Annotated in this window: 35 protein-coding genes, 2 tRNA genes and 5 pseudogenes; 20 read left to right on the top strand and 22 right to left on the bottom strand. The window is 35.5% G+C overall.

What is annotated here, in order from left to right; translation table 11 throughout:
- Together HET73_RS00200 and HET73_RS00195 are read right to left on the bottom strand one after the other, a co-directional pair.
- Positions 1 to 657: pseudogene (locus HET73_RS00200) on the bottom strand (DUF2975 domain-containing protein); the annotation flags it as partial.
- A gap of 101 nt (positions 658 to 758) precedes the next feature.
- A complete protein-coding gene (locus tag HET73_RS00195; protein ID WP_174133444.1) occupies positions 759 to 2,210 on the bottom strand; it encodes a replicative DNA helicase in 1,452 nt (483 codons plus the stop codon).
- A 102-nt stretch (positions 2,211 to 2,312) separates the two neighbouring features.
- Here HET73_RS00195 and HET73_RS00190 point away from each other — a divergent pair.
- From HET73_RS00190 to HET73_RS00165, 6 genes and pseudogenes are all read left to right on the top strand, one after another.
- A tRNA-Leu gene (locus HET73_RS00190) sits at positions 2,313 to 2,395 on the top strand.
- Between the two features lie 21 nt (positions 2,396 to 2,416).
- Complete coding sequence (locus tag HET73_RS00185) at positions 2,417 to 3,025, top strand: RDD family protein (RefSeq protein WP_174133848.1); 609 nt, start codon at positions 2,417 to 2,419, stop codon at positions 3,023 to 3,025.
- Positions 3,026 to 3,468: 443 nt separating this feature from the next.
- Positions 3,469 to 4,341, top strand: a complete 873-nt coding sequence (gene atpG / locus HET73_RS00180) for an ATP synthase F1 subunit gamma (protein ID WP_174133846.1) — start codon at positions 3,469 to 3,471, stop codon at positions 4,339 to 4,341.
- An 18-nt stretch (positions 4,342 to 4,359) separates the two neighbouring features.
- Positions 4,360 to 5,662 (top strand): annotated as a pseudogene (locus tag HET73_RS00175) (TldD/PmbA family protein).
- Positions 5,663 to 5,848: 186 nt separating this feature from the next.
- Positions 5,849 to 6,103, top strand: a complete 255-nt coding sequence (locus tag HET73_RS00170) for a cold-shock protein (RefSeq protein WP_174133191.1) — start codon at positions 5,849 to 5,851, stop codon at positions 6,101 to 6,103.
- Between the two features lie 25 nt (positions 6,104 to 6,128).
- The gene (locus HET73_RS00165) at positions 6,129 to 7,343 is read left to right on the top strand and encodes a DEAD/DEAH box helicase (RefSeq protein ID WP_343033052.1); all 1,215 of its coding nucleotides are present in this window, start codon (positions 6,129 to 6,131) and stop codon (positions 7,341 to 7,343) included.
- 96 nt (positions 7,344 to 7,439) lie between these two features.
- Here HET73_RS00165 and HET73_RS00160 read toward each other — a convergent pair whose 3' ends face one another.
- The 5 genes from HET73_RS00160 to HET73_RS00140 all read right to left on the bottom strand — a co-directional run bounded on the left by HET73_RS00160 (position 7,440) and on the right by HET73_RS00140 (position 12,059).
- Positions 7,440 to 8,135: a 16S rRNA (uracil(1498)-N(3))-methyltransferase gene (locus HET73_RS00160; RefSeq protein WP_174133190.1), complete on the bottom strand. Its 696-nt coding sequence runs from the start codon at positions 8,133 to 8,135 to the stop codon at positions 7,440 to 7,442.
- Between the two features lie 48 nt (positions 8,136 to 8,183).
- A tRNA-Glu gene (locus tag HET73_RS00155) sits at positions 8,184 to 8,255 on the bottom strand.
- Between the two features lie 91 nt (positions 8,256 to 8,346).
- Positions 8,347 to 9,429 carry an efflux RND transporter periplasmic adaptor subunit gene (locus tag HET73_RS00150; RefSeq protein ID WP_174133845.1) on the bottom strand — a complete coding sequence of 361 codons (1,083 nt, stop codon included), beginning with the start codon at positions 9,427 to 9,429 and terminating at the stop codon, positions 8,347 to 8,349.
- A 226-nt stretch (positions 9,430 to 9,655) separates the two neighbouring features.
- On the bottom strand, positions 9,656 to 10,678 hold the full coding sequence (gene cydB, locus HET73_RS00145; protein WP_174133298.1) for a cytochrome d ubiquinol oxidase subunit II: 1,023 nt from the start codon (positions 10,676 to 10,678) through the stop codon (positions 9,656 to 9,658).
- Positions 10,671 to 12,059 (bottom strand): cytochrome ubiquinol oxidase subunit I, encoded by a 1,389-nt coding sequence (locus HET73_RS00140; protein WP_218939282.1) that lies wholly within the window; start codon positions 12,057 to 12,059, stop codon positions 10,671 to 10,673. Before HET73_RS00140 ends, cydB begins: the two co-directional genes overlap by 8 nt.
- A 694-nt stretch (positions 12,060 to 12,753) precedes the next feature.
- On the opposite strand from HET73_RS00140, the pseudogene HET73_RS00135 reads away from it, so the two are divergent.
- From HET73_RS00135 to terL, 3 genes and pseudogenes are all read left to right on the top strand, one after another.
- A pseudogene (locus HET73_RS00135) lies at positions 12,754 to 13,015 on the top strand (GIY-YIG nuclease family protein).
- Positions 13,016 to 13,069: 54 nt separating this feature from the next.
- Positions 13,070 to 13,210, top strand: a complete 141-nt coding sequence (locus tag HET73_RS00130) for a hypothetical protein (protein WP_174133843.1) — start codon at positions 13,070 to 13,072, stop codon at positions 13,208 to 13,210.
- A 208-nt stretch (positions 13,211 to 13,418) separates the two neighbouring features.
- Positions 13,419 to 14,876 carry a phage terminase large subunit gene (gene terL / locus HET73_RS00125; RefSeq protein WP_174133847.1) on the top strand — a complete coding sequence of 486 codons (1,458 nt, stop codon included), beginning with the start codon at positions 13,419 to 13,421 and terminating at the stop codon, positions 14,874 to 14,876.
- A 420-nt stretch (positions 14,877 to 15,296) separates the two neighbouring features.
- Here the strand turns inward: terL and HET73_RS07565 are convergent, their stop codons facing one another.
- Positions 15,297 to 15,857, bottom strand: a complete 561-nt coding sequence (locus HET73_RS07565) for a site-specific DNA-methyltransferase (protein ID WP_246209485.1) — start codon at positions 15,855 to 15,857, stop codon at positions 15,297 to 15,299.
- Positions 15,833 to 16,237: a DNA methyltransferase gene (locus HET73_RS07560; RefSeq protein ID WP_246209484.1), complete on the bottom strand. Its 405-nt coding sequence runs from the start codon at positions 16,235 to 16,237 to the stop codon at positions 15,833 to 15,835. The genes HET73_RS07565 and HET73_RS07560 overlap by 25 nt, the downstream gene beginning before the upstream one ends.
- 67 nt (positions 16,238 to 16,304) lie before the next feature.
- On the opposite strand from HET73_RS07560, the gene HET73_RS00115 reads away from it, so the two are divergent.
- Both HET73_RS00115 and secF read left to right on the top strand, forming a co-directional pair.
- The gene (locus tag HET73_RS00115; RefSeq protein ID WP_174132605.1) at positions 16,305 to 17,024 is read left to right on the top strand and encodes a helix-turn-helix domain-containing protein; all 720 of its coding nucleotides are present in this window, start codon (positions 16,305 to 16,307) and stop codon (positions 17,022 to 17,024) included.
- 296 nt (positions 17,025 to 17,320) lie between these two features.
- Entirely contained in the window at positions 17,321 to 18,202 is an 882-nt protein-coding gene (secF, locus tag HET73_RS00110) for a protein translocase subunit SecF (protein ID WP_174133842.1), read from the top strand.
- Here secF and HET73_RS00105 read toward each other — a convergent pair.
- Positions 18,179 to 18,691, bottom strand: coding sequence for a TIGR02281 family clan AA aspartic protease (locus HET73_RS00105; protein ID WP_174132607.1), 513 nt, complete (start codon positions 18,689 to 18,691; stop codon positions 18,179 to 18,181). The genes secF and HET73_RS00105 overlap by 24 nt on opposite strands.
- 128 nt (positions 18,692 to 18,819) lie before the next feature.
- Between HET73_RS00105 and yidC the strand changes: the two are divergent.
- The 5 genes and pseudogenes from yidC (at position 18,820) to HET73_RS00080 (ending at position 22,356) form a co-directional block, all read left to right on the top strand.
- Positions 18,820 to 20,538, top strand: a pseudogene (gene yidC, locus HET73_RS00100) (membrane protein insertase YidC).
- A complete protein-coding gene (locus HET73_RS00095; RefSeq protein ID WP_174132609.1) occupies positions 20,516 to 20,938 on the top strand; it encodes a 6,7-dimethyl-8-ribityllumazine synthase in 423 nt (140 codons plus the stop codon). The pseudogene yidC and the gene HET73_RS00095 overlap by 23 nt, the downstream one beginning before the upstream one ends.
- Entirely contained in the window at positions 20,938 to 21,420 is a 483-nt protein-coding gene (gene nusB, locus HET73_RS00090) for a transcription antitermination factor NusB (protein WP_174132610.1), read from the top strand. Before HET73_RS00095 ends, nusB begins: the two co-directional genes overlap by 1 nt.
- A 110-nt stretch (positions 21,421 to 21,530) precedes the next feature.
- Positions 21,531 to 21,794, top strand: a complete 264-nt coding sequence (infA, locus tag HET73_RS00085) for a translation initiation factor IF-1 (protein WP_174132611.1) — start codon at positions 21,531 to 21,533, stop codon at positions 21,792 to 21,794.
- Positions 21,772 to 22,356 carry a Maf family nucleotide pyrophosphatase gene (locus tag HET73_RS00080; protein ID WP_174132612.1) on the top strand — a complete coding sequence of 195 codons (585 nt, stop codon included), beginning with the start codon at positions 21,772 to 21,774 and terminating at the stop codon, positions 22,354 to 22,356. Before infA ends, HET73_RS00080 begins: the two co-directional genes overlap by 23 nt.
- On the opposite strand, the gene HET73_RS00075 is transcribed toward HET73_RS00080, so the two are convergent.
- The 5 genes from HET73_RS00075 to HET73_RS00055 all read right to left on the bottom strand — a co-directional run bounded on the left by HET73_RS00075 (position 22,348) and on the right by HET73_RS00055 (position 28,792).
- Positions 22,348 to 24,399 (bottom strand): hypothetical protein, encoded by a 2,052-nt coding sequence (locus HET73_RS00075; RefSeq protein WP_174132624.1) that lies wholly within the window; start codon positions 24,397 to 24,399, stop codon positions 22,348 to 22,350. The two genes, HET73_RS00080 and HET73_RS00075, sit on opposite strands and share 9 nt — an antisense overlap.
- A 116-nt stretch (positions 24,400 to 24,515) precedes the next feature.
- A complete protein-coding gene (locus tag HET73_RS00070; protein ID WP_174132613.1) occupies positions 24,516 to 25,850 on the bottom strand; it encodes an alanine:cation symporter family protein in 1,335 nt (444 codons plus the stop codon).
- 115 nt (positions 25,851 to 25,965) lie between these two features.
- Complete coding sequence (locus HET73_RS00065; RefSeq protein WP_174132614.1) at positions 25,966 to 26,469, bottom strand: protein-disulfide reductase DsbD domain-containing protein; 504 nt, start codon at positions 26,467 to 26,469, stop codon at positions 25,966 to 25,968.
- 279 nt (positions 26,470 to 26,748) lie between these two features.
- A complete protein-coding gene (gene groL, locus HET73_RS00060; protein WP_174132615.1) occupies positions 26,749 to 28,401 on the bottom strand; it encodes a chaperonin GroEL in 1,653 nt (550 codons plus the stop codon).
- A 100-nt stretch (positions 28,402 to 28,501) separates the two neighbouring features.
- Positions 28,502 to 28,792, bottom strand: coding sequence for a co-chaperone GroES (locus tag HET73_RS00055; RefSeq protein ID WP_174132616.1), 291 nt, complete (start codon positions 28,790 to 28,792; stop codon positions 28,502 to 28,504).
- A 128-nt stretch (positions 28,793 to 28,920) separates the two neighbouring features.
- On the opposite strand from HET73_RS00055, the gene ygfZ reads away from it, so the two are divergent.
- The gene (ygfZ, locus tag HET73_RS00050; RefSeq protein WP_174132617.1) at positions 28,921 to 29,721 is read left to right on the top strand and encodes a CAF17-like 4Fe-4S cluster assembly/insertion protein YgfZ; all 801 of its coding nucleotides are present in this window, start codon (positions 28,921 to 28,923) and stop codon (positions 29,719 to 29,721) included.
- Between the two features lie 857 nt (positions 29,722 to 30,578).
- Here ygfZ and HET73_RS00045 read toward each other — a convergent pair.
- A complete protein-coding gene (locus HET73_RS00045) occupies positions 30,579 to 31,649 on the bottom strand; it encodes an FtsW/RodA/SpoVE family cell cycle protein (RefSeq protein ID WP_174133841.1) in 1,071 nt (356 codons plus the stop codon).
- A 4-nt stretch (positions 31,650 to 31,653) separates the two neighbouring features.
- The gene (locus HET73_RS00040; RefSeq protein WP_174133840.1) at positions 31,654 to 32,409 is read right to left on the bottom strand and encodes a class I SAM-dependent methyltransferase; all 756 of its coding nucleotides are present in this window, start codon (positions 32,407 to 32,409) and stop codon (positions 31,654 to 31,656) included.
- A gap of 198 nt (positions 32,410 to 32,607) precedes the next feature.
- Here HET73_RS00040 and HET73_RS10030 point away from each other — a divergent pair.
- Together HET73_RS10030 and HET73_RS10025 are read left to right on the top strand one after the other, a co-directional pair.
- A pseudogene (locus tag HET73_RS10030) lies at positions 32,608 to 33,320 on the top strand (MFS transporter).
- A 77-nt stretch (positions 33,321 to 33,397) separates the two neighbouring features.
- Positions 33,398 to 33,757, top strand: a complete 360-nt coding sequence (locus HET73_RS10025) for a hypothetical protein (protein WP_458694640.1) — start codon at positions 33,398 to 33,400, stop codon at positions 33,755 to 33,757.
- 70 nt (positions 33,758 to 33,827) lie between these two features.
- Here the strand turns inward: HET73_RS10025 and holA are convergent, their stop codons facing one another.
- From holA to HET73_RS00010, 5 genes are all read right to left on the bottom strand, one after another.
- Positions 33,828 to 34,829 (bottom strand): DNA polymerase III subunit delta, encoded by a 1,002-nt coding sequence (holA, locus tag HET73_RS00030; protein WP_174132619.1) that lies wholly within the window; start codon positions 34,827 to 34,829, stop codon positions 33,828 to 33,830.
- Between the two features lie 5 nt (positions 34,830 to 34,834).
- On the bottom strand, positions 34,835 to 35,026 hold the full coding sequence (locus tag HET73_RS00025) for a hypothetical protein (protein WP_174132620.1): 192 nt from the start codon (positions 35,024 to 35,026) through the stop codon (positions 34,835 to 34,837).
- Positions 35,027 to 35,136: 110 nt separating this feature from the next.
- Positions 35,137 to 35,949 (bottom strand): metal ABC transporter permease, encoded by an 813-nt coding sequence (locus HET73_RS00020; RefSeq protein WP_174133839.1) that lies wholly within the window; start codon positions 35,947 to 35,949, stop codon positions 35,137 to 35,139.
- 1 nt (position 35,950) lies between these two features.
- Entirely contained in the window at positions 35,951 to 36,316 is a 366-nt protein-coding gene (locus tag HET73_RS00015; protein ID WP_174132622.1) for an Mth938-like domain-containing protein, read from the bottom strand.
- 3 nt (positions 36,317 to 36,319) lie between these two features.
- A complete protein-coding gene (locus tag HET73_RS00010) occupies positions 36,320 to 37,186 on the bottom strand; it encodes a 4-(cytidine 5'-diphospho)-2-C-methyl-D-erythritol kinase (RefSeq protein WP_174132626.1) in 867 nt (288 codons plus the stop codon).
- A 73-nt stretch (positions 37,187 to 37,259) separates the two neighbouring features.
- Between HET73_RS00010 and HET73_RS00005 the strand changes: the two genes are divergently transcribed.
- On the top strand, positions 37,260 to 40,607 hold the full coding sequence (locus HET73_RS00005) for a UvrD-helicase domain-containing protein (protein WP_174132623.1): 3,348 nt from the start codon (positions 37,260 to 37,262) through the stop codon (positions 40,605 to 40,607).
- Positions 40,608 to 40,755: the final 148 nt, after the last annotated feature.

Raw genomic sequence — 40,755 nt, 5'->3', positions numbered from 1 at the left:
GGCTCCTTTTATAGACTCAACTGATGTATCATATGATGTATCATAAACATCTTTTAAGCCATCTTTAACAATACCAGGAACACGCCCACTACTGTACGCTTCGTTTACAGATGCAAATGCTTTTTGAGATGCTGTTTGAGATGCTGTTTGGATATCCTTTATTTCTTGCGGAACAAAAGTTTTCTTGGGTTTAAATTCTTCTATTTCTTTTTTTTGATTATCAATCTCCTCATTTTTTTTATTAATTTCAATTTTTTGCTTAGAATTTTCCTCCTCTTTAGCTTTTACTTCCGCTTCTTTTTTAGTCAGTTGGTCATTTTGCCCAGAAATTGTTTGCTTTTGAGCCTGTACTTTATCTTCTTCTTTAGCTAGTTGAGCATCTTTTTTAGATATTTCTTCTACTTTCTCAGCCAGTTGAACATCTTTCTCAGAAATAGCGTTGTTTTTGCTAATTACTACAGCTGAAAGTGCAATAGCTACAGCAGAAAATATAGCACCACCAATAATAAATGGAAGGCCAACACTCAAGGCTGCAACTGGAGCTAAGAACTGAGCATAAGGAGCTACAGCAAACACTCCAGATGCTAATAAAGTTAGAGTAGCCAGAGCACCAGCTACAAGATAAGGTGCGTTAGTTTTATTAAATATATTTTTCATTGTATACCTCACTAAAATAAATAATTTAATATTAAAATTATAGCACAAATAAAGGTAATGTCAATTTTATTGATAAATTACAATAAGTTGGCAAAAGATTGTTACACACTATGCCTTTCCGTGTAATCTTTAAATGCACCTCTGCTGGAGTCAAAATATAGCTTTACACTGCCGATTGGTCCGTTCCTTTGTTTTGCAATAATGAGCTCTGCAATATTTCTAATTTTCTCCATCTTCTCTTGCCATTCTCGATGTTTATTACTCCCTTCACTTGGCTGCTTTCTCAGTTCATAATATTCTTCTCTATAGAGGAACATTACTATGTCTGCATCCTGCTCTATGCTTCCTGAATCACGTAAATCAGAAAGTTGTGGCTTTTTGTCGTCTCTCTGCTCAACAGAACGAGAAAGCTGCGATAGTGCAACAACAGGAATATTCAGCTCTTTTGCAATTGCTTTTAATCCTTGTGTCACTTCTGAGATTTCTTGCACTCTATTTTCATTGCTCCTTTTTGTCGTTCCTCTGATTAACTGCAGATAATCGATAAATACCACTTCTACATTATATAATTGATACAGCAAGCGTATTCTGGTGCGAAGGGCACTAATTGATAGCGCAGGGGTGTCATCTATGATGAAAGGCAATTCAGATAACTCCGTGCTAGCATTAATGAATTCATGCAATTCAAAGTCACTAATTCTCCCGGTTAATGCCTTGTAATAGCTAATTCCTGAATCTATAGTGATCAATCTTGCAGTTAGTTGTTCTGCTGACATTTCAAGCGAGAAAAACGCTACGTAGTGTTGTTTGTCTGCTCTTTTTTGTAAAACCTTACAAGCATTAAGGGCAATGTTCAGTGCCAGTGCTGTTTTACCCATAGAAGGTCTTGCAGCTAGAATTAATAGGTCAGATTTCTGCAGACCACCAAGAAGCTGATTTAGGTCTTGGAGTCCAGTTGTAATACCTAGCGCTTCTGGATTATTTTTCAGCGTGCTGATCTTTTCAACCACATCTTTAACTGAAATTGCAAGCTTTATATACGTCTTCTCGCCTTGCTTTTTTACTGCTAAGTTGAACAATTTTGTCATTGCTTGTTCAATTTGCACCTGCGCAGGGTTTTCGATGTCATAGTTATAACTATCATCAACTATTTCTTGCCCGAGCTCGATTAAACACCTTCTTAAGTAAGTATCGCGGATTATTCTAGTCAAACTATAGATATCAAGAGCGATACTTGCCTTAGCTGCGAGTTTTGCAAGATATTCAACTCCACCGCATTCGGTAAATGCTTGGTCATTCTCAAAAAACATCTTGAGGCTCAATTCATTGGCAACTATGCCGTGTTTTCTGGTTTTGGATATCTGCGTAAAAATACTTTGATGCAGTGGATCGTAGAAGTTATCTGCTGTGATCATATCTTCGATTGCATCACAAATTCTATTATCACGAATCATTGCGCCGATGAGCATTTGCTCCGCTTCCAAGTTATGTGGTAATTTGCATATTTCTTTATCTATGCTTCTTGAATCGATGAGATTAGCTAATTCATTCATTCTAAATTTTTAGAGTAACTATCGATTATTGTAGAATATTTAATTCTCGCTTGAAAGATAAAAAATTTGACTAATCCTGTGTTGCCTATAGCATTAAAGCAGGCCCCTGTGGTGGAATGGTAGACACGGCAGACTCAAAATCTGTTGCTTGCAAAAGCATGCTGGTTCAAGTCCGGCCAGGGGCACTCAAATGTTGGAAAGTGCATATGTTACACAGGTTTTTTAATCGCTTATTTTCTATTCTCTCTTCTATAAATGCTATTCAAAAGGTAAAGAAAGACGAAAATGGAATATGTTATGTAACGGGCCTCAGGCGCTATATATCAGTATTGCTTGATTTAATCATCATCGTTTTATTCTTGCAGCTCTGCGGCCAAGCCTTAAACCAACTCTTTATGAGCTCAGAGGACAGCGGAATATTAAGCCAGATTGCTGCAAAATATCAAATGCAAGTGCCACTGTCTGCAAAAGAAAAGGCGACGCAGAGTAGACTCATTACATTACTGATCCTAAATCAAATAGTCCAATTCATTATGCTCTTTTGCTATGTAGCATACATGTGGGTAAGGTTTGCTGCCACACCTGGAAAACTATTACTTGGGCTTAGAGTTGTGGATGCACAAACTTTCGAAAAGATGACCCTAAAACAAGCAACAAAGAGATTTTTTTCCTTTATATTGTCAGTTGCACCATTATTCTTGGGCTTTTTATGGTCAAATTTCAACAAACGCTGTCAAGCTTGGCACGACAAGATCGCAGGCACAGTGGTTGTTACCAATAAAAGCCTTAGAAAGCGGAACGAAGAAACTACTTGACAAATCCCGCCAGCCTTATTATTATGCTACTAAGGGTATTTCTGACTCAAAACTTGTTTTTGACCTGCAGGATCAACGACAAAAATTTAGTAAAAAACTTAAGGTGTTTATTGGCGGATTATATAAATTATTGGGGCTACATGTCTTTTAAATTTTTTCACATGCAGCCAAAATCGCGCTTAAACTAAGCGTCAGCACATTATTACAGCGCCAAGTTACAGTATTATAGGGTCAAAACTCGCATCACGGGGTTTCTTTTGCCTTTTTCTCCGCTTGGTAAATTTCTTAATGTTTATAGCTAAAGTCATTTCAAGAGGGATGACACCCTCCTGCCAGTGTTGGCTAAACGCTAACTCTGGCTCTTATATCTTCTTCGTACCAAAAAAACTTGTTTTTTGACGTGAACAATTATATATTTTTAATAAACCAGAGTTGTATATAAAATGAAGAGCTTAAAGGAATTATCCGTAAGAATTAAGAATATTAGGTCTGTACAAAAGACTACAAAGATAATGCAAATGGTTTCTGCAGCAAAGCTATTGCAGAGTCAAAAAAAGTTATCAAATTCAAAATTGTATATCTCTAAGCTGCATAGCATTGTTTCTTCGCTAATGCTATCCGCTGACCCGGAATTACTGACAAAAATTTTAAATATTGGTGATGACAATTCTTACCTAGTATTCATTATTGCATCTGATCGTGGCTTATGCGGCAATTTTAATTCTTCTATTGTCAAATCTAGTCAAGAGTATATAAACAAATTAACCACAAATGGCAAAAGAGTAGATATTATATTTCTCGGTAAAAAAGCTTTTGACATAGGTAAAAATAGATTTGACTCCAAAAGTATTTTAAAAATTGAAAATAGTAAGGAAATTACGCTAAAATACGTAGAAGCTTTGGTTGATGGTATTGATCTCAGTAAATACAACGAGATCAAAGTTTTCTATAACAAATTTTATAATACCTTTACACAAAAACCAACGTTGGAAACGATAAAACCATGGAGTAAAGACTCATCCTTAATTGATAATTCTCTGAGTATTTCAGCAACAGATCACAGCTATGAATATGAACCACAAAATACTGAGTTTATTTTACGATCTTTGATTCGAGATTACGTTGCAACTGCCCTTTACTCTGCTGTACTTGAGAGTGCAGCAAGTGAGAATAGTGCTAGAATGGTTGCTATGGAATCAGCAAATAGGAACACTAAAGAAATGCTAAATAAGCTAGCACTGCTTTATAACCGCTCTCGTCAAGCAGCAATTACAACTGATCTGATCGAAGTGATAGGTGGTGCAGAATCTTTATAAAAATCTAAGGAATAAAAAATGAACATACTAAATATTGCAGCAGATATCATCAAACTAATAAAAAAAAAAACAAGATGCAAATATATATGAATCTAATAAGATTTCAGTTTCTCAACGGCTATCAAAAATTGAACAAATATCACAATCTAAGAATTGCACAATAGAAATCAGAGCTATAGCAGGCAAAACCAAAGTTGCGTATATATTTCTACAAATGATTTAAATTGGTGATACGATAAGCCAGGTGATAGAAATGGCAAATAATGCACCAGAAGATCCTTACATTAATTTCGCTGTAGACGGAGATAATTATACCTCTTCTGCAGATTTAGGTATTTTAGACAATAATGTTGTAGCTATCGATAATCTAAAAGACATTACTGAAGCTACAGAAAATTCAGCTCTTGCACATAAACACATCATTAACTCTGAAGGAGCCTCTTCTTCACATACTTTAGTAAATACAGTATTATCTATGGTTTTATTGGCTCATTTAGCAAATCAATCTTTACAAATCAGGTTTCTGTTGTTGCTGGAAAAAAAAGCGAAATGAAGGTTGGCTATGACTATGATATGGTATGTAATTTCAGCGATTTAAAATCGCCAGAGCTCATAGGGAAAGAAGCAGCAAAAAGAGCAATAGACCAACTGAATTCACGCACAATTAAAACTGGCAAATTTCCAGTTATTTTTGAAAAAAGAGCAGCAAAAGAGCTAGTAAGAAGTTTTGCTTCTGCTATAAATGGTAGCAGCATTGTGAATAATAGCTCTTTCTTGAGAAATAGTTTAAATACTCAGGTTTTTAGCGATAGAATCAACATTATTGATGATCCATTGCTACCAAGGGGCATAGAATCAAGACCATTTGATGGAGAGGGGATAACTAGCAGGAAAAATACATTTGTAAAGAATGGAGTACTACAAGATTGGATTTTAGATTTGTACTCGGCTAAAAAATTAAACTTAGAAACAACTGGAAACGCAACTTGTGCAAGTAATGCTGCAATTATTCCTGAAGCTAGTAATCTATATTGAAAATGGCAGTATATCATTTGAAGAATTAATTGAGGAAGTGAAAGATGGAATATATATAACTGATTTGTTTGGTTTTGGTGTTAATTTAATCAATGGTGATTACAGTCAAGGTGCATCAGGGTTTTTTATAGAAAATGGAAAAATAACGTATCCGATACACGAGATTACTGTTGCTAGCAATTTAAAAGACATGTTTTGCAACTTAGTTGTTGCAAATGATTTAACTTTCTGTGGGCAATTTAATTCACCAACGGTAAAAGTTAGTGAAATGACAGTTGCAGGCTAGCTCAATAATTAGAAAATTTAGTTGCATCAAGTACAATAGTTGTGTATTATGACTATGTAATGTTAGAATAGACTATGAAGTATAGAAGTTTAGTATCAACAGCTAAGCTCCGGGTATCCCCAATTATAATTCTAAAGTTTTTCATCACATTAGTAATGTTAGTTAATAGTTTTAGGAGTTATTAAAATGGAATTTGGTAATATAAAGTGGTTTAATGCCGAAAAAGGTTATGGTTTTATTAAGCCAGAAGCTAACGGCAGTGATGTTTTTGTACATATCAGTACGCTAGAGCGTTCAGGAATAAGACCGGATTCACTCAGAGGAGAAAACAAAGAGAAGGGAATAAAAGGAGAGAGAGTAAGCTATGAGCTCAAAGAAGAGCGTGGTAGAAATGGAGAAGAGAAAAAATCTGCAATAAATTTAAAGTTGCTAGAAAGTTAATCGCATTTTGATGGTAAAAGTTTTTGTGAGTAGCTTTCATGAAATGGATCTTCCAGTTTTGCTCAAGCAAGTTCTAGATAAGCATAATCTTTTCATTCCAACTCCAATTCAAGCACAGGCAATTCCCTTAGCTCTACAAGGTAAAGATATTCTCGGGTCTGCTCAAACGGGAACTGGAAAAACTTTGGCGTTTGCTATTCCGTTGGTTGCTAAATTGTTAGATAAGTCTAATGCTAGTTCAGCTTTAGTCATTGTGCCGACTCGGGAGCTTGCACAGCAAGTAACGAATGAAATAAGAAAGCTCTTGCCTCAAAATTCCATGTTAAAAATTGCCTTATTAATTGGTGGTGAGTCTATTTTGAAGCAGCTAAACCAGCTTCAAAAAAAGCCGCAAATCGTAATAGGTACTCCCGGTCGTATTATAGATCATATTGAGCGTAAAACTTTAATGTCCCACAATGTTAACACTCTTGTGCTTGATGAAATGGATCGTATGTTCGATATGGGTTTTGGAATTCAAATTGAAGAGATTATAAAATGCCTTCCAAAAATACGGCAAACCCTCATGTTTTCTGCAACTCTTCCTGGTAATATAGTTAAACTTGCTGAGAAACACCTCAATCAGCCAGAACGTGTCTCTATTGAGTATGAAGTTATAATTTCTACAAAAATCAAGCAAGAAGTTGTTTATGTATCAGAGCCAGAAAAATATGGCAAGCTTATTACACAATTATGTCAACGTGAAGGATCAATTATTATTTTTGTTAAAACAAAGCAAGGAGCAGATCAGCTGGCTAACAAATTGCGCAAAGATAACTATAGCGCTTTAGCAATTCATGGTGATTTAAGGCAGCACAAGCGCGAAAGGGTCATCAATTCTTTTCGTCATGGCCGCAATCAAATCATGGTTGCAACGGATGTTGCCTCTCGTGGTCTTGATATTCCCCACATTCAACACGTTATCAATTATGATGTACCACAATCGCAAGCTGACTATATCCATCGCATAGGCAGGACTGCACGTGCTGGAGCTGAAGGATATGCATTATCTTTTATCACACCGCAAGATAAGAGAAGACTGCCTGCACTCTCAGACAAAATGGGAGAGCCAAATTTTGATTGTAATGTGCAATTTAGAAAACGTAGCAGTAAAAAAACCTTTAAGAGACTAAGTGCACTGAAAACTAAATACGGTAGGAAAAAGATCAATACTTTTAAAGCGAAAAGCAGAGCGCTATAAAAGGTACACTCTTCTATTTTTTAAAAATTCAAATATAAAAAGTAAGAAGAAGTGATCTGAAAAATGGGTGTACCTCTAAGCTCCTTCAGCAGTCTCTTAAAGCCTTGCACTAGCCAAAGTCAGCGCAGCAACCACAGCAGTGTCTACTCTCAAAATTCTCTCTCCTAGACTTAATTTCTGACAAAACTTATCAACAAGGCTGAGTTCATCGTGTGAGAAACCACCTTCGGGGCCAACAATAATAGCAATGTTTTTTTTGTTTTTCAGAACTTCATTAGGAGACTTTCCCTTTCCTGTTTCATCGCATAAAATAAAATTTCTATTCTGAGAATCAGGTAAATCACGGAAGTTAATAGGAGGCAAAATTTCTGGCACACTTGTTCTACCACATTGCTCTGCCGCTTCAATTGCCTGTAATTTTGCTCTACTTAGATTAATATTTTTTACTACTGTATGTTCCGTCAAAATGAATTGAATACAGGTTACTCCCATTTCAGTTGCCTGTCTTATTATGTTGCTCAAAGCAGCACTTTTTACTATAGCACAATATAGATACAAACTTTCCTCATATTGCTGCCGTTTAGTGCATTCCTTGAGCGTAGCTTTCACCAATTTACGTGATACATCAACTATTTCTCCTAACCACTCTCCATCCTTTCCATTAAAAAAAGAGATATTATCATCCTTCTTAAGCCGCATTACGTTGCAAATGTAGTGACTTTGTCGCGGGTCCAGCACCAAACTAACGCCTTGCAATAACGCCTCCTCGACGTATAGTCGAACTCTTTCCATCTAGTTTATTAATACCTGCAAACTGAAGAACTGCCTTACACTTTTGAGTGACTCTTACGGGATTTGAACCCGTGTTACCACCGTGAAAGGGTGGTGTCCTAACCACTAGACGAAAGAGTCAATACGATTAATTAAGTTATATTGATTATTCATATAAAGTCAATTCAATTGTTTTATATCGTAAACAATCTGATTAGAGCATACACAAAAACTAAACCTTATCACCAGGCTTAACAAACAAGTTGCCTAATGTTATTAATTTTATAGGTTTACTTTCGTTATGCGCTACTACCCAAACTCCATCGCTCTCGTGGTCAACAATTTCTATTGGTATAAATACTACATAATTACTGTTATCAACAATCTTTATCCCAAGAACACCATCGTCACTTAGGATTAGAGCTGAAGAAGGAATTTTATATGCAAATCTTTTGCCTGAAGAAAGGCTTACGCTGGCAGTTAATCCCTGCAAGAATATCATTTCATTATTAATTACTTTTACCTCTACCCTATAAGATCCGGTCTTAGGCTCAGCAACTTTACTTATGAAGTTCACTTTACCCTCTAATTTCCTTCCGTCCAGCAAATTAATTTGAGCTGTGCTACCTGGCTCTATTTTATTTATTTCACTTTCTGAAACATACAACACCACAAGAACCTGATCAAAATTAACTATATCAGTTATTTTTTGCCCAGCGTTAACAAAATCTCCTTCATTTGTGTTGATCTTATCTACATAACCATCAATAGGAGATTTAACCGCAGTATTTTCTAAGTCTAACACCAGCCTTTTTAGGTCGGCTTTTGCACTTTGCAGTGCAGTAAAAGCTGCTTCTACTTGCATTTGCGCTCTGTAACCTTTTTTACTCAGCTTAACAGAAGAATCATATTCAATTTCACGCTGCTTTAAAAGTACCTTGGCTCTTTCAACTTGCTCAGTTCGACCAAAATCTTCTATTTTTAACACTATATCATTCTTTTTTACCTTTTCACCATCAGGTAAATAAATAGCAATAACTTTACCACTTATTTCTGAAGTAAGGTTGGCTCTACGTAAGGGATTTACCGTACCAGAAAAATTCAAATATATAGTGCGACTCTGCGGCTTGCACTCCTGAATCTTTACTGAAAAACTACTAGCCGCATCATCACTATGAACTGCTTGATTTTTCCTCAGAAATACACTGTTGATAACAAATAGTAAAACAAGAATGATACTAAAAATAATGATAATTTTATTCCTTATCTTTAAGCAATTAAATCTATTGATTAATTTTGTTAAAAACAACCGCATAAATTTTTCAGTCAGGAATATAAGTATAACATACTTTATAAATAGCCCTGTAATAAACGTCCACTGTTATTCAATTGAGAATAGCAGAAACTTGCAAAAATTAACTATAAATTTAGCCTGGTAAGTCAATATCGATACTGTTAATAAACCACCAACCCATAAAACGGCAAACCACAGCCATTGCTTGATTCGAGGATGGCGTTTTAGCCATGAGATTACGGATTTATTAGTATGTGTGCTCATCACTTGATTTTCCACGAAAGACATAGTAGGAATAACCAGTGTAAGTTAAAATAAGTGGTAAAAGTGGTATCGTAACAATCAACATCAAAGATAAACTTTGGCCAGAAGCAGCTGCATCAAAAATAGTATAGTGAAAGGGTATAATCCACGGGTATATACTAATTCCCAAACCTAAATATCCCATAAAAAAAATAGCAATACTAAGAAAAAATGGACGATATTCCCGTTTAGCGTTCTGGAGATCAAGCCACAGCATGAAAAATAACCAAGATGTTAGTAGTGGAATAAAAAGTAAATAATAAAAATTCGGCACACTAAACCAAAAGTTTTTGATACCTTCATCTAAAAATGGTGTCACTATACTTACTAATGCCATGAAAATGCCTACAAAACCAAGTGCATAGGAAGCAACCTTGCGTGCCCATCCTTGTGTTATATTTTCTGTTTTCATTATGAGCCATGTAGAACCTAAAAGCGCATACCCAAATATCACAGCAATGCCTGTCATCACACTAAAAGCACTTGCCCAATCAAATTGACCACCAGAAAAGTTGCGGCCGCTTATTTTGACACCATGTATAAATGCACCTAGAATCATGCCTTGGCAAAATGCAGCACTAAGCGATCCATAATGAAAGACATAACCCCATAGTAGTCTAGGTTTACCTTCTGCTTTGAAATAAAACTCAAAGGATATTCCACGCATAATAAGGCCAAGTAACATGATAATTATAGGAATATAAAAAGCAGGCATTAATATTGAATACGCAAGAGGAAAGACAGCAAATAGGCCAGCACCACCCAGTACCAACCATGTTTCATTTCCATCCCAAAATGGCGCGATCGAATTTATCATATGATCACGGCATTTATCTGATGGTGCAAAAGGAAGCAAAATACCAACACCTAAATCAAACCCATCCATTAGAACGTAAAATAAAACGGCTGTGGCTATTAACAATCCCCAGATCAATGGTAAGTTAATTAATGAAGAAAAATCAAACATGGTCGCTGCCTTTTCCAGATTCAACCACTGAAGCTCCTATACCGTGTTTATAAAATTGCTCTTTTTCTTTAATGACAGGAATTCCTTTATATATTAGCTTCAAAATATAATAACTACCTGCTCCAAATATAAGGACATACGTAACAATGAATGCAATCAAAGACCATGCAACTTGAGGACCAGTAATCGCAGGTGAGAATGATTCGATTGTGCGCACAACCCCGTATACAGTGTAAGGCTGACGACCAATTTCAGTAGTAAACCAACCTGCAAGTAATGCTACGAATCCAGAAGGCATCATTAACATCCACCACCCGTGTAAAAAGCAACTTTGAAATAACCTGCTACGAAAGTATTGTACCACACTAACCAGTCCAATTATAATCATTAAAATCCCAATTCCAACCATTACACGGAAGGACCAAAATACCCATATTACAGGAGGTCTATCTTCCTTTTTCCATTCTTTTAATCCCTTTACCTCTCCTGAAAAATCATGTGTTAAGATCAAACTGGCGAGATTAGGAATTTTTATTTCGTAGTGATTAACTTCATTTTCCTGGTCTGGATAAGCAAACAAACGTAGGCCTGCACCCTTTTCAGTTTCCCATATACCTTCCATTGCAGCAATTTTAGCAGGTTGATGCTTTAATGTATTTAGTCCATGTACGTCCCCCATAAAAAGTTGAAATGGTGCAGATAAAGCCACCATAAAAGTTGCCATACTAAGCATAACTCTTGCCTGAGGAACATGTCGCTTTCTCCAAAGATAAAATGCCCCTACACCGCCCACCACAAACGCTGTTGTAAGATAGGCTGCTGTTACCATATGAACAAAACGGTAAGGAAAAGAAGGATTAAAAATCACTTTCAACCAATTGGTTGGGTATAAAAGCCCATTCTCGCCAATTGAGAATCCAGCAGGTGTTTGCATCCAACTATTGGCTGCAAGAATCCAGAAAGCTGAAATAAGCGTCCCTACTGCAACGATGCAAGTAGAAGCAAAGTGCATACGAGGACTTACCCTATTCCACCCAAATAACATAATGCCTAAAAAAGATGCTTCGAGAAAAAAAGCTGTTAAAATTTCAAAGCAAAATAGAGGGCCAAGAACATTAGCCACACGGTCAGAAAACACTGACCAATTAGTACCAATTTGGTAAGATAGAACCACTCCAGATACCACTCCCATACCGAAAGCAACAGCGAAAATCTTCACCCAGAATTTATAAATATCACGAAAGTGTGTATTACCAGTCTTAAGCCAACACCATTCCAAAAAGGCTAGAAAACTTGCAAGCCCGATCGTAAAAGCAGGGAATATAATATGAAAACTTATTGTAAAGGCAAATTGAATACGGGCTAGCAGCAGAGCAGACATTTTACCTAAATACCTATACATTACAAGTAATAGCCGAATTTGCCTATAAATCAACTCTTTTTCTAAAAAATATTTCCAGCAAAAACATTATAGTGTTACGAAAGACTTTATGTATACGAACATTGTCTACCAGTTAGGGCACATAGAAACAGAGCTAAAAATCCCTTGACAACCCCCGCCAACCCTTTTATAATAAGGCTGAAGCTAATTATTTATCTTCTCTGTACAGATTAAACGACAAAAAAACTTAGTATATCTGGCGTGTCATGTTTAATTTTTTGCACTATGTGAACCTCATGTCTTTTACATTGTTGTCTACATTACCAATTAGTGCTGCAAATCGCGCTTGTTTAGGCGCTTAAAGACATTAAAAAACGCCAACTGATAAAATGATAGTGAATAACTAGCTACCACAGGGTTTCTTTTGTCTTTTTTTCTGTTTAGTAAATTTCTTAACGTTTATAATTTAGACTAATTGTAGCTCAAAAGCAACTGAGTCGCGGTTATTAGACGTTTAGAATAAAAGAACGCCATGTTTGAAAGTTAAATGTAAATAACTAGCCACCCACGGGGGTTCTTTGCCTTTTTTCTTGATTTGGTAAATTTCTTAATGTTTGTAGTTAAATGAACTGGGCAAGAGGGTGTCATTCCAGTGCTGGAATCCAGGAAACTTATTTACTATATATGAAAAGTTATTATACTCGCAAGTGAGCGCAATGGAACCCTATATATAGGTATAACGTCAAATTTGATTAAACGAATTTGGGAGCACAAAAACAACTAGTTTCACATCAAAGTATAATGTTTGTAAATTGGTCTATTATGAAGAGTTTCAAGACATAAATTTAGCAATTAGTAGGGAAAAACTACTAAAAAGCTGGCAGAGGAAATGGAAAATGAACTTAATTGAACAAACAAATCAGGAATGGAAGGATTTATATGATGAAATTGTATAATAATGAAGACTGGATCCCAGTGTCAAGCACTGGGATGACACCCTAGGGGGCTACTTGAATGACACCATTATAGAGATCCCAGTGTCTGGGCTACTTGCCCTAGGAGGCACTGGGATGACAAGAAAGTGGGCACTGAATGACAGAAAAAAGAGGCATGACATCATTATAGAGTGCCAGTGTCCGCTACTTGGATGACACCCTTCTGTTTGGATTCCAGCGTCACGCACTGGGATGACACCATTATAGAGATCCCAGTGTCCGCTACTTGGATGACACCAAAGGGCTACTTGAATGACACCCTTCTTTTTTTCTGGATGCCAGTGTCACACACTGGCATGACACCCTTAACCAGCGTCCGCTACTGAGATACCCAATAACACTATAGGAGACTAATACGGAAAACATAAATTTTTTAAAATTCATTGAATTATGCTTTCAAACGGTGATACCGGGGTGTGAGTATAATGATTATCAGTACATAAAAGTCATAGCAGACCGACTTGAAGCGGCAAATGTTGGTAAAATGAGGCGGATAATATTCAATATGCCTCCACGCTCGATGAAGTCCATATGCGTCAGTGTTGCATGGCCTGCATGGATACTGGGACATCAGCCAACTGCAAGAATAATAGTTGTGAGCTATTCTCAGCGGCTTAGCGAAAAGCACTCGCTCGATACAAGGTGCGTAATGCAGTCTAGTTGGTATAGAGAACTGTTTCCAGAGGTAGAACTATCCACAGAACAAAACACTAAATACAAATTTCAAACAGTGCAGAGAGGATATAGAATCGCAACGTCAGTTGGAGGAACGCTGACCGGCGAAGGCGGTGATTTCATCATCGTAGATGATCCGCTTAGTTCTACTCAGGCTTTGAGCGAAACGCTCAGAAAGCGTGCTAAAGACTGGTTCGATCAGACTTTAGTAGCCAGGCTCAACAATAGAAAAAAAGGAGTAATTGTTCTGGTGATGCATAGGCTACACCAGGAAGATTTAACCGGACATCTTCTCTCCAAACCAAAAAACATATGGCATCATATTTGTTTACCAATGATAGCTGAAAATAAGGAGGTTATTTATTCAATCGAAAAGCCAATGCCCCCTTCTCTTGTTCCTGTCATCCGAGTAACTACAAATAAGTACAAAAGCTGGATTACAGCATCAAGTGCTAGAATGACACCACCCGTAATATTACACTCAAGGGAAGAAGACCAGCTATTATATCCCTTAGATGGAGGAAAAGAAGAAGTTGAGACGATAAAAGCTGAACTTGGAAGTTACGCCTTTGCTGCGCAATATCAGCAAAATCCTCTGCCGCTTTCAAGTGGCATAATTAAACGAGAGTGGCTGAAGCGCTATAGAAATGTTTCCTTCTCGCATGTAACACAAAGTTGGGATACTGCGGTTTCAATAAACGATTCTAGCAGTTTTAGTGTCTGCACCACCTGGGCAAAAGCAGATAATAAATTCTATTTACTCGATGTATATCGCGCAAAACTTGAATATCCAAAGCTTAAAGAACAAGTTTTGTCCTTAGCTGCAAGATGGTCGCCACACGCAATTTTAATTGAAGCAAAAACAAGTGGTCAGCAATTGGTGCAAGAGCTGAAGGCAAACAGCGATCTACCTATTATTGAAATAGTGCCACATGACGATAAACTCGCTCGATTTCACCAAATTGTTCCAATTATAGAATCTGGAAAAGTTTTTCTGCCGCACCAAGCAGTATGGCTGAATGATTTTGAGTATGAGATTTTAATGTTTCCAGAAACACATTACAACGACCAAGTCGACAGCACCATACAATACCTGCAGTGGATGAGAAGCAATACCTCCAGGACCATAGCTGTACGAACATTGTGATTTGGAAGCACCAACACTCAGTGTTTCCCTCTCCTGTCATTCCAGTGCGTGACCTATATTTTTCCTAGATTCCAGTGTCTGGGCTACTTGGGATGACAAGAAAAAGGGCTACTTGGATGACAAGAAAAAGGTGCTGGGGTGACACCCTAACAATCTTTGCCTTTTTTCTTCGCTTGGTAAATTTCTTAATGTTTGTAGCTAAGGCAATTCAAGAGCGTTACAAAAAACGCCAATATTGAAAATAGACAGTGCTAATGTGGAAAGTGTTGAGGTAAAGATAGATAAGCAACAAAAATGCTTATCTAAAAAGTTATTGCTAAAAACGGGAAAGCCGTGAACGAAGAGCATAACTAAATTACTAATGACTGCTGAGTGAGCTTAAGATCCAATATAGATTGCTTAGACTTTAATACTTGCTCTTCACCATGAACAATGCGTTATTTCTAACTCTCCCTTTGAGCATTCTTTTTCTAAGAACCTAAAAGCAGATGCAGCAAGATATTCTCTGTTTTCTTCAAATGCTAGCCAGTAACGGTCTTCTTGCTCACATACAAAACCTGTTGTGTTAGAACCAGCAAAAATATCTAAAACAACATCTCCCGGTTGTGTTAGAAACCGAATAAAAAATTGAGGTAATTTAGCAGGGAATCGAGCTGGATGCTGTTTTATACCTAGTTTCTTACATGCAGCAAGATACTGGCTATTAGATTCTGAATTGGGAATCTGCAAAAGATTTGATGGAATGGCTCCTCCATTATCTTTGCCAAAGCTACTACCAATATTGTGCCCTGATGGCCGTTCTTTTGGAGTATAATAAGCTTTTGGGTTCTCGATAAGTTTTTTCATGCGGTCACTGTATTCCGCTAGCACCTTTGTGACATCTGCTTTAGGCCACTCAGTTTTGCTGAACCACCATACTGTATTAACAGAATCTTTTACTCTGATTTTTCTCTTATTTACCCATTCAATCGGACTTGGCAATTTAGAGGATTATACCAATAGAAATCTTCTGCAAGAAAGAATCCTATATCGTCACAGAAATGCATAAGCACTCTAAAATTATATAAACTTCTAGATGGCACGCCTTTTTCATAAGCCCCACCCAGATCAAGTACAAAACTGCCTGTATCTTTGAGTTTGCTATATACTAATTTTGCAAATTGGCTAAGCCATGAAACATATTCCGCTTGGGATTCATTTCCGTATTCTTTTTTTCTTTGCAAAGCAAACGGTGGACTGGTTATTACAAGATCTAAGCTATCATTTGGTAATTGTGGCAATAGGTTAAGAGAGTCTCCACAATATGCAGCTCCCCTATCCGTAGTATATGTGGGTTTATTATTAAATTTAAATTTTTCCAATATGTGTACCATATGAAAGATACTTATAGTCTGTAGACTTATAATTGTCAACTATTACCCTGCAGAGATGACAAAAATAAAAAGACAATCTCTACGGTTACTTCTTTCTCAGAATATACGAAGGCTAAGAAATATAAAAGGACTTTCCCAAGAAACTCTTGCTGATTTATGCAAATTACACAGGACATATATAGGCTCCGTTGAACGTGGTGAGCGAAATATCTCTATAGATAATATTGAGCGCATAGCAGATGCGCTCGGTGTCGTACCTACTGCACTTCTAAGCCCTGAGAGAACTTATCAAGATAGAAAATTTCTGGAAGAACTATTTCCCCATATACGGAAGTATCAAGAGTTTGCTGTTAAGCATGGTATAGATGATATATTTCAGGATAACGGTGGAAAAATCCTACAAGTCTTACTACTAACTGGACTCACTATTCTTCCAGGACGCAAGGGAAATGATGCTGTTGATGAGTATGGTAACGAATATGAGCTTAAATCAGTAAATGCTCTTCTTACAAAAGACTTTTCTACTCATCATCATATGAATCCTACAATAATTGCAAAATACCGAAAAGTGGATTGGATATTTGCTATTTATGAAGGGATAGAGCTGAAAGAAATATACAAATTAACGCCGCAGGACCTTGAACCATATTATGTTGCATGGGAAAAGAAATGGCATGATATTGGTGGTAAAGACATTAACAATCCCAAGATCCCTTTAAAATACGTCAGAGATAAAGGTAAGCTTCTTTATCATTGTGATGAAGGATGTATGTGACCGCCACTAACTTCCTCCATCCCAGGTTGATTTTGAATTATCCAGAATTTCCGAAATGCTGAAAACCCTAACATTTAATTCTTTTTTGGTGAACTTGTTTATTTGCTGTTTGTTAAAATTTTCACTTTAAAATTTAGGCAGTGTAAACATTCAGCATAATCTGGGACTTAGACATTTCTATAGATGTTATCTCCCAAGTAACTGGTTTATCTGCTGATGAAATTGCATGACTCAACAACAGAATAAACTAGTGAATCTTTTGAAAAGTATATAAAATTCAAGTTTAGATACAGAACATGGCAGTTAGATTCATTCCAGACAACCTAGATATCAAATTTAGTAAGTATAGAAAGTTGACTGCACTCATTAGCATTATGCTTGTCATTTTTTCGATACTCACTGTTGTGCTGCGTGGGGTGAATTTAGGCATAGACTTTACGGGGGGAATTTTGATGGAAATAAAACCCTCAAATGAAGATCATGTTATTCTTGACACATTAAAAGAAAACGGTTTTACGGTGCAGAGTTCAAGAGCGGGTGATAATTTAGTCACACGTTTTAAAGAAGAAGGAGATGAAGATAAAATTAAAAAGATAAAAAGCATACTAGAAGAGAAGCTGGGTGGCTCAATCAGCTACCGTAAAATAGACTATGTTGGTCCACAAATAGGCTCAACACAGATATTTGAAGGAATATTATCCATGTTGATCGCTATTGTTGGAATATTTTTTTATGTTTGGTTTAGATTTAATTGGCAATGTGGATTCGGTGGAATAATAGCGCTGGTTCATGACGTGATTTTAACTGTTGGTTTTATTAGCTTGACTGGCATTGAGTTTAATATTTCATCAGTTGCAGCTCTGCTTACTGTAATTGGTTACTCAATTAACAACTCAGTAGTTATATACGATCGAATTCGGGAATATCAAAAAAGTGGTGAAAGTAGGCAGATGAGTGAAGTAGTAGATGCAAGCATTAACACTACACTGTTTCGCACTATCTTGACCTCAGGTACAACCTTGCTTGCTGCCCTTCCCTTAACATTGATTTGTACAGGCGCAGTCAGAGACTTCAGCTTGATCATCTTTTTTGGTATTTTAGTTGGCACTTGTTCTGCAATATTTATTTCTGCTCCTGTATTGATCTGTAGAGTCTTAATAAGCAGATCCGCGGTATAGTATCAACTTATTATCTCTTATAGTGAAGTGAAAATATCGCAAGAAACTCATCCCAAGTAATGAATGGGACATAGAGTGAGTGTTAACGCTGGCCTGCACGTCATTGATTAAAAAATTTCCTATTTTAACTTGAGGTATTTGAACCACTCCAGCTCTTATTTGCCCTTTTGCAGTTTCATATATTTTAAAATCCTGAATGTTCTGTAAATTAAGACCAGCATGTAATGCATCTTTTTGCGATAGAACAATATCAGTTGCACCAGTGTCAAGCAAAAACGTTATATTATGACCATTAACTTGAGCTTGGATATAAAAGTGTCCATCATATGATTTTGTGAACTCAATACTTCCACTGTTTTGAATCCTTCCTTTATATGGTAAAAAAGTACTGAGAAATCTATTTCTTAACTTGTCTCCTTGTGAGTCAATAAACATTGCAGTAATAACTATTATTAGTAGCCAAATAATTAGATTTCTTACCGCGTTCATATTGTTAAAATTTGAAGCTATTACAATAAATTTTAAAGTTAAAAGTCACTATTAAAAATTAGTAAATTTTATTGTTTTAGTGCGATATTTGATATACACTTTAAGAAAGTACATTTAGCTTAAATTTTATGTCAGAAGCAAGAAATCTAATTGTAGCAGCTATTCTTTCTGTGTTAATTATGGTATCTTGGCGCATTATCTACGATAATTTTCTTAATACAGACCAAGATCATCCATCAATTGAAAATATTGAGCACATAGAATCTTTTAACGATCTTGCTCCTATAATACACCAAAATCGTTCCGAAATTATTAATTCTACTCGAGAACAAAGGATTAATTTAACCAATAATATGGTTAAAGGGTCGATTTCTTTAAAAGGCGCTAGGTTTGATGACCTAATTTTAACTAATTACCACTTAGAGCCAAATCCTTCTTCTCCACAGGTGGTATTACTGTCGCCCGCAGAATCAAAAGATGTATATTTTGCGGAATTTGGATGGCTCGATCCAAGTGGCAAGATTAAAATCCCAGATTCTAAAACAGTCTGGCAAGCGGATGAGACTGAACTGACTAATCGAAAAGCAGTCAATTTGTTTTGGGATAATAAGAATGGCATTGTATTTAGAATGAAAGTTGGCCTTGACGATAACTACATGTTTAAAATTGAGCAAATTGTTGAAAACAACACAAAAGATAACATAGTTTTGGTTCCTTATGGTAAAATTAACCGTAAACGTGATAATATTAACGAATCTTATTGGATATCACATGAAGGAGTATTGGGTGCATTTGATAATAAACTAGAGGAATGGACATATAAGGACATCACCAAGAAACATTTAATAAAAGCAAGCACAAGTGAAAAAAATTGGTTTGGTTTTGCTGATAAATATTGGCTTACAGCCATCATACCTGAGAAATCCGATAAAATAAATGTCAGCATTAAACATACGAACGTTAATAATATTGATAAATTTCAAGCGGATTTTGTCAGACCTTACAATAGCATACTTCCTGGCGCAAGTGTCTCTAATGTCAGTTATTTTTTTGCTGGAGCAAAATAATTGAATTTATTGGATTCTTATAAAAGTACTCTAGGTATACCTTTATTTGATAAGGCTGTAGATTTTGGTGTTCTTTACTTTATAACCAAACCAGTGTTTTTACTGTTCGAATATTTTAACTTCCTTCTAAAAAATTTTGGCTTAGCAATATTGTTGCTGACTTTAGCAATCAAACTTTTAATGCTTCCTTTATCTAACAGGTCATATATTTCAATGTTCAAGATAAAAAGCCTGCAGCCTGAGGCAACCCGTATAAGGGAGTTATATAAAAACGATAGTTTAAAGCAGCATAAGGAGATAGTTGCGTTGTACAAAAAAAACAATGTAAACCCAATGTCAAGCATTCTTCCTATGATAGTACAAATACCGGTGTTTTTTGCCTTATATAAAGTGTTATTCGTCACCATAGAAATGAGACATGCTCCTTTTTACTTATGGATTAAGGATCTTTCAGCTTCTGACCCAACGAACATTTTTACATTGTTTGGGCTATTTAATTACAATTTTCCCATTTCTATAGGTATTTTGCCTATAATTTTAGGTATTACCATGATAGTCCAGCAAAAGGTCAGTGAGAAAGACCAGATCAATAAAGATGATGTTCAAGTAAACGTTATGAGATTTTTACCTTACATTTCTATCTTTATCTTTTCCTCGTTTCCTGCAGGCCTGGTAATATATTGGATATTTAGTAACGTCATAACTTTAATTCAACAATCATTAATAAAGTTGTTTTTAACGAGAAAAGTGGGGGTGAATGTCGAAAATACTAATAGTTAATTCAGTTTATTATACTGAAATAGCAAACCTTTTGTTTGAAGGTGCAATTGACAAATTAAAAGGCAATAGTTACGATGTAGTTGAGGTTCCTGGTGCATTTGAAATACCATCTGCAATTCTTTTTGCAACCAAAAGCGGGCATGTGAGCTATGATGGTTATTTAGCTCTTGGGTGCGTAATTCGTGGTGAAACTGATCATTATCAATACGTTTGTAAAGGAGTAATCGAAGGTTTAAATGAAGTTGTTATGCGTTACACAATACCCCTTGGTATGGGTATAATTACTGCTGATAGCAAAGATAAAGCCTTAGTAAGGGCTGATAAAAACAAAAAAAACGTAGGTGGTCATGCAGCCTTAGCTGTTTTGCATATGATAGATTTATACAAAAAGTTAAGCTGATGGAGGAAGAACCTGTAGAAAAAAAGTGGCGTATAAGGAGAAGTACGGCAAGATTTCTTGCTGTACAAGTTGCTTACTCAAATATTTTTATAGACTACGACAAAAGCACTTTTGAGCTAGAAAACTGTGAGCTTAGGGACTGTATAAACAAGTTAGTAGATATATTTGAATGTAAAGAATTTGATTATCAATTTCTAGAAGAGCTGTCATATAAGGTTATAAAAAACAGTAAAGAATATGATAAAATAATAGAACTGTATTTACACCCAAGTTGGTCTCTTGCGCGGTTGAATCTCATAAGCTTATCTATTTTGCGTGTTGCAATATGTGAATTAGCTAATTGTGATACACCAGCTCCAGTTGTTATTAATGAATATACTAACATTGCGTCTGATTTACTTGATAAACCGAGTGAGATTGGTTTCGTTAATGGATTATTGGACAAGGCAAAAGATGCAGTTAAACTAAATAAGGATTCTTAACAGTTCTTTTAACGGTATATGAGCATTGGGAGGAATGAAGTGCAAAAGGTCTTTTATATTCTTTAAGATCTATGGTAGACTGACAAGGATTATTAATTATAATATAACAAATGGTAAAAGACGAAAAATCGAAAACAATTTTTGAGGTAGAAGGAGCAGTAACTGCTTTATTACCTGCAGCAGAATTTAGAGTGAAGTTAGATAATGAGCATGAGATCATCTGTCATGTATCGGGAAGAGTAAGAAGAAGTAAAATACGCATTGTTATTGGAGACAGGGTGCTGGTTGAGATGAGCATTTACGATAGGAATGCGAAAAAAGGTCGGATAATTAGAAGGCTTAAAGGTACAAGTGAAAGAACGATATCTAAATAATCTTATTCTTGCTTCATCATCAGAAAGACGTGTAGATTTACTAAAACAAATAAATATTAAACCAGGCTTGATTTTGCCAGCAGATATAGATGAGACTCCTTTAAAGAAGGAGCTTCCAAAAGATTATTCGATTCGTATGGCAAAAAGTAAAGCTGAGAAAATACAAAATCCAAATTATTTTGTGCTTGGTGTTGATACGGTTGTTGCTTGCGGCAGGAGAATATTGCTCAAAACTGAAAACGTTGAGCAAGCAGAAAAATGCATTCGCTTGTTATCGGGAAGAAGGCATAGAGTATACACCAGTATGTGTCTATTAACCCCCAATCGGTCCAAACAGCATATTAGAACTGTAGTTACAATAGTGAAATTTAAACGTCTCAGTGAACAAGAAATTAAATATTATTTAGCATCAGAAGAATGGAAAAATAAGGCAGGGGGATGTAACATACAAGGCCTTGCTGGTATGTTCGTACTGTTCTCACGTGGTTCCTATTCTTCTGTTATAGGGTTACCATTACATGAAACCTATTGTTTGCTAGGCAATTATTTTAACCTATATTGAAATACCTTTATCTTTACCTTTTTCCTGTTGTGACTCAGTAACATGTTTAGTCCAAAGTAATTTTCTGTTCCTGTTTGCTAGTGCAATTCTATTGCGATCATGACTATTAGTGTGTTCTGCTAAAGTATCTTCTCTTTCTTCTTCTATTACTCCAGCTTTCAGTTGTGCTTCATCTTTCTCTAGTAATTTATATAGTTCGCTATTTTTATCTACGGTTGGATTAGTGTTAGCATTTTCTCGTTCTGCCACTTTTTTTACATCTGTTGAATTGTCTTTTAGCAGTCCATCTTTTAATAAACGCTCTCTTGTTTGCGCACTCATTCCTTTTTGATCAGCTGGTTTTAATCCACACTTTTTCTGGTTGAATTTTTCTTGTAATTCTGATTCATCTTTATTTTGCGGCGGCTTGTTTATGAAATTGACTTTCTTTAACCCACAATTGTCCTGATCAAACCTCACTTTAAGTTCTGATGTAACATCACTCTGTAACAACTTGCTAGAGAAATCAACCTTCTTTAACTGTTCAGAATCTACCTGAGATTGTGCACGGTTAGTATGCATTTGAGATGAGGTGCTTGGGTCTTTTTGTTCAGCATTCCTTCTTTTTTCCTTCCAACTTTCTAATGCTTCACTTATTTTTTGAAAATTCCTCTCTTCTTCCGTAGATTCTTGGCCACTTCTACGAGAACTTTTCTGCAATTGAGCGTCATTACTTTGTCCAACATCTATATTTCCCTCAGTGCTAACTGGAGATGTAGGTCTGTTACTATCATTTTCTCTTTTCTCTACAATATTACCTTGACCACTTTTTGGGGACAATTTTTTCTCTAGTGCATCCAGATTTTGATTACTTTCTTTACCTCCTGTCTTATCCTTTAGCCATTTGTATATTGGTTTCTCTTCTTTTATTTTTTCTAAAACGTTCTCTGTGAATCGCTTTTGCGTTATGTCAGTTACGTCAGAGCTTAATTCATTTAGACCATCATCTTGATGGTCTAAACCCCCTTGCTCATTGAAAACGTCTTTTTTGAGTGAACTAGTTCTAGGTGGCGGTGACGGTGGAGTTTTTTTGTTCTGAGGATTCTCCTCAAAAAGCGACTGGAGGTTATAAACTTGATCTTCAGAATTTTCTTCTCGTGCTGCTTGTCTACGCTCGCGTTTTTCTTTAGCTTCTTGAGAATTAATTTTATTGTCAAAATCTTTTTCAATTCCACTATCGTAAGACTGTCTTCTGCTGTTAGATTGTGGTCTAAAATGTGCTTGCACACCAACATTTTGACTATCACTTTCTATAAAAGTTTCAAATGATTGCCTATTGTTTTGTTTCACTTCATTTGCTTTTCCTTTTTCCCTGAATTGTATTTGGTGCAAGAATAAACCACCTATTTTTACATCTTTGTTTGTTTCTAACTGCTCATTAGTAACACCATTAAGTTCAACAGGGTCTACACCATCCTTATCAATCTTAATTTTGATAGTACACTTTCCCCCATTTTTATCATACCAATTCAGAGTCATCTCATATGAACCATCGGTTACAACATAATGTCTTATTTTTCTTCCTCCTTCCTCAGCAACAAAACCGTGCATTCCGCTCTTTCCATCACTATGCAATGTTGAAAATCCCGAGATTTCATTCTTCTCACAAAAATCACTATTTAAAAATTCGCTAATTTTAAACTCTTTTTTGTTATCTCCCAGCGTAATACTTGCGTGATTACCGCGTATTGAAACATCTTGAACACCACCCTCAATATAATTCTTATCTTTCAACATTAATTTAACTTCAAGTCCAAGCTTTTTCTTAGTTTCCTTTGTCTTGTTGCATTCCTGAAGAATAATTTCACAAGCTTTATTTTTGTTTTCATCTTCATCCCAGTTGGGGTATTCTATTAAAAACTTCACTGTGTTAAAACCAACCATGGCATTGTAAATTGATTCATCTTTTGCTTCATTAAATAAAAATGGAAGATTTTTATCTTCTTTTTTTATTTCCTCGAACAAAGACGAAAATTTTTGAATAAACTCAGGATAACTGCTCATATTCTTCCTCACTAATAACCCTCTGCCTTTTAGCTTTTAGCTAGTATAATTATTACGAGAATTAGTTAAATTTTTATAAATGGGGTTGCGTCACTCAGATAGTAACTGGCTGTATTTTAATTGGCACCTAATTTTAAATACCTGCTGCTCATAGCAAATACTTCTGGGTTTTTAGAAGTTAGCTTGAGTATAGCGAGTATGTTGATAAACAATAAAGCAGCGATCGAAATATCAGCAATATCCCAGAGCAATTGGACTTTACCTATCGCACCAAGCGGAATAATTATGGTAAAAATTACAATCCAGATTTTAGTGTATTTATCATTCATAGACACATAGCGTATTGTTTGTTTTGAGCAAAAGAACCAAGTAAAAATAGTAGTAAAAGCAAAACAAAACATTATAGCTATGATTAGATAGTCGATATAAGGCCAGTTCATAGCTTTTCTAAAAGCAAATATGCACATGTTAGTACTCTCTAAATCAGTTACCCAAGAATCTGTGACAAGCAGTACCATTGTTGTAATGAACACTATAAATGCAACTATAAAAGGCGATATTATTGTGATTAGACTCTGTTCAATGATAAATTTATTATTATTTTTCTTAGGAACAATTGAGGAGTGTACAATTCCTTCGAGGCCAAGCCCTATGTCTGTTGCAAAAATACCTCGCAAGGCTCCTACTTGAATAATAGTCAACATTTCCAACATCAAGCCTAAAGATAAGCCAGAGTTAAAGCTATTAGTTGTAAGAAAATTGCTTGTTATTAATTTCAGAGAAGGAATGATATTTTCACTAAACTTAAATAATATAATACCACAAAGCGTGAGGTAACTTACCGTCATTATCGGTATCATAGCCGATATAAAAATTTTAATTTTTTTTAAGCTGAGAGCTGCTACAACAAAAAATATTATTGCCATTATAATTCCACCAGCAATCACAGGCACATCTACCATGCTAAGTGGTATTGACAGAGAATTTACCTGAACAAGGTTACCAACAGTTATTGAAACCATCATCATAATAATTAGAAACACAATCGTGGCTTTTCTAGAGTTAAATGCATCGGCCATGTAGGCTGCAGGACCACCTATAAACCGTCCATTTTTTTCCTTTCTATTTTTTATGCTAAAGTAACAAGTAACATATTTTATCACAGAAGTAACCGCAATAATTATTGCCATCCATAGAATAGAGCCCGGGCCTCCAGTCTTTAGAGCAACAGCAGTTCCTGAAATATTCCCTACTCCTAAATTTCCTCCTAAGATTGTAAACAGGGCAGCTATAGAAGAAAATTTATTTTCCCCTCTTTTAGCTCCAATGAGCGAAAGTGCGTATGGCAACCTAAATATCTGTAGCCATTTTAGTTTAATTGAGAGATAAACACCAGCAATTAGTATCAGTAATATTGTCGGCAGTAATAAAATAAACTTTACTATATCCATCTACGTACTGAAGGTAAGCTTGAGTATACAAATAAAAGTCAAAAATACCTAAGCCTATTTTATGTGAAAGTTCATATGACTTTATGCTTGACCATAGACTAGATACGCATTGTACCTATTTTTCATACCACTCATTTATAAGTTGATTGACATCAGAATCTATAAAGTCCTTTAGTGGTTGCTTGGCTTTTATCTCAGCCTTTTTAGGGATGCACCTATCTTTACATATCGCATAATTTATATGTAAGTTAAGGTCAATATACCCTTGACTTGGAAACACGTTAATCTTGAAGGGAAATAATACCATATCCTTGTATACGTTACTGACAAATATCATTCTCCCTACTTTATCTTTATGTTCTTTTGGAGTAGGCCAATAAATATCTATATTTGATATGCTACCTTTGCAGTCAAAAGAAGTGGGAAGACCGAAATCTCCAGGGTCCTTATAATATATATGCCAACCTGGTTTTATTGTAACCTTTATTGCACCTTCAAGAGTAAGGTTTGCTTCATTCACCTTACCAATAAGCAAATCGAATCTTGCAACTTCTTCGCCAGCATATAATTGAGAACAAGAAAGAAGCAAGAACAATATTAAATATACATGTATTTTCATAAAGGCAATTCTACCCTTATATAATAAAGGAAATAATTTAGATTTTAGCTACTATAATAAACAATATTATATAAATTATTTATTAATATAATATTGTACTAATATAGAAATTTCGAGCTTACTAATTTCTATACTGCCTTTTGTTATCATAATATAAAGGAGTGAAAAGGATACAAAAAGTAGTGCCTTTCTGTACAAAGCACTGCACACAATAAAATATGAGATTTTTAAAAACTAGAGAGACATCCGTGGAGCAACTTGCTCCACGGTCTCATTTACTTAGAATCCATTCATTCCACCCATGCCACCTGCACCCATAGGAGATGAAGCGTTTTCATCCTTGTTTGGTATATCAACTATCATAGATTCAGTAGTAATTAGCACACTTGCAACAGATATCGCTGTTTCAAAAGCAATGCGGACCACTTTTGCTGGGTCAATAACACCGGCAGTGAATGCGTTAGCATAATTCATAGCCTCAACGTTATATATGAGCTCTTTATCATTCTGCTTAATCAAATGATCAATTATAACAGCAGCCTCAAGACCAGCGTTCTTGACTAACCTCTTGATAGGAGCACTGAGAACTTTCTTGATAATATTTATGCCTATTTGTTCTTCATCACTTGCACCTTTTAGCTTATCAAGAGCAGACGAAGCATAAAGAAGTGCAACTCCACCACCTGGAACTATACCTTCTTCAATTGCAGCTCTTGTTGCATGCAGTGCATCCTCAACTCTATCTCTACGCTCTTTGACTTCTACTTCAGTTACACCACCAACTTTGAGTACAGCAACGCCACCTGATAATTTTGCTAAACGCTCTCTCAGTTTTTCTTTATCGTAATCAGAAGTTGAAGTTTCAATTTGAGATTTGATCTGCTCAATTCTAGCTTTCACTCTGTCAGAATCGCTATTTTCACTGACAACTGTGGTGTTGTCTTTAGTAATTTTAACATTTTTAGCAGTACCAAGATCTTCGAGTGTGAGATCTTCCATCTTGATTCCAAGCTCATCTTTTATGACGTACTTAGCGCCCGTTAAAACTGCTATGTCTTCGAGCATCTCTTTTCTTCTGTCACCAAAACCTGGAGCCTTTACTGCAGCGACTTTTAGACCACCACGCAATTTGTTGATGACTAAAGTGCTTAACGCTTCACCTTCTATGTCTTCTGCGATGATAAGTAAAGGTTTACCAGACTTAACAACAGCTTCAAGAATAGGAAGTAAAGGTTGAATAATGTTAAGTTTTTTTTCGGTAATTAATAGATATGGATCATCGAGTTCCACAATCATTTTTTCATTGTTTGTGATAAAATACGGGGAAAGGTAACCACGATCAAACTGCATACCAGTAGTAAGCTCAACTTCTAATTCTTTTGAACCCTTACTTTCTTCAACAGTAATCACACCTTCTTTTCCAACCTTTTTAACGGCATCAGCAATGCTATTACCAATATCTCTATCACCATTTGCGGAAATTATTGCAACTTGTGCTACTTCATCTATCTTCTCCAAAGAAATCGTGCGAGACATCGATGTAATTTCTTTTAATAGTACATCTTTTGCCTTCTGCATCCCGTTTTTAATACTGACACGATCGTTTCCAGCAGCAATTGATTTTGTAGCCTCCACTATCATGTTGCTAGTTAGTATCGAGCACGTTGTTGTACCGTCACCAACTTTATCGTTACATTGAGAACAACTTTGAGCAAAGATGCTTGTTATTGCAGCATTCAATGGTTTTTCAGGCTTAATGCCCTTCATCACCTTATAACCATCTTTTGTAATTTCTGGTGCTCCATAGGGCTTATTAATCCCTACTGTTTTTCCTCTAGGCCCTGCAGTTACTGCTACTGTTGAGTCTACTATTGCTGCAACTTCACGAAAAGCTTCTTGCAACTGCTCGCCTGACACTACTACATTAGTCATTTTTACCACCTCTTGTTAATAAAAAATTCAGAAAATTATAATAAAATCACTTACAATGCACTATATTGTGCTTTGTTTAACTTAGTAAAAATAAAGGCTACTACTTAACAATAGCAAGTATATCGGACTCTTTCATTACGATAAACTTTTCATTGCCATGCTCTATCTCTGTACCAGCCCATTGACGATAAAACACTTTATCGCCAGCTTTTACAGTCAAAGCTACGCGTTCACCACCTGAACTGCGTGAACCTTCACCAGTTGCTATAACTTCACCTTTAGTAGGTTTTTTTTCAGCACTTGATGGAAGCACGATTCCACCTTGCTTTTCTTCACTGATAGGTTTGATTAGAACACTATCATCTAATACATTTAAGTTTACACTTGACATTTGTTTTTCCTCATCAACAAATTAACCTATAAGTTTATATATGCACTTGTAAGTTAGATTTCAAGGGCTGAAACTTTAAGAAGACGAACAATGTTATATAGTAAATTAGGTTTATTGACAGAAATTGTATGAGTTATATACCATTGCCAAGCCGCAGCGTAATAGTTTTATACGGGCCAGACACGAAAGATTTCCTGCAGGGTATTATAACAAATGATATCAATAAGTTGGATAGCCAAAAGGCTATTTACTCTCTATTACTCAGCCCTCAGGGAAAATACTTGTACGATTTTTTTCTTACCGAACATGGTAAATATATCCTACTGGAATGTGAAAACATGTACTTACAGCAAATAATTGAGAAACTAGATTTGCTTAAAACTTACCTGAAAGTGAAGATTAAAGACGTTAGTGCACTGTATAGAGTTGGAGTTTTGTTTAATACTAAGTCAACAGAATGTAATGAGTCACAAGTTATTTTTCAAGATCCAAGACATAAATTGTTAGGGATGAGAATAATACACAAAGACGAAATAAAGCAGCCAGTTGGGAATTTTACTCAATATGAGAAAGTTAGAATTCAAAACCTTGTTCCAGATGGAGCGAAAGATATGGTACAAAATTCGTCGTTTCCGCTACAATTTTTAATCGATAAAGTAAACGGTATAAGCTTGAACAAAGGGTGCTATATAGGCCAGGAAGTTGTAAATCGGATGAGCAGACAAGAAATATTTAGAAGAAAGCTTTATCTTGTTGAAGGGAACGATACACTGCCCAATATCGGCACTAAAATAATGAATGAAAATAATGAAGAAGTAGGAGAACTGCGCTCTAGTGTGGACAATATTGGACTTGTATTGCTTAATACTGGAAAAAGCCACGCAAATTTATATATTGATAGGGTTAGGTGCGTTAAGATCTTAAGATAGCGCATGGCACCGAAAATACCCCTTGACAACCCCCGCCAACCCTTTTATAATAAAGCTGAAGCTAATTATTTATCTTCTCTGTACAGATTAAACGACAAAAAAACTTATGTATCTGGCGTCTCATGTTTAATTTTTTGCATTATGTGCACCTCATGTCTTTTACATTGTTGTCTACATTACTAACTAGTGCTGTAAATTGCGCCTATTTGGGCGCTTAAAAAGATTAAAAAACGCCAACTGATAAAATGATAGTGAATAACTAGCTACCACAGGGTTTCTTTTGTCTTTTTTTCTGTTTAGTAAATTTCTTAACGTTTATAATTTAGACTAATTGTAGCTCAAAAGCAACTGAGTCGCGGTTATTAGACGTTTAGAATAAAAGAACGCCATGTTTGAAAGTTAAATGTAAATAACTAGCCACCCACGGGGGTTCTTTGCCTTTTTTCTTGATTTGGTAAATTTCTTAATGTTTGTAGCTAAGGCAATGTAAGAGCAACGAAAAAGGTGTCATTCCAGCACTCCTATGATGCCATTCCGGCGCTCCTATGATGTCATCCCTGTAAAGGTTTGGATAACACCATTATAAAGTGAAGTGAAATACAAGTTGGTAAAGTAAGAAATCTTTCTTCAGGTTCTCATTTTTTACTTTGGTTTCTTGAGTGAGCCTACTATAATAATAATATATTATGTTCAATTAAAAAGGGGTGGGTATGATTCCAAAAACACGTAAAGAAGCATTTGAAGTACTAGGTGTATGTAAGTCCCAGTCTATATCTTTTGCTTTTAACACAACTGCTTTCTTGGATATTTAGCATAAACAGGCTCTGCCGGCTCTTTCCGTAGATGAAATTCAAAGGTTAATGACGTTGGAAAGCCATGGTACACCTTCTAAGCGCAACACGCTCGCGAATACTCAATGTGATAGCTTGATTTCTGCTAAAAGACAACATTATGCCGAGTGCAATGCTTGAAGATAAAAGAGAAGAACCTCCATAGCTAAGTAATGGCAGAGTTATACCGGTGGTAGGAAAAATGCTCAACGTTACTCCTATGTTTATTATGAATTGTGTGATAAATTGAATTGATATGCCTAAAATCACTAGCAGATTAAATAATTCACTTTCTCTATATGCAACGTAGAGTGAACGGGCGGAAATGATGCCAAATAACATCAATGTAGCTAAGCACACAATCAAGCCAAATTCTTCTGCTAAAACAGAAAATACAAAATCTGTGTGGCAATCAGGAAGAAGGATTTTCACGGTACCTTCACCAGGTCCAACACCAGTTAATTGACCTTTTTTAAATGCTTCTAATGATTTTGTGACTTGAAAATTATCACGTTGTGCAAAAAAGAGAAAATTGTAGATTCTTTGCTTTATGTGTGGAAAACATAAATAAGCAGTCGTAATTCCAGTTGTAACTATTCCTACTATGCATAGGAAGTACAAAAGTGGTATATATGCAATAAACATTTGGCTAATAAAAGAATATGTCAAAAGCATAGACATGCTAAAATCAGGCTGCAAAAGTAACAATATAAAAACTAACAGGAATATTATGATTGATATGTGCACTTTAAATTTCATTCCGCTAGCCAGGACACTAGCTATAACAACAGAAAAAAATGGCTTCATGAACTCAGATGGTTGAATTGAAATTTTGACAATATGTAACCATCGTTTCGCCCCTTTTGCTTCTATGCCAAGTATTACCACGGCTGCCATTAAAATAATAAATAAAGTAAAACTTGCGAACGAGAGGTTAAGTATGGTTTTTGTATTGAAAAAAGAAAATGTTACTAAGGCAATCAATGACAGGACTATATAAACTATATGACGCCGTATAAAATAATCTTGTGGTAAGGAAAGACGCTGCGCAATTACAGGACTTGACGAATGAACAAGAACGAAGCTTATAATGAGCAAAAAACTACTGGAATGACAAGGTAGTAGTCCAGTGTTCGCTACCAGAGCTTGATATTAATTTTCTTCCAATGTATAATGCCACTATTCCATAGCTCATATTATGAAACTCAACATTCTGAAAGCCTGCCTCTGCAATTTCCATTTTAAACTCAGCCTGAGTTGGAAACTCTCTGTTGCTTTTCACTAAATATTCATATGAACTCCTGTCTTTAGCAACTATGCTACCAATTTTAGGAATTACTTTAAATGAATATAAGTCATAGAATTTTGTAAACATCTCAATTTGATAGTGCATAAGAGCAAACTCCAAACAGATAAATTGTCCATTTGTTTTTAATACCCTAAATGCTTCACTTAGAGCCTTTTTGCGGTCGGAAACGTTTCGATTACCAAAAACTACTGTGCAATAATCAAATTCGGAATCTTCAAATGGTAAACTTTCTGCATTTGCACACACCCAATTGAAATTGAGCTGATTTGAATTTATAGCTTTATCACGTCCTTCGCTTAGCATGTTTTGATTTATATCACATACTGCAACCTGAGCACTTGGTTCTTTTCTCACTATTCTTTTTGTAATTATCCATGCTCCGGTTCCTCCAGCGACATCTAAAACCTTAGAGTTTTTTGTAAAATGCACACTATTTACCATCTTATCCTTCCATAGTCTGTGTATTCCAAGACTCATTATATCATTCATGATGTCGTAGCGATTTGCTACAGAATCGAAAACCTCTTTGACTAATCGTGATTTATCCATGCTATCTATTCTATTAACCACTACACTATATATGGCAATTTTATGAAACTTTCATAGGTCTTTCAGTAGATCCCTTGTATAACTGTTTTAAATTTTAGCAGTTAAACTAATGTACTAATCAAAGAAAATTTATTATAATAAAATTTCTATAGCTCAGCGAATCATTAAGTGGCAATACAAAATATTATCTCTCTTATCATGATATTCTCTGTAGCAATTGTCGATATGGCAACTGACCTATACTCAGTCGCATTACCAAGTATTGCCGATCATTTTAAAGTAGAAGGCAGTGTAGTGCAGCTTACGATTAGCTTAAATTTAGTTGGACTTGCGATATCCGGATTAATTTATGGTCCATTATCCGACCATTATGGTAGGCGTCCGATAATGCTGATTGGTATGACATTTTTACTTTGGCGAGTATCATGTGTTACATAGCTGACAATATTGTGCTCTTAATACTGATTCGCTTTATACAAGGAATAGGAGATGTTGTTGCAGGTGTTGTCGGGTATGCAGCAATCAAGGATATGTACTCAGGTAGTGAGTACTCGTGGGTAATTTCAAAGTTAAATATGGTAGTAGCGCTGTCACCTGGGATAGCTCCAGTGGTAGACAGTTATATAATCTCAAGTGGATATAATTGGAAATTTTTGTTTTTTATTATATCATTCGCGGCAATTGTTATGCTCATTTTTATTTATTTTAAGTTACGAGAAACACTTACCATAAATAAGAATGAGGTCAGTATAACTGGTGTACTGACTAATATTCCTAAGCAATATATATCAATATTTAGAAATTATCGTTTCCTTGGGTTTTCAGCTCTCCATGGGTTAACTTTCATGTGGCATTGGGCATATATTGCTAACTACCCCTTCATATTTGAGTCCTTTTTTTCGGTTATCTAATATCAATCATAGTTATATTTCACATAGTTGGAAATTTGATTAATAGAAGATATGTACCAAAAATAGCGGTTAACAGAATGTTAATAATAGGTTTGATGTTGCGAATAATACCTGAGAGTTTACTGGTATACTTTTACTCTATAAATAAATTGAACGTATTTATCCTTCAAACTGTTTGGATTCCAAGAAATATAGGTATTGCACTAGTAATAAGCAATAACGTAACCTCTGCTTTAGAAACCATCAAAAGTATAGGGCTTGGTAGTGCAATTCTCTCATTTTGCAATATGATGTTCGGGGCCATCGGAGTATATGTAGTAGGAAAATTTTTTTCTTACGGTATTTTATCAAATTTACTATTAACAATAACATGTTCTACAATTGCGGTTCTTATATACTGTTTGCTCAAATATACTGAAAAAGACTCAAGGGGTTGATTTCTCGTTATAAGAGGAATTAAAAACAGAAAATAAAGATGTGTATGAAAACTATCAGATTTTTTAGTTGCTATCCAGTGTAGGCTACTTGCAGTATATGTTGAAAAATTGTTCTATGATCTAAATCAGTTTTTTTACAGGTAATTTCTAAGTTTATCAACTTTTCTAAGATCTTCTTGAGTTCTGAAAGTTGAAAATTTTTTAGGTGGGATTTAAAGCTTTGCAATTGTTTGAAGAATAACGGAGGACTCAGCTGATCAATTGCAGCTTGCTCGTTCATTCCACCTTGTATTGATAGCAAAACGTTTTCAAGACGTAGGAAATAATTTGATATAATGCGAATTAGCGCTATCGGTGAAAAATTCTCTTGTAATATCAATGCATCGGAAATTTTGATGAACCGTGCCATATCTTTATTTGCTATAGCAGAGCATAGATTATCAAGTGTGACATAGCTGCTGTTAGAAGCCGAAAGGCACAGCTCTATATCAGCAGGTTTAAGATCTTTTCTTTTCCCTAGATATAAAACTAATTTCTCAAGTTCCGAACATATAGGTAGCTTGCTATGATTAAAGTAAGATTGCAAATGGTAGACTACCTCATTTGTGTATTTTATATCATTTCGTTTCAAGTAATTTGATATAATGTCATAAAGATTACTACTACTATCCTTGTAGCAAGCAATTACACCAAAAATTTTTGAACTTTCCATATAACTTTTGGTTGCAGAATTATATGGAAGGTCGCTTGCTGTCATCATTACATAATGGCCACCTGCGCTATGATCCAATACGTTTTTTAACTCTTTAGATATACTCCCACCTACATTTATCAGCTTAACTAATTTTTTGTTAGTAAACATCGAAATGTTTGCTAACTCAGAAAGTAATAAGTCAGGTGACTTATTCACTGTTGCAAAGTCCATCACCTGAACTGAGTGCTCATCTAAATTGGCAATTATTTCTTGTACAAAAAAGTCAACCCTACCATTATCGCTCCCATGAATTAACACACCACTTAAGGTATCAGGTTTCTCTAGGAACTTTTTGATCTTAGATGGTATAACCTTCATGTCCTCTATATAATATCATTTTCATTTGATTGTATTTGAGCAGCTAAAGATTCTGAACTTTCTTGTACAGCATTATATGCATCACTTGCTGTATTTTGCGTGTCATCCGACCAATCCGTTTCCCTAAGGATATACTTATGATAAAACTTTTTCACAGGATTAGATATATATTTAGAAAAAAATCCTTCTTCGCTCATATTACTCACTCTATAAATTATAATTAGTACATAATAATAACATAGTAAAAACTACCTTATTCTAAAACAGTTGTACCATATAACTAATAAGTTACTAAATCATTAATACCCTAGAGCAGTAATCTATTTAATATCAACCTTATAAAATAAGCAATAATTAAATATGCAGCTGCAATAAGTATAATTACAGGCCCTGTTAATAAATCGAAACCCGCAGATAATATAAGACCTGACACTCCAGAGATCACAGAAAAAACTGTTGCAACAATAATCATCTGTATTGGAGTTTTTGAGATAAGCCTTGCAGATGCAGCCGGTATCAACAAAAATGCAGCGATGAGTAATATTCCTATTAATTGAGCAGACACTGCTATAAATATAGCAAGGGTAATTAAGAATTCTAGCCTAACCAAATTTACGTTTACTTTCTCAACTATTGCCAAATCTTGGTTGATTGAAATCACTAGCCAGTAGCGCCATCTAAATGCTAATATCAGAGTAACTACTACGGAAATTAGAAAAATTAACACTATGTCGCTCCGTTCCAGTGTTAATATGTCACCAAATAGCGAGCTAATAATGCTACTATTGCTCGATGGCAGAAAGGACATCAATATTAAACTTGACGATAAAACTACGTTAGTAACGATATTTAATACCGTATCAACAGAATATAATCTATTAAAATTAAGGGAAAGCAGTATTGCAAAAGCAATTGCTATAAGCATTATGCTGATTGAGGGACTAATCTTAAAGATTAAAGCCAGTGCAATGCCAAGTAACGAAGAATGGGATAAGCTATCACCCAGATATGATAACCTTTGCCATATCATAAATGATCCTAATGCACCTGTTATCAGGCTAATTATAACTATCGCAATCAGGCTGTTAATAAAAAAGCCCTGTGTAAATATTTCAAACATACTATATGGTCTTTAGATAAGTAACAACAAACCTGTCTTCGGACATCAGAACATTATGAGTTCTGCATGCAGAACCCGTTGTCATAAATTCGAAATTTAAACCTTTTTGTTCCATGAGATAGGATCGCACTGAAAGACTTGGTATATTGCGCGTTTTACCAGTACCTATTAACAAAATTTCTATCTCCTCTGTTAAAAAAGATTTAAAATGTTCCTTGCTATCTATATCACTTTCTTTTAGTTCAATCACCTTCTCAGGAAAAATTATAACTGAGCCACAATATTCTTGATTATTCACCAAAATTTTTCCTTTCCCGTAACTATCTATAAAGTTTTTATTCTTAGAGACTAAAGGAATTATATCCATAAATCAAACTATTAATTGGGTGTCACATACCCACCATTCTGGCTGCTTTTCTCTTATATTCACTGCAGCAGCTTTTGCGTTTTCCTCACTATCGAACATTCCAAAACACGCTACACCACTGCCCGACATGCGAGACAGTATAGAGCCTTTTTGTGACTCTAATGTTAATATCACATCTTTAATTTCAGGTACGAGACTCACCGCTATTTCCTGAAGATCGTTCCTCGTCTCTTTAAGAAACTTTAACAGATCTTTCTCAGCATCATCATTCCATTCAATTGGTTTGGAAAAATCCCCTTTATATTTGGAAAATACCTCTGGCGTACTCAAAAACTTTTTTTTCGGTTTCACCAGCACTACATTTGTAGGCAAAGAGAATTCTTTAACGGGGCATAACTCTTCACCAACGCCTCTAGCAAAAACTAGCTTATTATCTATACTTGCAGGAACATCAGCACCAACGCTGAAAGCTATTTCATTTAAGATTGATCTATCAATTTCCCATAATTTTCCTAGCGTACGTATCACAGCTCCAGCATCTGAGGAGCCACTGCCCAAACCTGCAGCAGTTGGTATATTTTTTACAACCTTTATAATGACTTTAGTACGTACAGGAGCATATCTAAGCAATAAATTAACCGCTTTCATTACGGTGTTATACTTGTTACTTATTTTGAGCTCAGAATTTACGAATTCAACTATAGAGTTGTCGTATCTAAAATCCTTTTCACCTACCTTTATTTCTAAGAAATTAGAAAGATTAGCAAAGACAAACAAGCCTTCAATTAAGTGATACCCTATTTCTTTTTTTTCTACAACATGCAAAAAGAGGTTAATCTTTGCAGGAGCCTTTACACAGAAACTTTTCATTTGTATATTCACTAACACCACTTCTATACATTATAACTGCAATGCCACTTTAGTCAAATTTTATATACTTCTGATGAGATCAAATGCTGTAAATCCTAATTTTTCTGTATGGGTAAATGCATCTGCTGGTACAGGAAAAACAAAAATCTTAATAGATAGAGTATTAAGACTTTTATTAGAAGACAAGAGAAACATTCTCTGCTTAACATTTACAAATGCTGCAGCAAATGAGATGGAGAATCGCATTCACAGCACTCTAAGTAGGTGGGCAACATGTTCAAATAGCGAGCTCTTAGAGCAATTAGACCTCTCCTTACTATCGTTCCAGCACCCTCCCCTATCATCCCAGCACCCTTCCCTGTCATCCCAAGTAGCCCAGACACTGGGACCAAAAAAAAATGAAGTTCTTGATTGTTACTTAACTCGAGCAAGAAAGCTTTTCTCTGAATTGGAAAATCTGGGCTTAACTATACAGACCATACATGCTTTTTGTTACAAATTAATTTCTAGCTTCCCTGTAGAAGCCGGCATTGCTCCAAATTGTACATTAAGCGAATGCAAAGAATTACATTCCATCGTATTTGAAAAAACGCTTTACAATGAGACCGTGCAAGATAGCATAAACTTTATCGCAGCTGAAATTGATGAAAACAAATTACGTGATTTGCTTTATACTTTGTGTGTAAAAAGGCTGTCATCAGCAAGCGATTTGGAGTACATCAAAGATAAACTGAGCGCCCCGGATGAAATTCATGGTTTACATAGTGAAACGATTGAGCACATAGAAAGATTAACCGAAATATTAAGCAAGGGCAGTAAAAGAGACCAAAGTTACAGTGCAATGCTCTCTGATTGGTATAACAGTACTAACAAAAAAGACATAGAAAGTCTAGTCAAGGTATTTCTAAAGTCAGAATCGCACGAAAAAAAAAACATATCATCCATAATAACAAAAAGCACTTTAGAAAAGTTTCCAGATGCAGAATGGATAATAGAAGATACTCAAAATATAGTGTTTACTCACATAAGAGATATTAACTCTTACCAAATATTCAAGAGAACCAGTAGTTTACTCGACGTGTTTAAAGTATACGTTGATTTATATAATAGTGAAAAATCAAAGAATGCATTGCTTGACTACAACGATATAATTGATCTAGCAACCAATCTTCTGGGCAACCTAGATTATAAAGATTGGGTATTGTTCAACTTAGATCAAAAAATAGACCACATCCTTGTTGATGAGGCACAAGACAATAGCATCAGTCAATGGAAAATTATAACAAATCTCTGTGATGAATTTTTTACCGGCGGTGACGAAAAGCGAACCTTATTCGTTGTTGGTGACGTAAAGCAATCCATTTACAGATTTCAAGGAGCAAATCCTCACCTATTCAACTACATGCAACAATACTTTCACACAAAAACCGGTTGGATATCATGTCAACTTGAAAAATCATTTCGCTCTACTCCGGAAATTTTAACATTTGTAGACAGATTATTTAACAACTTCCGTGAAGAGATATCTTTTGTTGATAGTGAAATAAAACACATTCCACATAGAGAAAACGATCAAGGATACATTGAAATTTGGCCGCTATTACCAAGGGCCAAAGAGGAAGAACAGCAGGCCTTACAAATTCATTTAACGCATAGGAAAGATTACGTAATAACAGACAGATTACTTGCTCAGGCAATAGCACACAAAATTCACAACTGGTTAAATGAAGGGCGAATTTTAGTTGCTAAAGACCGCCACATAGAACCAAGAGACATTATGATCCTAGTGCGACAGCGTAATGTGTTAGTTGATTACATAATAAGCGAACTTAAAAAAGCAAACGTGCCGGTTATAGGACGTGACTATTTTAGAATTATGGACTATATAGCTGTGCAGGACTTAATAGCTTTAGCCGAATTTTTGCTCCTTCCAACAAACGATTTGGCTCTTGCGAATGTTTTAAAATCACCACTATTTAATTTCACTGAGGACGATTTATTTAATGTTGCATACGATCGTAAAGAACAATCGTTATGGGAAAGAATTCAGGATTATTCTAGGGTTATCTATAGTGAATTAAACTACCTCATTAACTTATCTAACGCAGAATCATCTCTTACATTATTCACGCATGTATTGCGTACAGGCAGGAAAAAATTTGCTGCAAGGTTAGGTCTCGAATGCTTTGAAGTTCTAGACGAATTTATGAACCTTGTGTTGCAATTTGAAAACCCATCTCTTCAAGCATTTGTTCAGTGGATTAAGGAAAATAATCCAGAAATTAAAAACGATATGCAATCAGAATGCAATGCCGTGCGAATAATGACAATTCATAAATCAAAAGGTCTGCAAGCTCCTATAGTGTTTTTAGTTGATACAAACACGGTGCCAAGAAACAGTGAAAGCGTTGTTTTTGATGCAACGGAAGCACCATTTTGGTGTGGGAAAAACAACAACGCTTATTGTGATCAAGTAAAAAGAGAGAAAAAACTAGAGGATTATAATGAATATTTGCGTTTATTATACGTAGCACTCACACGTGCTGAAGATGAGTTATACACCTTAGGTAAAGAGCCAATGCAAAAGGGCTCTTGGTATGATATAATTACTAAGTATGGTGAACCATATGAGAAGAAACGAGCACAGTTATATCCAGTATTTAAAGAAAAAGTTGAAGTATTATGCGTGAATGCAAACTACCCTCACGTTTGTAAAAAACGTGATTATTTTGACGTTCCGGTAATTTCCCTTCCGCCAGCTTTAGTCCACTCTTCGGTGTCATTCCAGCACTCTCTCCTGTCATCCCAGCACCCTCCCCTGTCATCCCAGCACCCCCCTTTGTCATCCCAGTGCTTGACACTGGGATCCAGTACACAAGAAGGAAAGCCAGCTCACTCTCCTTCGTCATTCCAGCACGTGACGCTGGAATCCAGTGAAAAAAAGCCAGTGTCGGAGCACTGGGATGACAAAAAAAGGAGCACTGGAATGACAGATGGTTACGCAAGAGGTCTAATAATTCACAGCATATTGCAGTATATGCCTAAGATAGAGAAAGACAGAAGAAAGAATTGGGTCAGAAAATACCTCGATAGTATAAACACCAGGGAAGATAAAGATGAAATTTACAGTAAAATATTAGCCTTTAATGAAAAATATGATTATCTATTCGACTTAGAAGGTAAATCGGAAATTACATTGAGCGGAACGGTTGATGGTGAACCAGTATTAGCACGACTGGATAGGCTATGTATAACCCAAGATAAAGCAATCATAATTGATTACAAATCACACCGTAACGTTTCTGCTTCCTCATTAAATGAAATAAAAAAACAGATGTTGACTTATAAAACCTTAGTACAAGAGATCTACCCAAATAAGCAAGTAGAGTGCATGGTTATTTGGGTGGAAGACTTAATCTGACTTTTCTTGATTGCAATTAGCATATAACGTGTAGTGGAATGACGGTTTTTCAGATTGTCAGAAAATTTAATTGCAAATGAGATAAATAAAGACTGGTCATGTGCTAGGCTCTCCTAAGAAACTCCTTCAATTAACTTATCTTTTTTAA

The organism is Wolbachia endosymbiont of Atemnus politus (genome assembly GCF_013309895.1).
This window is presented reverse-complemented; position numbering and strand designations above follow the sequence as displayed.

Bases quoted from the DNA above. Each gene is read 5' to 3' on its own strand.
- HET73_RS00195 (WP_174133444.1), bottom strand. From the start codon at position 2,210: ATGAATGAATTAGCTAATCTCATCGATTCAAGAAGCATAGATAAAGAA.
- HET73_RS00185 (WP_174133848.1), top strand. From the start codon at position 2,417: ATGTTACACAGGTTTTTTAATCGCTTATTTTCTATTCTCTCTTCTATA.
- atpG (WP_174133846.1), top strand. From the start codon at position 3,469: ATGAAGAGCTTAAAGGAATTATCCGTAAGAATTAAGAATATTAGGTCT.
- HET73_RS00170 (WP_174133191.1), top strand. From the start codon at position 5,849: ATGGAATTTGGTAATATAAAGTGGTTTAATGCCGAAAAAGGTTATGGT.
- HET73_RS00160 (WP_174133190.1), bottom strand. From the start codon at position 8,135: ATGGAAAGAGTTCGACTATACGTCGAGGAGGCGTTATTGCAAGGCGTT.
- HET73_RS00150 (WP_174133845.1), bottom strand. From the start codon at position 9,429: ATGCGGTTGTTTTTAACAAAATTAATCAATAGATTTAATTGCTTAAAG.
- cydB (WP_174133298.1), bottom strand. From the start codon at position 10,678: ATGTTTGATTTTTCTTCATTAATTAACTTACCATTGATCTGGGGATTG.
- HET73_RS00140 (WP_218939282.1), bottom strand. From the start codon at position 12,059: ATGTCTGCTCTGCTGCTAGCCCGTATTCAATTTGCCTTTACAATAAGT.
- HET73_RS00115 (WP_174132605.1), top strand. From the start codon at position 16,305: ATGACAAAAATAAAAAGACAATCTCTACGGTTACTTCTTTCTCAGAAT.
- secF (WP_174133842.1), top strand. From the start codon at position 17,321: ATGGCAGTTAGATTCATTCCAGACAACCTAGATATCAAATTTAGTAAG.
- HET73_RS00105 (WP_174132607.1), bottom strand. From the start codon at position 18,691: ATGAACGCGGTAAGAAATCTAATTATTTGGCTACTAATAATAGTTATT.
- HET73_RS00095 (WP_174132609.1), top strand. From the start codon at position 20,516: ATGTCGAAAATACTAATAGTTAATTCAGTTTATTATACTGAAATAGCA.
- nusB (WP_174132610.1), top strand. From the start codon at position 20,938: ATGGAGGAAGAACCTGTAGAAAAAAAGTGGCGTATAAGGAGAAGTACG.
- infA (WP_174132611.1), top strand. From the start codon at position 21,531: ATGGTAAAAGACGAAAAATCGAAAACAATTTTTGAGGTAGAAGGAGCA.
- HET73_RS00075 (WP_174132624.1), bottom strand. From the start codon at position 24,399: ATGAGCAGTTATCCTGAGTTTATTCAAAAATTTTCGTCTTTGTTCGAG.
- HET73_RS00070 (WP_174132613.1), bottom strand. From the start codon at position 25,850: ATGGATATAGTAAAGTTTATTTTATTACTGCCGACAATATTACTGATA.
- HET73_RS00065 (WP_174132614.1), bottom strand. From the start codon at position 26,469: ATGAAAATACATGTATATTTAATATTGTTCTTGCTTCTTTCTTGTTCT.
- groL (WP_174132615.1), bottom strand. From the start codon at position 28,401: ATGACTAATGTAGTAGTGTCAGGCGAGCAGTTGCAAGAAGCTTTTCGT.
- HET73_RS00055 (WP_174132616.1), bottom strand. From the start codon at position 28,792: ATGTCAAGTGTAAACTTAAATGTATTAGATGATAGTGTTCTAATCAAA.
- ygfZ (WP_174132617.1), top strand. From the start codon at position 28,921: ATGAGTTATATACCATTGCCAAGCCGCAGCGTAATAGTTTTATACGGG.
- HET73_RS00040 (WP_174133840.1), bottom strand. From the start codon at position 32,409: ATGGATAAATCACGATTAGTCAAAGAGGTTTTCGATTCTGTAGCAAAT.
- HET73_RS10025 (WP_458694640.1), top strand. From the start codon at position 33,398: ATGTTAATAATAGGTTTGATGTTGCGAATAATACCTGAGAGTTTACTG.
- holA (WP_174132619.1), bottom strand. From the start codon at position 34,829: ATGAAGGTTATACCATCTAAGATCAAAAAGTTCCTAGAGAAACCTGAT.
- HET73_RS00025 (WP_174132620.1), bottom strand. From the start codon at position 35,026: ATGAGCGAAGAAGGATTTTTTTCTAAATATATATCTAATCCTGTGAAA.
- HET73_RS00020 (WP_174133839.1), bottom strand. From the start codon at position 35,949: ATGTTTGAAATATTTACACAGGGCTTTTTTATTAACAGCCTGATTGCG.
- HET73_RS00015 (WP_174132622.1), bottom strand. From the start codon at position 36,316: ATGGATATAATTCCTTTAGTCTCTAAGAATAAAAACTTTATAGATAGT.
- HET73_RS00010 (WP_174132626.1), bottom strand. From the start codon at position 37,186: ATGAAAAGTTTCTGTGTAAAGGCTCCTGCAAAGATTAACCTCTTTTTG.
- HET73_RS00005 (WP_174132623.1), top strand. From the start codon at position 37,260: ATGAGATCAAATGCTGTAAATCCTAATTTTTCTGTATGGGTAAATGCA.